This window comes from Moraxella cuniculi DSM 21768 (assembly GCF_900156515.1).
In the GTDB taxonomy this organism is placed as follows: Bacteria; Pseudomonadota; Gammaproteobacteria; order Pseudomonadales; family Moraxellaceae; genus Moraxella; species Moraxella cuniculi.
Genome location: NZ_FTNU01000017.1, coordinates 1 through 53,884, shown reverse-complemented (window position 1 = coordinate 53,884; position 53,884 = coordinate 1). Strand labels below are relative to the sequence as shown.

50 protein-coding genes and 2 pseudogenes are annotated in these 53,884 nt (G+C 44.7%); 18 read left to right on the top strand and 34 right to left on the bottom strand.

Features of this window, described 5'->3' with window-relative positions; translation table 11 throughout:
* Positions 1–120: 120 nt before the first annotated feature.
* The 3 genes and pseudogenes from BW928_RS11970 to BW928_RS09190 all read right to left on the bottom strand — a co-directional run bounded on the left by BW928_RS11970 (position 121) and on the right by BW928_RS09190 (position 3,846).
* A pseudogene (locus BW928_RS11970) lies at positions 121–1,029 on the bottom strand (alpha/beta hydrolase).
* 54 nt (positions 1,030–1,083) lie between these two features.
* Positions 1,084–2,247: an HlyD family secretion protein gene (locus tag BW928_RS09195; protein WP_076555931.1), complete on the bottom strand. Its 1,164-nt coding sequence runs from the start codon at positions 2,245–2,247 to the stop codon at positions 1,084–1,086.
* Positions 2,248–2,262: 15 nt separating this feature from the next.
* On the bottom strand, positions 2,263–3,846 hold the full coding sequence (locus BW928_RS09190; protein ID WP_076555930.1) for an MFS transporter: 1,584 nt from the start codon (positions 3,844–3,846) through the stop codon (positions 2,263–2,265).
* A 106-nt stretch (positions 3,847–3,952) separates the two neighbouring features.
* On the opposite strand from BW928_RS09190, the gene BW928_RS09185 reads away from it, so the two are divergent.
* Complete coding sequence (locus tag BW928_RS09185; RefSeq protein ID WP_076555929.1) at positions 3,953–4,810, top strand: AraC family transcriptional regulator; 858 nt, start codon at positions 3,953–3,955, stop codon at positions 4,808–4,810.
* 92 nt (positions 4,811–4,902) lie between these two features.
* On the opposite strand, the gene BW928_RS09180 is transcribed toward BW928_RS09185, so the two are convergent.
* Genes BW928_RS09180 through BW928_RS09165 form a run of 4 tightly spaced genes read right to left on the bottom strand, consistent with a single transcriptional unit; the run spans position 4,903 to position 7,450 of the window.
* Positions 4,903–5,868 (bottom strand): carboxylesterase family protein, encoded by a 966-nt coding sequence (locus BW928_RS09180; protein WP_076555928.1) that lies wholly within the window; start codon positions 5,866–5,868, stop codon positions 4,903–4,905.
* A 29-nt stretch (positions 5,869–5,897) separates the two neighbouring features.
* On the bottom strand, positions 5,898–6,188 hold the full coding sequence (locus BW928_RS09175) for a DUF3861 domain-containing protein (RefSeq protein ID WP_076555927.1): 291 nt from the start codon (positions 6,186–6,188) through the stop codon (positions 5,898–5,900).
* A gap of 17 nt (positions 6,189–6,205) precedes the next feature.
* Positions 6,206–6,640, bottom strand: a complete 435-nt coding sequence (locus tag BW928_RS09170; RefSeq protein WP_076555926.1) for a tetratricopeptide repeat protein — start codon at positions 6,638–6,640, stop codon at positions 6,206–6,208.
* Between the two features lie 9 nt (positions 6,641–6,649).
* Positions 6,650–7,450, bottom strand: coding sequence for a PhzF family protein (locus BW928_RS09165; RefSeq protein WP_200800843.1), 801 nt, complete (start codon positions 7,448–7,450; stop codon positions 6,650–6,652).
* Positions 7,451–7,635: 185 nt separating this feature from the next.
* On the opposite strand from BW928_RS09165, the gene mnmC2 reads away from it, so the two are divergent.
* Positions 7,636–9,579 carry a tRNA (5-methylaminomethyl-2-thiouridine)(34)-methyltransferase MnmC2 gene (gene mnmC2, locus BW928_RS09160; RefSeq protein ID WP_076555939.1) on the top strand — a complete coding sequence of 648 codons (1,944 nt, stop codon included), beginning with the start codon at positions 7,636–7,638 and terminating at the stop codon, positions 9,577–9,579.
* Positions 9,580–9,729: 150 nt separating this feature from the next.
* On the opposite strand, the gene BW928_RS09155 is transcribed toward mnmC2, so the two are convergent.
* On the bottom strand, positions 9,730–10,371 hold the full coding sequence (locus BW928_RS09155; RefSeq protein ID WP_076555925.1) for a MarC family protein: 642 nt from the start codon (positions 10,369–10,371) through the stop codon (positions 9,730–9,732).
* 147 nt (positions 10,372–10,518) lie between these two features.
* Between BW928_RS09155 and queC the strand changes: the two genes are divergently transcribed.
* Positions 10,519–11,238 (top strand): 7-cyano-7-deazaguanine synthase QueC, encoded by a 720-nt coding sequence (gene queC / locus BW928_RS09150; RefSeq protein WP_076555924.1) that lies wholly within the window; start codon positions 10,519–10,521, stop codon positions 11,236–11,238.
* Between the two features lie 100 nt (positions 11,239–11,338).
* Here queC and pyrF read toward each other — a convergent pair whose 3' ends face one another.
* The 10 genes from pyrF to BW928_RS09095 form a co-directional block, all read right to left on the bottom strand.
* Entirely contained in the window at positions 11,339–12,031 is a 693-nt protein-coding gene (pyrF, locus tag BW928_RS09145; RefSeq protein WP_076555923.1) for an orotidine-5'-phosphate decarboxylase, read from the bottom strand.
* 70 nt (positions 12,032–12,101) lie between these two features.
* Complete coding sequence (locus BW928_RS09140) at positions 12,102–12,494, bottom strand: LapA family protein (RefSeq protein ID WP_076555938.1); 393 nt, start codon at positions 12,492–12,494, stop codon at positions 12,102–12,104.
* A 48-nt stretch (positions 12,495–12,542) separates the two neighbouring features.
* Complete coding sequence (locus BW928_RS09135; protein ID WP_076555922.1) at positions 12,543–12,845, bottom strand: HU family DNA-binding protein; 303 nt, start codon at positions 12,843–12,845, stop codon at positions 12,543–12,545.
* 297 nt (positions 12,846–13,142) lie between these two features.
* The gene (gene rpsA / locus BW928_RS09130) at positions 13,143–14,819 is read right to left on the bottom strand and encodes a 30S ribosomal protein S1 (protein WP_197719013.1); all 1,677 of its coding nucleotides are present in this window, start codon (positions 14,817–14,819) and stop codon (positions 13,143–13,145) included.
* A gap of 188 nt (positions 14,820–15,007) precedes the next feature.
* Complete coding sequence (cmk, locus tag BW928_RS09125; RefSeq protein ID WP_076555920.1) at positions 15,008–15,706, bottom strand: (d)CMP kinase; 699 nt, start codon at positions 15,704–15,706, stop codon at positions 15,008–15,010.
* A gap of 23 nt (positions 15,707–15,729) precedes the next feature.
* Positions 15,730–16,317, bottom strand: coding sequence for a tRNA adenosine(34) deaminase TadA (gene tadA / locus BW928_RS09120; RefSeq protein ID WP_227516586.1), 588 nt, complete (start codon positions 16,315–16,317; stop codon positions 15,730–15,732).
* A 2-nt stretch (positions 16,318–16,319) separates the two neighbouring features.
* Positions 16,320–17,030: a uracil-DNA glycosylase gene (gene ung, locus BW928_RS09115; RefSeq protein ID WP_076555919.1), complete on the bottom strand. Its 711-nt coding sequence runs from the start codon at positions 17,028–17,030 to the stop codon at positions 16,320–16,322.
* Positions 17,027–17,938, bottom strand: a complete 912-nt coding sequence (locus BW928_RS09110; RefSeq protein WP_076555918.1) for an RDD family protein — start codon at positions 17,936–17,938, stop codon at positions 17,027–17,029. The genes ung and BW928_RS09110 overlap by 4 nt, the downstream gene beginning before the upstream one ends.
* Before the next feature lie 44 nt (positions 17,939–17,982).
* Entirely contained in the window at positions 17,983–18,603 is a 621-nt protein-coding gene (locus BW928_RS09105) for a flavodoxin family protein (RefSeq protein ID WP_076555917.1), read from the bottom strand.
* Between the two features lie 297 nt (positions 18,604–18,900).
* Positions 18,901–20,049 carry a beta-ketoacyl-ACP synthase III gene (locus BW928_RS09095; protein ID WP_076555936.1) on the bottom strand — a complete coding sequence of 383 codons (1,149 nt, stop codon included), beginning with the start codon at positions 20,047–20,049 and terminating at the stop codon, positions 18,901–18,903.
* A gap of 286 nt (positions 20,050–20,335) precedes the next feature.
* On the opposite strand from BW928_RS09095, the gene argF reads away from it, so the two are divergent.
* The 3 genes from argF (at position 20,336) to BW928_RS09080 (ending at position 23,292) form a co-directional block, all read left to right on the top strand.
* Positions 20,336–21,256, top strand: coding sequence for an ornithine carbamoyltransferase (gene argF / locus BW928_RS09090; protein ID WP_076555915.1), 921 nt, complete (start codon positions 20,336–20,338; stop codon positions 21,254–21,256).
* 237 nt (positions 21,257–21,493) lie between these two features.
* Complete coding sequence (locus tag BW928_RS09085) at positions 21,494–22,174, top strand: SIMPL domain-containing protein (protein ID WP_158078443.1); 681 nt, start codon at positions 21,494–21,496, stop codon at positions 22,172–22,174.
* Positions 22,175–22,236: 62 nt separating this feature from the next.
* On the top strand, positions 22,237–23,292 hold the full coding sequence (locus BW928_RS09080; protein ID WP_076555913.1) for a L,D-transpeptidase family protein: 1,056 nt from the start codon (positions 22,237–22,239) through the stop codon (positions 23,290–23,292).
* A gap of 199 nt (positions 23,293–23,491) precedes the next feature.
* Here BW928_RS09080 and BW928_RS09075 read toward each other — a convergent pair whose 3' ends face one another.
* Together BW928_RS09075 and BW928_RS09070 are read right to left on the bottom strand one after the other, a co-directional pair.
* The gene (locus tag BW928_RS09075) at positions 23,492–24,895 is read right to left on the bottom strand and encodes an outer membrane protein transport protein (protein ID WP_076555912.1); all 1,404 of its coding nucleotides are present in this window, start codon (positions 24,893–24,895) and stop codon (positions 23,492–23,494) included.
* 204 nt (positions 24,896–25,099) lie between these two features.
* Positions 25,100–25,315, bottom strand: a complete 216-nt coding sequence (locus BW928_RS09070) for a SlyX family protein (RefSeq protein WP_076555911.1) — start codon at positions 25,313–25,315, stop codon at positions 25,100–25,102.
* 213 nt (positions 25,316–25,528) lie between these two features.
* Between BW928_RS09070 and BW928_RS09065 the strand changes: the two genes are divergently transcribed.
* The 3 genes from BW928_RS09065 to panD all read left to right on the top strand — a co-directional run bounded on the left by BW928_RS09065 (position 25,529) and on the right by panD (position 29,015).
* Positions 25,529–27,487 (top strand): ATP-binding cassette domain-containing protein, encoded by a 1,959-nt coding sequence (locus tag BW928_RS09065; protein WP_076555910.1) that lies wholly within the window; start codon positions 25,529–25,531, stop codon positions 27,485–27,487.
* The gene (locus tag BW928_RS09060; RefSeq protein WP_076555909.1) at positions 27,484–28,527 is read left to right on the top strand and encodes an LpxL/LpxP family acyltransferase; all 1,044 of its coding nucleotides are present in this window, start codon (positions 27,484–27,486) and stop codon (positions 28,525–28,527) included. Before BW928_RS09065 ends, BW928_RS09060 begins: the two co-directional genes overlap by 4 nt.
* A 104-nt stretch (positions 28,528–28,631) precedes the next feature.
* Entirely contained in the window at positions 28,632–29,015 is a 384-nt protein-coding gene (gene panD, locus BW928_RS09055) for an aspartate 1-decarboxylase (protein WP_076555908.1), read from the top strand.
* Between the two features lie 29 nt (positions 29,016–29,044).
* On the opposite strand, the gene BW928_RS09050 is transcribed toward panD, so the two are convergent.
* The 3 genes from BW928_RS09050 to BW928_RS09040 all read right to left on the bottom strand — a co-directional run bounded on the left by BW928_RS09050 (position 29,045) and on the right by BW928_RS09040 (position 31,709).
* Entirely contained in the window at positions 29,045–29,692 is a 648-nt protein-coding gene (locus BW928_RS09050; RefSeq protein ID WP_076555907.1) for an FMN-binding negative transcriptional regulator, read from the bottom strand.
* 156 nt (positions 29,693–29,848) lie between these two features.
* Complete coding sequence (locus BW928_RS09045) at positions 29,849–30,694, bottom strand: purine nucleoside phosphorylase YfiH/LACC1 family protein (RefSeq protein ID WP_227516585.1); 846 nt, start codon at positions 30,692–30,694, stop codon at positions 29,849–29,851.
* A complete protein-coding gene (locus BW928_RS09040; protein ID WP_076555906.1) occupies positions 30,687–31,709 on the bottom strand; it encodes an RluA family pseudouridine synthase in 1,023 nt (340 codons plus the stop codon). The genes BW928_RS09045 and BW928_RS09040 overlap by 8 nt, the downstream gene beginning before the upstream one ends.
* 255 nt (positions 31,710–31,964) lie before the next feature.
* On the opposite strand from BW928_RS09040, the gene BW928_RS12115 reads away from it, so the two are divergent.
* Positions 31,965–32,093 carry a hypothetical protein gene (locus BW928_RS12115; RefSeq protein ID WP_259741479.1) on the top strand — a complete coding sequence of 43 codons (129 nt, stop codon included), beginning with the start codon at positions 31,965–31,967 and terminating at the stop codon, positions 32,091–32,093.
* Positions 32,094–32,340: 247 nt separating this feature from the next.
* Here BW928_RS12115 and BW928_RS09035 read toward each other — a convergent pair whose 3' ends face one another.
* The 9 genes and pseudogenes from BW928_RS09035 to ftsY form a co-directional block, all read right to left on the bottom strand.
* Entirely contained in the window at positions 32,341–33,192 is an 852-nt protein-coding gene (locus BW928_RS09035; protein WP_076555905.1) for an OmpA family protein, read from the bottom strand.
* Between the two features lie 59 nt (positions 33,193–33,251).
* The gene (locus tag BW928_RS12295; protein WP_446030801.1) at positions 33,252–33,647 is read right to left on the bottom strand and encodes a YadA-like family protein; all 396 of its coding nucleotides are present in this window, start codon (positions 33,645–33,647) and stop codon (positions 33,252–33,254) included.
* A gap of 96 nt (positions 33,648–33,743) precedes the next feature.
* Positions 33,744–34,520: pseudogene (locus BW928_RS12290) on the bottom strand (hypothetical protein); the annotation flags it as partial.
* Positions 34,521–35,272: 752 nt separating this feature from the next.
* Positions 35,273–36,613 carry a lytic murein transglycosylase gene (locus tag BW928_RS09025; RefSeq protein ID WP_227516584.1) on the bottom strand — a complete coding sequence of 447 codons (1,341 nt, stop codon included), beginning with the start codon at positions 36,611–36,613 and terminating at the stop codon, positions 35,273–35,275.
* A gap of 209 nt (positions 36,614–36,822) precedes the next feature.
* Positions 36,823–38,352, bottom strand: a complete 1,530-nt coding sequence (gene purF, locus BW928_RS09020; RefSeq protein WP_076555903.1) for an amidophosphoribosyltransferase — start codon at positions 38,350–38,352, stop codon at positions 36,823–36,825.
* Positions 38,353–38,484: 132 nt separating this feature from the next.
* Positions 38,485–38,994, bottom strand: coding sequence for a CvpA family protein (locus tag BW928_RS09015; protein WP_076555902.1), 510 nt, complete (start codon positions 38,992–38,994; stop codon positions 38,485–38,487).
* Between the two features lie 15 nt (positions 38,995–39,009).
* Positions 39,010–40,050: a quinone-dependent dihydroorotate dehydrogenase gene (locus BW928_RS09010; RefSeq protein ID WP_076555901.1), complete on the bottom strand. Its 1,041-nt coding sequence runs from the start codon at positions 40,048–40,050 to the stop codon at positions 39,010–39,012.
* A gap of 404 nt (positions 40,051–40,454) precedes the next feature.
* Positions 40,455–40,976 carry a methylated-DNA--[protein]-cysteine S-methyltransferase gene (locus BW928_RS09005; protein WP_076555900.1) on the bottom strand — a complete coding sequence of 174 codons (522 nt, stop codon included), beginning with the start codon at positions 40,974–40,976 and terminating at the stop codon, positions 40,455–40,457.
* Positions 40,977–40,985: 9 nt separating this feature from the next.
* Complete coding sequence (gene ftsY, locus BW928_RS09000) at positions 40,986–41,927, bottom strand: signal recognition particle-docking protein FtsY (protein WP_076555899.1); 942 nt, start codon at positions 41,925–41,927, stop codon at positions 40,986–40,988.
* A 238-nt stretch (positions 41,928–42,165) separates the two neighbouring features.
* On the opposite strand from ftsY, the gene BW928_RS12110 reads away from it, so the two are divergent.
* The 8 genes from BW928_RS12110 (at position 42,166) to BW928_RS08965 (ending at position 52,418) form a co-directional block, all read left to right on the top strand.
* Positions 42,166–42,297 (top strand): hypothetical protein, encoded by a 132-nt coding sequence (locus BW928_RS12110; protein WP_259741478.1) that lies wholly within the window; start codon positions 42,166–42,168, stop codon positions 42,295–42,297.
* 9 nt (positions 42,298–42,306) lie between these two features.
* A complete protein-coding gene (locus tag BW928_RS08995) occupies positions 42,307–43,692 on the top strand; it encodes a M16 family metallopeptidase (protein WP_076555898.1) in 1,386 nt (461 codons plus the stop codon).
* Positions 43,693–43,707: 15 nt separating this feature from the next.
* Positions 43,708–45,210, top strand: a complete 1,503-nt coding sequence (locus BW928_RS08990; protein ID WP_076555897.1) for a M16 family metallopeptidase — start codon at positions 43,708–43,710, stop codon at positions 45,208–45,210.
* Between the two features lie 297 nt (positions 45,211–45,507).
* A complete protein-coding gene (putA, locus tag BW928_RS08985) occupies positions 45,508–49,092 on the top strand; it encodes a bifunctional proline dehydrogenase/L-glutamate gamma-semialdehyde dehydrogenase PutA (protein WP_076555896.1) in 3,585 nt (1,194 codons plus the stop codon).
* A gap of 500 nt (positions 49,093–49,592) precedes the next feature.
* Positions 49,593–49,784 carry a DNA gyrase inhibitor YacG gene (locus tag BW928_RS08980; protein ID WP_076555895.1) on the top strand — a complete coding sequence of 64 codons (192 nt, stop codon included), beginning with the start codon at positions 49,593–49,595 and terminating at the stop codon, positions 49,782–49,784.
* A gap of 49 nt (positions 49,785–49,833) precedes the next feature.
* Positions 49,834–51,012 (top strand): aspartate aminotransferase family protein, encoded by a 1,179-nt coding sequence (locus tag BW928_RS08975; RefSeq protein WP_076555894.1) that lies wholly within the window; start codon positions 49,834–49,836, stop codon positions 51,010–51,012.
* 53 nt (positions 51,013–51,065) lie between these two features.
* Complete coding sequence (locus BW928_RS08970) at positions 51,066–51,935, top strand: threonine/serine exporter family protein (protein WP_076555893.1); 870 nt, start codon at positions 51,066–51,068, stop codon at positions 51,933–51,935.
* Positions 51,936–51,938: 3 nt separating this feature from the next.
* Positions 51,939–52,418, top strand: coding sequence for a threonine/serine exporter family protein (locus tag BW928_RS08965; protein WP_076555892.1), 480 nt, complete (start codon positions 51,939–51,941; stop codon positions 52,416–52,418).
* Positions 52,419–52,478: 60 nt separating this feature from the next.
* Here BW928_RS08965 and BW928_RS08960 read toward each other — a convergent pair whose 3' ends face one another.
* Both BW928_RS08960 and BW928_RS11965 read right to left on the bottom strand, forming a co-directional pair.
* Positions 52,479–53,162, bottom strand: coding sequence for an IS1595 family transposase (locus BW928_RS08960; protein ID WP_076555891.1), 684 nt, complete (start codon positions 53,160–53,162; stop codon positions 52,479–52,481).
* 473 nt (positions 53,163–53,635) lie between these two features.
* Positions 53,636–53,884 (bottom strand): hypothetical protein (locus BW928_RS11965; RefSeq protein ID WP_227516583.1); only part of this gene is annotated, 249 nt, incomplete at its 5' end.

Sequence of the window (53,884 nt, the reverse complement as noted above, 5' to 3'; positions counted from 1 at the left end):
GCCATCACAGACAGCTTGAAATCAAGTGTGTATTTTGCCATAGAAAGCACCCCAAGAGTTAGTAGTGGAATGTCTAACTTTTGGGGTGCGGTTCATATCAACTCAAACGGTGTTTTTAATTTAACTTCCCATCACTTTTTGAATATCATCAAACACTTGCTTGGATTCTGGTGCGATGGTCGCTCCCATAAAAACATGGAACGCCTTTTCAAAAATATGTAAATGACAAACCGTCCCTGCTTGCTTGGCTTTTTCGGCAAAGCGTTTGGCATCGGCAATAAAAATATCATAAGTGCCTTGATAAATATGCAAATCTGGCAAATCATTTAATTCATCATAAATTGGACTGACCTGTGGATCTGTGGTTGGGCGAGTGCCTGCCCATACTTGTCCGCACCAAATCAGTCCGCCTTTGTCAAGCATGGGGTCATTTGGAGCAACTTCATCAATTGCAGGGTTGGTCATTGTGGCATCGAGCCAAGGCGAGAATAAAAACACCGCTTTGGGCTTTGGTTTATTTTGCTAGCGAAGCTCAATTGCCAATGCCATCGCCAATCCGCCCCCTGCCGAATCCCCTGCCAAATAAATATCAGCGGTTTTTGCACTGTCATAACAAGCAAGCACAAAGGGCAATTCGCTGTCTATCGTGGCGTGTGGAGCAAGGCGGTAAATCGGCACAATCACGCTTGCCGCTGTTTTGTCAATAAGGGCTTGAATAATCCACCAATGAGCAATCTGCAAATCACCAACATACGCCCCACCGTGTAGATAAATGATGGTTTTGGTTGGTGTTTTGTTTTTGGGCGTTAGGCTGATAACTTGGCGTTCGTGCAGGTATTGCACTTTCACATCACATGATTTTTTTAGCGAATTGGTTAAATCGGCTCGGGGTGTGGCAAATTGGATTTCGTGCTGAATGCTTTCGGCGGTATGAAGCATAGAGGAATTCAGTGAAAATGCTTTGTGTAATACATTTAAAATCAAAGACATAATCATCTCCTTTGTTAAATTAACACCAAAAAACGATATATGCTATTTTCTTAGGGCGTGGTTTTATCATAAACCAAACGCCATTTCCACCGCTCACTTCAGAGTAGTTTTATCAATTTTTACCCGTGCTGACATTCCGATGCTGATATCTTTGATAAAATCTTGACCTTTGTCAAATTCAATTTTGACAGGAATTCGTTGGGTGATTTTAATAAAATTACCAGTGCTGGGGTCGGTCTTGGTACTGCTAAACTCTGATCCTGTGGCGGGGGCGATTTGCACCACTTTGCCTGTCAGCACGGTTTTGCCGCCCAATGCGTCAATTTCAATTTGGGCGGTATTTCCCACGGCAATGCTGGCAATTTCGGTTTCTTTGATATTGGCAATCAACCAATGCTCTGGCGGAACCACGCTCATCAATGCCGTTCCTACCGAAACCAGCTGTCCTTGTTTGACGGAAATTTCACCCAAGCGTCCGCTTGTAGGGGCTTTAATCAAGGTTTGCGACAATTCCAATTCGGCAAGGTTCAGCCCTGCTTTGGCGTTGTCAATGGCGACAAGGTTGCTTTGTTCGTTCACGCCCACATTGGCAATTTCTTGTTCGGCATTTTTCTTTTGGGCTTGGGCTTGCTGCAAGCCAGCTTCGGCTTTTTGTACATTGGTTTTGGCGTTGTCGTATTCTTGGCGAGAGACGGCGTTCATTTTGACCAGCTCGCTCATTCGGTTAAACTGGACTTTGGCATTATCCAAGGTCGCTTTGGCAGAGGCGATGTTGGCGTCCATCACCGCCACATTGGCAACGGCTGAATTGTTCGCTTGCTTGATTTTTTGCAGACTGACTTCTTGAGCTTTAACCCCTGCTTGGGCTTGGGCAAGCTTCATCTCATATTGGTCGGTTTCAATTTGCACAAGCGGCTGCCCCTGCTCCACCCATTCGTAATCTTGCACCATGATTTCTTTGACATAGCCTGCCACTTTGGGGCTGACCACAACAGGCTTGCCACGCACATAGGCATTGTCGGTTTCAACGAATTTGGGCATAAAGGGCGGTAATTGATAAGCATACAAAATCCCAAATACCCCTGCCAAAACCAGCCCTAATATCAATATTTTGCCCAAAATAGATTGTTTTTTGGGCTGCCATTGGGCTTGTTTTGGCGGAGTGTTTTGTGCCGTGTCGCTGGTATGGTTTGTTTCTGTACTATTATCAGGGCAGTTTGTGCCGTCAGTTTCATTTTTGTTGATTTGTTCACTCATATTCTCATTCACTTCTCATTTGGATTTCATTGCTTCTAGGGCGACCATTTCATTTGCCAATACATTGATACCACGCATACGCCGATATAGCCAAGCAAACAAGCTAATTACAAAACTTGTCCCTGCACACAAAAAAATCAAATAAAACAAATCATTATAAGCAAGCACAGTTGCTTCTAGATTGGCTTGTCTTATCAAGTTCGGCAGCAGATTGGCAGGTGTGTCGGTCAGCTGCTGGCTGATATTGGCATAATGCTCACGAGTTTTGTAAGTAATAAAATAACCAAATACCGCTGACCCCAAAAGTGCCCCCAAAGTTTGCGATACTGCAAACACAGCAATAAAACTAACAATATAATCGGTACTCTTTGCCATTGCTCGCACCATACCTTCTAGCATGACAGGACCGGCAAAATAAAAAGACGAAAATGCCAAAATCGCCTGACTGGTATAAAAATACGACACAGGCGTTTGGCTACTGACTCCAATGTCCAGATAAGACCCCAAGGCAATGCCAAACAATGCCACGACAATCGGGCGGCGAATGTCTTTAATGTCCAATCTGATTACTGACAACACTATCCCTGCCACCGATGACAAGCCAATAATGGTGTAATAAGTGATCAGTTGGCTGGTGGTTAAGCCCAATGCTTGCAAAAATCCGTTTGCTCCTGTGCCTTGTTCAGCGGTAAATACTCTGGTCAAAAACGAAATTATCAAAAACATCAGCATATTGCGACCCAATGCCCACCGCCAGTCTATTAAGGGCTTGGCACGGTTTAATTCGATCAACATCATCAAACCAATCGCAAGCACTGCCAAAGCCAGCAGATAGCCAAGCCAATCGGTTGTCCACCACACAATCTGCCCTTGGATCAAAAACGCACACAGCAGTGCTATACCGACGGTATACAAGACAAAACTTAGCACATCACGCCACGACAAGCTTTTTTGTTCCAATGTGGGCGGTAAGCGTAAAGCAAGCACACAAGCGGTTGCCAGAGCGGTTATCGCCCCTTGAAACACAAACACTGCCTGCATATTACCATCATCAAATAAATTGGGCGTAATGATAAGTGCTAAAGTTGCCGCAACCTGCATTAAGCCTGACAAAATCACAATCAGGGCAACTTTTGCCATGCCTGCCACCGATAACATTGCATACAACACACCCAGCGTAAACAAGCCGCTTGTTCCCATGCCCATCATCAGCCGTGCGATAATTTCCACTTCATAACTGCGAAAAAATACCTGCAACACATTGCTTGCCAGCACCAACAGCAAAGTCCATCGTATAAATTTTGCCAAACCAAAATGCGGACGGATTTTAAAAAACAAAATGCTCGCCGTGGTATAGGTCATAAAATAGGCAAGCGTTACCCAGCCACCTTCTTGCAAGGTCAAGCCAAGTTCGCCACGCAAATTGGCAATGTTTGCTGTCATTAGTCCATTTTGTAGCCCCGCTGCCACCGCCAAGAAAAAACCCGTCAAGCCATACAGCAGACGGCGTTTGCCTGACATATCAGGCGTAGCTGGCGAACCTGCCATCATTGGCAATTCATGAGGCTTAAAAATATAACCGTTGTCTTGAAGCATCATAAAAAGTATGTATCAAATTTCGTTCATTATAAAATAAAATGCCAAAAATCATTGCCAATTTGTGTTAAAATATTTGCCTAATTGTCCTAAATTAAGAAAATTTCTCATGCTTGATATCAATGCTTGGCAAGAATATTTATCATCTCAAGCCTACCAAATAAACGAGATCTTACCCCACTTACGCACAGGCATAATCCAAGCTGATGGCATTTGGCGACGCCGCCACCCTACCATTGGCTTGTTATGGGTACAGCAAGGCAAATTGAATGCCAAAGATGAACAAGACAGTGTTCATCTTTCCGAAGGCTTATATTTATCAACGGTGCAACACCCTATTATGGTGCAAGTCCCAACCGACAGCGATATTGCCAAGATTCTGATGTATCGTTTGGATTTTGTGGCATTGGCACAGTATCACAAGTTTGCCATTTTTAATGAGCAGCACTTGCCGTTTAAGATTATGCCTGTTGATGATGGGAGGATTTGTCCATTGTTACAAAGGCTGGCAGATTTGCCTGATTGTCCTGATGATAGACAGGCTTTGTTACCACTTTGGCATTCTGAACTGCATTACCATCTGGTAAGAACATTGGCAGGCAGTCGTTTATGCCATCAGATTTTTTCCAATAAAAATACCCAAAATCTAATGCAGATTGTGGCGTATATACAGGATAATTTTTGCCTACCCATTAATTTTGACACGCTGGCACAGAAGTATGGCATCAGTCGCAGCGTGCTTTACCAAAAATTTAAAACCTTGACAGGCACAAGCCCTTTACAATATCAAAAGCAGCTGCGGTTAAATTGCGCCAAAAATTTACTCATTGACAAAAAACTATCCATCAAAGAGACGGCGTATTGGGTGGGGTATGAGAGTATCAGTCAGTTTAGCAGAGAATATAAGCGATATTTTGGGGTTAATCCAAAGAAAGGGAAAGAAAGCAAGGGGGGGGGGGAGCGGTGAGATTTTAAATCCCGCCCTACCCCTCTCTTGCCGCACAGAGGATTTATTCCGTTGGGGTGTCGGGCAATCCCACCGCCCACCTTTCAATCAACCTATCGGCTTTGTTTAAACAGCCATTCACGGGCAGGGGAAAGTTTGTAGGCATAATCAAACGAGTACATATGCTCGCCGCCTTTGTGGGTGTTGCCTTGTGGTACAACGGTGTTTGGCGTGAAGCGGATAAAGTTGGCGGATTTGTTTTCAGCCAGCATTTTGGCGACCGCTTGATTTTGCTCGGCTTGTGGCAGTTTGGCGGAAAATTCGGTTTCGGCAATTTGCACGCCGTTTTTGTTCATCAATTCAATCACTTCTTTCATACCGACCGAAGCTTTCGGGTCGGCGGCGGAGACGGTGTAGATGAATTTGGCACGGGTCAAAGGCTCTAGCACATTGATGTCCCACTGGCTGCCGACAAACATTGAAGCGGCAAATAAATCTGGCTCAATGCTGTTCAAATAAAACGAAATCATACCGCCCATTGATTGCCCTGTGGTGTAGAGGCGTTTGCTGTCAATCGGGTATTTTTTGGCGATTTCACGCACCAAATTCGGGGTAACTTTGACTTGGTTGCTGGTTTGCCAATCATCGCTGGTGGCTTTGGTGTCGTAGGCAGGTACCAGCACAAATGCTGGATTTTTGGCTTGGCTTTCCTCGCTTGCCCAAATAATACCGCCCCAGCCCTGCATCAGCGGTGCTTTCGCCCCTTTGCCAGCGGTGGACGCGTCCGCAATAAACATTACCAGCGGATATTTTTTATTTGGGTCAAGATTTTTCGGCGTGTAGAGATTGTAGGTGATTTTCACGCCCGATTTATCCACAAATTCAAACACTTGAAATTGCGGGGCGATGATTTCACGCATTTTCAACAATTCGCTGTCGTAAGATTTGTCGGCACCGCCATATTGCGTATCCCACGCAGGGTTGGTCTGGCTGACGGTTTGCGTTGGTGCGTGTTGCGATGCGGTTTGGCAAGCAGTCAATGCCATCAAATATACCGCAGTAAAGATAAATTTTTTCATAAATTTTCTCCAAAGTTGATTGGGTTGAATTATTTTCCGCCCTTTAAAGTCATCATAATCTCTTTCATCATGGGTGAGAAACGAGCAAAAAACGGATTGTGGCGGTTTTCCAAAATCACTTCGCCGAACAGTTTCAAGCCGATTAGAAAACGGCTTAAATCTTGTTCGCTGATGTCAGGGTGAGTTTGTTTGACTTTTTCTAGCAACTCAAACAGGTTGTCGTGGTTAGGGGCTTCAAATACCAATGGTAAGACTTCAACGAGGTTGCCACTGTTGTCGGCAAGATAATCTACAGTGATGCGGTATTGGTGTTTTTTCATACGGCTTTTTCCTTATGTTAAGGACTGACTTTTAATCTTGTTAAGGCATCCATCGCAGGTTGGCTGATGTGATCGCCTCGTGCGGCGGATTTTTTGTACCAACCGACCGCTTGCGTGAGGTTTTGTGCCGTGCCGATCCCGTTTTCATAGCAAAACCCAAGCCAGTATTGCGAGCTAATATCGCCTTGTTCGCTGGCTTGCTTGAAATAGGCAAAGGCTTGTTTTTTATCTTTCGCCATGCCCTCGCCGTTTAAATACATCAAGCCCAAATAGCGTTTGGCTTTTATATGAGTGCTTTGTTCAAACAGCGGTTTGGCTTGGGCGTAGTTTTTCGCTTGATAAAGGCTAACCGCTTGATCAAATTGAGCTTTTTGTGCTTGATGGATCGCAGGATGCGTTTGGCAAGCGGTGAGAAAAACAGCAAAAAACGCCGTCAAACGATACTTTTTCATTCTGTTTCTTTAAAGATAGATTTCTGACTTGGCGAATAATACCGCTTTTCCACCCAAAACAACCCGATTACCGCTGATTTTTCCTTGCAAAATGCCACTTCTGGGGCTGGCTTGGTAGCCGATGAGGCTAGCTTTGCCGAGGGCTTTCGCCCAGTAGGGGAAAATGTGGCAATGCCCTGAACCACACACGGGATCTTCGCTGATCCCAACTTTCGGGGCGAACGAGCGAGAAGTGCAGTCAAACTCACCGCTTGGGGCGGTAATGTGGCACAGTAAGCCGTCTAGTTGGGCGATTTTTTCATCATTTGGCACGAAGTTTTTGACCCAATTTTCATCATCAAAAACGCAGAGCAAATCTCGCCCCAAATAAGCCACCTTGGGGGTAACGCCCAGCACTTCGCCGATTTTGGCGACATCCGCCACTGGCGTTAAAGGATAGGCGGGGAAATCCATCAGAAATAAATCGTCCTGTTTTTGCACGGTCAGCACGCCTGCTTGACGAGTGTGGAAATAAAAGGTGTCGGGTGGGGTGGCGAGAGCCTGCGTGAGGGCGAACGCGGTGGCAAGGGTGGCGTGTCCGCACAAATCAATTTCAGTGGTGGGCGTGAACCAACGCAAGTCGAAATCGCTTTGTGACGTGGCATTTTTCGGCACGACAAAGGCGGTTTCCGATAAATTATTCTCTTTGGCGATGTTTAACAGCGTGGCATCATCTAGCCAATCGTCCAGCACGCAAACGGCGGCAGGATTGCCCTGAAAAACTCGGTGGGTAAAGGCATCAACGGTGTATTGTAAAATGGGTTTTGGCATAACGGTTTACTGACTAAGGCTGATGAGAAGATGTAGTGCAACAAATGGCTAAGCCCAAAGCAACAATCCGCACCCTGTCAGCCGCCCTACTCACCCATTGAATTTTGGTGAAAAAATTACCATCAGTGATGGCGTGGTTGATTGATTGTGATAAAATAAGGCATTGTTTTATTTTTGGTTTTGATATGACAAATCACCATCAGCCCGTGCTTAGTGCAGCAACAATTTCTTGGCAAACTGACCATCATGGCAACCGTGTGCCGATTTCTACACAGTTTGATGATGTGTATTTTTCACAGGCAGGCGGTCTTGATGAGACGCATCATGTTTTTTTTCAGGGCAATCGGTTGCCAGAGCGTTTTGCTACCCTAGACGAGCAAGAATGCTTTGTGATTGGTGAGACTGGCTTTGGCACAGGGCTGAATTTTTTGGCAACTTGTCAGTTATGGCAAACGCTCGCCCCAAAAACCGCCAAATTGCACTTTATCAGTACCGAAAAATTTCCCCTAAGTCGCCACGACTTAGCCCACGCCCTATCCGCTTGGCAGCATACCCCGCTTGCAGCATGGACATCAATACTGCTTGACAATTATCCCTTGCTGATCGCTGGTTGCCATCGTCTGCATATTAGCGATACGATTACCCTTGATTTATGGTTTCAAGATGCCACCGAGAGCCTGTATGGTTTGCTTGCAACCCAGCAACAACAACGCATAGATGCGTGGTTTTTGGACGGATTTACCCCAAACAAAAATAGCGATATGTGGCAACCGCCCTTGTTTGCAGCGATGGCAGGATTATCACACGTACAGACGACGCTGGCGACTTTTACCGCTGCAGGTTTTGTCAGACGATCGCTGCTTGATGCTGGTTTTGATGTTGTCAAAGGAGTAGGTTTTGGGCGAAAGCGAGATATGTTACACTCTGCCAATGAGCCATATCAACCAAAATTCCCCAAAAAATCTCTCAAGTCGCCTGCCAAAAACATCGCCATCATCGGCGGTGGTATCAGTGGTGTCAGTATGGCGATGGCTTTGCTAAAACGAGGTCATTTTGTAACTATTTTTGACAAAAATCCATTAATGTCAGGTGCTTCTGGCAATCCTTGTGCGTTGCTTGCCCCAAAACTCACCATATCCAAGCAGGTTGCCAATCATTTGCCAACTGCCAGCTTTTTGTATTCATATCGTCATTACAAAGCACTGACAAAGTACAGTCAAGTCATAAAAACCACTGGCGTAATAGATTTACTGTTACCCAGCCAAAAATCTGCACAAAAACGCCAGCAATTGATTGATGAATACCCAGATGAGCTGATTCAAACCCTTAAGCAGTCATCATATCAACCGCCAGTCGCCCTAGAGCAGGATATGAGCAATGCTGATATTGCAGCCTTTGTCCGCATGGGCAGTGTTTTATACCCAGCAAATATTGCAAAAATTCTTAATAATGATTTGGCAAATTACCAAAGATTTTCTTATCAAAATTATAATATAAATAACATAACCGAGTGCGATGATGGTGTAAATTTGGCAACCATTGACAAAAACTTTCACTTTGATTCGGTGGTTATTTGTGCAGGATTTGCCAGCCATTTATTGCATGAGCATTTATTTAACTGCCGAAAAATTCGTGGCCAAGTTTCATGGGTGGCTGCTAATCATTATGACGATATCGCCCCTGCGGTGAAATACGAAGGCTATTGCAGTCATTTTGTTGATTCTAGCAACCAGAAGCCCTATTTGTTATTTGGGGCAAGTTTTGTGCGAAATAGCACAGACACAGCGGTATATCATGATGAACATTTGTTTAATTATCAAAAACTTAACCAAAGTCTGCCACAGTACTGTCAGTTGCAGCAAATCAATGAAGATACCCAATTTTATGGACGAGCGGCGATTCGTGCCCAAACGCCCGATTATCACCCTGTGGTTGGCAAAGCACCACACAGCAAGCACAGTTATTGTTTATACGGTTTAGGCTCTAAGGGCTTTGGCTTTGCACCTTTTTGTGCAGAGGTATTGGCAGAGATGATAGATGGAGGGATTTTGCCTGTGGAGCGTGGTTTGCTTGATAAGATAAGCCCCAGTCGCACAAGACTGCAAATACCGCTTGATGAAAGCAAATAAACTGATTATTTTTAATCAAAACTAATCAATGATTTATTAATTCTGGTAATTATTTATAATTATTATTTAATATATAATTAATATTAATTTAATAATTGGTCATTAAATGAACACAAGGCAACTTGACCATCAAAGCTGCCTTGTGCCGAGTTATAATAAAGCAGGAAAAATATTTCGCAATCCAGAAACGATGATTTCAATGGCAAGTGCTGCCAAGATAATCCCCATGATGCGATTGATGACATTTAATCCTGTATCGCCAAGCAGCTGGCTGATTTTGTCAGCAGCCATTAACGAAACATAACAAAAAATACTGATGCACAATCCTGCCAACACGATAAGCCCCAGTCGCATGGGGTCAGTTACTTGTGCCGAATAAATAATCACCGTTGAAATACCACCGGGGCCAATCATCATCGGAATCGCCAGTGGCACAACCGCACTGCCTGTCAGGGGTTTTAGGTCTTTGGGTTCGTCAGAAGTTAATTCATCTTCATTGGGTTTGGCTGGGTTATTGCCATCACTCATCATGCCAAGTGCAATCAAAAATAACAATATGCCCCCTGCCACACGAAATGAACCAAGCGAGATACCCAGTCCTTGTAGCAGGATTTCACCAAACAAAGCAAAAAATGCAATGGTGATAAAGACAGTTGCACAAGCAATGCGTGCTGCTTTGCGTTTTTGGTGTATGTCGTAGCCTTGCGACATATTGATAAATAATGGCACGGCACTTGATGGGTTAATCAGCACCACAAATGCAAGAATGATTTTTACAATTTCAGCATCCATCAGCACTCCTAAGCGATTGATCCGAATTTAAATCGGTTATTTTATCACGCTTTGTTGGTAATTTTACAGCTGTTTATTGATAATCAACACAAATATCCACAATCATGTTAAAATAATCACCGTTTTATTATTTTATAACTTTATACCATGTCAAATCATCACCAAAATGCGGTCGTGCTATTCTCTGGCGGCTTGGATTCCACCACTTGTTTATACTGGGCAAAATCACAATTTGCTCACATTACTGCCATCAGTTTTCGCTATGGTCAGCGGCACAGCAGTGAGCTGATTGCTGCCGAAAAAATCAGCAAAATTTTGGGCATTGCTCATCATATTATAGATATTGATATTGCCAAACTTGGTGGCTCAGCATTGACCGATCCTAATCTTAGCGTGCCTGATTATGACCAAAGTGTTATTTATGATGACTCGCAGCGGGTTGCTCCCATTACTTATGTGCCAGCACGCAATACTATTTTTTTGTCCTATGCTTTGGCGGTGGCTGAAGTAAGCAAGGCGTCTGCAATCGTCATCGGTGTCAGCTCGGTGGATTATTCAGGCTATCCTGATTGCCGTCCCGATTATATCGCTGCTTTTGAGCAATTGGCGAATCTTGCGACAGTTGCAGGCAGGCAAGGCCATCGCCTATCCATTATCGCTCCTTTGCAGCACTTATCCAAAGCACAGACGCTAAAACTGGGGTTGTCGCTGGGCGTTGATTATGCCCAAACCGTTTCTTGCTATCAGGCTGACGGTGATGGCAGAGCATGTGGCGTTTGTGATAGTTGTCATCTAAGAAAACAGGGCTTTGCCGATGCAGGGATTATTGACCCTACGCACTATCAGCATGCGCCAAAGTCGCAGTAATTGCCAAATTATTGGCTGCAATCGGTGAGATTGCCAATCAAGCGATACAGAATGTTTGACAATAAAAAACCTTGCAAACAGCAAGGTTTTGCGGTATTTATTAATTTAGCTGCGATAAAATCAATCGTAATTTTTCATTGGGATTATTGGCTGTGGTAATTGACCGACCAATAACCAAAAAGTCGGCACCCAGCTGTTTGGCTTCTGGCGGTGTGCAAATTCGTGCCTGATCGCCCTTATCATCATCTGCCAGACGAATGCCTGGTGTGATTAGCTGGAATTGCTTGCCGAATTTTTGTTTTAATAACGATGCTTCTTGGGCAGAACAAACCACGCCGTCCAATCCTGCCTCATGCGTCAATCCTGCCAAATGCACCACCTGCTCGCTAACACTGCGAGCAATGCCTAATTGTGCCAAATCAGCATCACGCATTGAAGTCAATACCGTTACAGCGATGAGCATGGTCTGATACCCCCCTGCCTGCAGGCGGGATTTGCATAATTTCATCGCATCCACACCGACACTGGCATGGATATTGGTCAGCCACACACCCATGTCTGCTGCGGCCAATACAGCTTGGGCTGTGGTATTGGGAATGTCATGGAATTTTAAATCCAAAAACACATCAAAACCACGCTGATGAAAGGCCTTGACAACCTCGCTGCCACAAACCGTAAAAAGCTCTTTGCCTACCTTAAGGCGACATAGGCTTGGGTCGAGACTATCAGCCAAAGCCAGTGCATCATTTAGATTGTGTTTGTCCACCGCCACAATGATTGGTGATGTGGTCATGTCCACTCCTTAATTTGGCTAAATTTGCAATCGTTGCCTGATGTTATTTGGCAACAACCAATATTTGTGCTTAAAACGATGGATTGTGCGGTGTTGTATTGTTCACTGAAGTGGTCTCTGCCAGCACGACAACATCAGCCTGCTTTTGTTGTGCTTGGCGGATTTCTTCTGCCTGCTGAGCCAGTTTGATATTGGCATCCGTTAGCTGTGATTGAATGGTGTTGATTTCTTTTTTCAGACGGCTAATTTCCCATTTGTTTTGAAAAACGCGAAACAGTAGTAATGCCAATAATATGCCAATTAACACGCCCAAAAAAATGGTCGCCACAAGCACCAAGCCCAAGCTCATGTTGGCAACATCAGAAAATAGCAAATTCACCGAGATGGCTTGGTTATTTAGCACAACCAATGCCAAAGAGTAGGCAAATGCCAAAACTAATAAAATAATTAAAATAATATGCATAATTTTACTCATTAAATATGTTAAAAACTGTCAATCTTAGACCAAGTCTTATTGGGACATGGCAGCATTTACCGATTCACGCAATGCCTTGCCGGGTTTAAAAAATGGCACAGCTTTTGGCTTGATTGCAACTTTTTCGCCTGTGCGTGGATTGCGTGCGGTGCGAGCATTGCGATGATGCAGACAAAAACTGCCGAAACCCCGCACCTCAATGCGTCCATCATGCACCAATTCATCAACCATCATGGCAATCAATAATCGCACGGCCTGATCAACGGTATGCTCTTCAATATTCTCGCAAGCCGATGCCAAATTGGTAATCAAATCAGATTTATTAACTGTCGTCTGCATAACTCACCTTAAACGACCATTGCATATTTAACATTTTTATCAATGATTTGTTTAATATGCCAAAAAACTTAGCCCATAATAACTGAAATTGAAAAAAAAGAAAATCTATTTTTTGTTAAAATTGCAATTGTACAACAATTGGGGTGATTTATTGAGAATTTTTAAAGTTTTCTTGAATGATATTAATCAGACAGTATGTTAAATATCTTGTACCGCAGTTTATGAATATTCATTATGCACAGCCAATAATAAAAGGACGATGATTGCTCACCGCCCTTTTGTTTGTTATTTTGGCAATTAGCCTTTTAGCTGGTCGCCAAAGATATCGCCCAAAGTTTTTGGTTGGGCTTCTGTGGCAGAGTTTGATAGCTCTTTGATGGCTTGACGCTCATCCGCTTCATCTTTTGCTTTGATAGACAAGCTGATGTTGCGAGCTTTGCGATCAGCACCAACGATTTTTGCTTCAACTTCATCGCCAACATTTAGCACTTTTGAGGCATCTTCGGTACGCTCACGAGCGATGTCAGAGGCACGCAAATAGCCTTCAACTTCATCTGCAAGAGTGATTACCGCACCTTTGGCATCAACTTCTTTTACTGTGCCTTTTACGATTGCACCACGGTCATTTGCCAGTAGATATTCGTTGAACGGATCAGAGTTTAGTTGCTTGATGCCTAGGCTGATACGATTGGCTTCTGCATCAACAGACAGTACTACTGCTTCAACAGTATCGCCTTTTGAGTAGTTGCGAATCGCTTCTTCGCCAGATTCAGTCCAAGAAATGTCCGACAAGTGTACCAAGCCGTCAATACCACCTTCTAGTCCAATAAATAGACCGAAGTCAGTGATTGATTTGATGGTGCCGCTGATTTTTTGACCTTTTTCGTGGTTTTTGTCAAATTCAGCCCATGGGTTTGGCATGGTTTGCTTGATGCCTAGGCTAATACGACGACGCTCGCCATCGATTTCTAGTACCATTACATTTACTTCATCGCCAACTTGAACCACTTTTGATGGGTGGATATTTTTGTTGGTATGATCCATTTCTGAAACATGCACCAAGCCTTCGATGCCTTCAGCGATTTCGGCAAAGCAACCGTAGTCAGTTAGATTGGTTACGCGTGCTTTGGTGATGGTACCTACTGGATAGGTTTGCTCAACTTCAGTCCAAGGATCAGCACCCAATTGTTTCAAACCTAGGCTTACACGATTGCGTTCACGGTCAAACTTCAAGACTTTTACTTTTAGGTCTTGACCAACTTCCACAGCTTCTGATGGGTGTTTGATGCGTTTCCATGCCATATCAGTGATATGTAGCAAGCCATCAATACCGCCCAAATCAACGAATGCACCGTAGTCAGTTAGGTTCTTAACGATACCTTCTACTTCCATGCCTTCTTCTAACTTGGCAAGCAGCTCATCACGCTCGGCTGAATTTTCAGCTTCCATAACGGCACGGCGAGATACAACGATGTTGTTGCGTTGCTTATCGATTTTGATAACTTTAAACTCAAGCTCTTTGCCTTCTAGGTGTGTAGTTTCGCGTACTGGACGCACATCAACCAATGAACCCGGCAAGAATGCACGCACTGAGCCGATTTCAACAGTGAAACCACCTTTAACTTTTGATGAAATAACGCCTTTAACGATTTCGTCATTTTCATGCAATTGCTCAAGTGCACGCCAGCTTTCTTCACGCTTGGCTTTTTCGCGTGAAAGTACAGTTTGACCCATGCCGTTGTCCACAGATTCGACAACCACATCGATACTGTCGCCTACTGCTACTTCAAGCTCGCCAGCTTCGTTTAGAAACTCTTCACGAGCGACGATGCCTTCAGATTTTAGGCCTGTGTCTACTGTAATCCAATCGCTGTCGATTGCTACGACAGTACCTGCAATCACTGAGCCACGCTCAATGTTTAGACCTTGTTCTGATTGGCTTGCTTCAAACAGTTCAGCAAATGATACCATTATGTTTACCTTAAAAATTAGCCACAGCCTGTCCAGCACAGTGTGGTGCAAGTGAATGTGCGTCGTTGGCAGATGCTGGTTTTTTATCCAACTGGCACTGGAAAAATAAATATCTCGACTATTCTACACCAAATTTTGACAAAAATCACCCAAATAATTCTTTGGGTGATGATTTTTTGTATAAAATTTCGCTATACAATACCTTGCTGCTGGCAAAATTGCCATGCCTGATGAAATACCTCATCAGCGGTTAATGATGAGCTGTCAATGACCAAAGCGTCATCGGCAGGACGGCTGGGAGCGATGGCACGATTTTCGTCTCTGTCATCACGAGCGATGATATCTGCCAAAATCGCTTGATAATCGGCTGGTTTACCAGCATTGATGAGCTGTTCATAACGCCGTTTTGCTCGTGCTTGACTGTCCGCAGTCAGATAAATTTTGGCGGCAGCATTGGCAAAAACGACCGTTCCCATATCCCGACCATCAGCAACCAGTCCTGTTTTGTTGATGGCGATGTTTCGCTGCAACTGCAATAATGCCGTGCGTACTTTGGCAAAAGTTGCCACAACGGACGCATAGCCACCAACGGTTTCGTTACGAATATCTGCCAATAGTGGCTGCTCATCAATATAAATATCAACACTTTGGCTGTTGTTATTTATTCGAAAACTTAAATTAAGTGTTGAGGTTAGCTCTGCCAATTTATCCTCATCTGGCTTATCAAGCAAGCCTGCTTGGTGTGCCATCAGTCCAACAATGCGATACAAAGCACCGCTGTCTAGCAGCTCAAAACCATACTGCTTGGCTAAGCGAAATGCCAGTGTTCCTTTGCCTGCTCCTGATGGGCCGTCAATGGTAATGATGGGAGTTTGGTGATGTGTTTTCATAAGTTTTACCAAAGATTATTTTGTTAGCACGACATTTTTTGTTTGCGTCTTTGGCGAAAAAACGCACTCATCATTGCTGAGCATTTTTTGCCAAATAGTCCATGTTGCACGATCAAGCTGTGATTATAAAAAGGCATGGTCTGCAAGCTCAGACGACTGCCAACCACGCCTGATTTTGGCTCGCAGGTGGCATAAACCACCCGAGCAACCCGTGCATGAATCAATGCTCCAAAGCACATGGTGCAAGGCTCGAGCGTTACATACAAAGTACTACCCTTGGGCAGGCGATAGTTATTAAAATACTTGCAAGCTGCACGAATGGCAACTATCTCGGCATGGGCTGTGGCATCACAGTTGCCAATTGGCTGATTATACCCCATTCCGACAATTTTATTATCATGTACCAACACCGCCCCCACAGGCACTTCGCCTTGTTTGGCGGCGTCATAAGCAAGATTTATCGCCTGCTGCATAAATAACGCATCTGCCAATGGCCAAAATTGTAATCCGTTTAGATTGATAGTGTCATGCTGATAATATTGACAAAAATTGCCATAAATTTCGGCTGCTGCATGGATATTTTGCACTGGCTGTGTGGCGAGTTTACTCATGGTTAATTTTGTGGCAATGCCCAATCAATCGGTGATTTGCCGTGCCTTAGCAAGTATTCATTGGTGCGTGAAAATGGCCGTGTGCCAAAAAATCCACCGCGATTTGCCGACAGTGGCGAGGGGTGATTGGCAGCCAGTATCAAATGCCGCCTTGCGTCAATAAACCGCCCTTTGTGCTTGGCATAACTTCCCCATAATATAAAAACCGTATGGTCGGTTTGTTCATTAATCAGCTCAATAACCGCATCGGTGAACTCTTCCCAGCCTTGCTTTTGATGACTGCCTGCCATGCCTGCTTGTACCGTCAAAGTGGCATTAAGCAGTAGCACGCCCTGCTTTGCCCAATGGCTTAAATCGCCATGGCGACTGATGTCAATGTGCAAATCAGCTGCAAGCTCTTTTAAGATATTTTGTAGACTGGGTGGCTTCGGGATAATGCGTGGCACGCTAAAGGACAGCCCCATTGCCTGCCCTGTGCCATGATAGGGGTCTTGACCCAATATCACCACCTTAACCTGAGACAAAGGGGTTAGATAAAATGCCTGAAAAATCTCATGCTTAGGCGGATAAATTTGTTTATTGGCGGCATATTCAGCACGCAAAAATGCACGCAATCTATCCATCTGTGGACTAAGCAGTGCAGGTGCTAGGGCTGTCTTCCAGTCCTCTGGCAGCTGCACACGAGAGAGTGTCGCCTGTTGTTCTGGTGTCATTTTTTTGCCTTTTGAAAGCCAACTTCGGCAGTTTTTACAACCACTGTGCCTGCCAGTTTATCATGCCAGCCTTGCTTGTGAGTGCTTTTGGCAGCGATAAAATAATTCACCATCAACAAAATCAAAGTCATATTAATCGGCAGTGGCAGACCGCTAGATAATTGATAAATAAAAAATAACACCAAAACACGCAAAACCACGCCCTTAAAAAAGCTAGGTTTTTCAAAGGTTTGTGCATCGACAGTGCGAATGCCCACCGCCATTTTGCCAAATGACTGTCCACGAGATATGATTAAAATTAGCTGAATTACGCAATAAGCAAGCAATAATAAACTGCTCAATGTTGCTGCATCTGCAGGGATTTTGGCAGCCAATTCTTGTGCATAAGCCATGCGTGTGGCAAAATTGCCTGTATTTAGTGCCACAGGGTCTGGATTTAGTTTGATAAACTGCTGCAAAAATGGCAATAAAGTCAGCATAAATAGCACAACATTAATCATCACCGCCAAAAAGCGTGAGCCAATAGACGCATAAGCTGTTTGGCTGTTTGGCTTACTGATGGGCTTTGTTGGCGTTTGTTGCCAAGCTGGCGTGTCATCGACCGCAGGTTTTTGTCCGTATAGCTCGGCAACGCTGACTCGGCGAGGCTTATTTTGTAGCTCAACATTATCGCCAAAAGCTTGGGTGGTTGATTGCGACAATTCAGCCAATGGCTGTTTGTTGGTCAAATCAGCTGGCTGATAATAAAGCTGCCCTGCTGTCAAATCACCCAGTCGCTGCCACTGACTCATGGGTGCGTGCCAAATCAAATCATCAAGCACCACCTCTTGCGAGGCAAGCATGGTGTTTAGCTCATCTAGGGTATAAGGGCCTGCCTGCACATGATTTCTTGCCAAATAAATTTTCATAAATTAGCCACTCGCTTCGTCATTATAATCACCAAAAACCACTTTTAGACCGTCTGATTGGTTTGAGAATTGGGAGCAAAACGCAACAAAGTTTTTGCCAAATGCTCACCAAACCAAACGGCTGTCTGAATATCACCCTGACAAGGGCTTAGCTCTGGGGGCAAATCAGCCGATTGCGTCATCAGTCCCAAAAATGAACTTAGCCGATTGAGATCCTCTTCGCTGTTGCCCGTTGGCATCAGTGGCATACCAACCCAATTCATGCCATGCTGCATGGCAAATAGACAAAGCTGCTGTAGCACCGCCAGTTTATCGCCACTTAATCCGCCAGAGTTGGCAAAGCCAGCGGCAAATTTACCCTGCCATGTGCGAGCCACCCAACGCTTGGAGGTGCTATCCATAAAGGTCTTAAACTCGGCTGTAACACTGCCCATGTATACCGCACTGCCAAACACAATTAATGAAGCGGCATCAATGCACGCCCAATCTTGCTCATCAATGGCAGCAATATCCACCATGGATACGCCCACTTGCCCATTTGCACCTTGGGCAATCGCCTGTGCCACGCGGCGAGTATGCCCATAGTTGGAATGATATACGATGGCAATGCTTGGCTTGCTATCGGCTTGATGAGAGGATTGGTTGTTTGTTGATAAATCGTTCATGATTTTGTCTTTGATTGTATTACTGTGGCGTTTTAAGCTGTGCTAGTTTTTAATCCGTGCCAAAGCTGCTTAAGGAGCCGACTTTGGCTAAATGGCAGTTCGTTTTGATAAGGTTGGAGCTTTGGCACTGACAGATGGTTCCGATTACCTTTGTCCAACTTTATCCAACCAAACCCAAATAAAATGCCAATCATTAAGCCAAAGGCGGGTTGATTTTGGCATGGATAACTTGGTAAACTTATTTATTTGGCATAATATGGACAAACTGCCAAATTGCAATGGCAGCTTGTTAATTGCTTAATTTGCCTTTTTTAACAATACCGAGCCGATGGAATAGCCAGCACCAAATGAGCACATCACGCACAAATCACCTGCATCAACGCCCTCTTGGGTTTCATGAAATGCAACCACAGGGCTTGCTGAGCTGGTATTGCCATATTCAGCAATCACCACAGGGGCAATGGCTTTGTCGGCATCTTTACCAACCACAGTTCGCAAAATCAAATCAATCATATTGATATTGGCTTGGTGTAGCCACATACGCTTAATTTGTTGTGGGCTGATGGCATTTTCGCTCAAATGGGTGGTGATAATTTCTGATACTTTTGGGCAAACCTCACGAAATACCTTACGCCCTTCTTGCAAAAATAATTTGTCGCTGACAGGCTCTTGCAAGTCATCATACATTGGCGTGCCAGCTGCCAAAAATTCACTACGATCCATAAAGCCGTATTCGTTTTTAATGTTGGCAGAAAACTGCGTGTACAGCTTACTGTCTAGGATTTCGTAGCCTTTTGGCGTGTCAGATTGTTCAATAATGGTTGCTGCGGCAATATCACCAAAAATAAAGTGGCTATCACGATTTCGCCAGTTAAGGTGTGCCGAGGTGATTTCTACATTCAGCACGGCAATTTTTTTGCCAAGTCCTGCTTTGATGCTGCCTACCGCTTGGGCAATGCCGAAGGTTGCAGCACTACAGGCGACATTCATATCATAAGCAAAACCATGCGTCATACCGATGGCGTGCTGAACCTCAATGGCGATGGCAGGATAACAACGCTGAAAATTTGACGAAGCACAGATAATCCCATCTAGCTCATCGGCAGATAGATTGGCATTTTTTAGAGCGTCTTGTAGTGCCGCAAGTCCCATTTCTGCCATGACAGACAGTTCCTCTCCGAGCTTGCGAGCAGGAAAAATCGGTGCCATAATCTGCGGATCCAAAATGCCCTTTTTGTCAATAACATAACGAGATTTAATACCTGAGGCTTTTTCGATAAATTCGCTGGTGGAATATTGCAAGGCTTGTTTTTCGCCAGCTACGATGGCTTGTGCGTGTTCTTGATTATAAGCATCTACATAGGTGTTAAATGTTGCTACCAGCTCATCGTTACTGATTTTGTAAGCGGGTTTATGCACCCCTGTCGCTGTCAAATAAATTGCCATAATCTTATCTCCTGTCGTATTTTTATTGGCTAAGCCAACAGTCAATTGGGTTAATTTTAGCATAAATAAATGTAACAAGTCGTAAAAATTACACGCAATTTTGCCAAATTATTCGCAATCTCAACAAAATCAAGCCATCAACACGGCGATTGCAACCATATTTTTTGCAGCAAAAGCAGAATAATGCCAGAAAATGACAAAAAGCATCATCAGCTATGGTCAAGCAGACCAAGCAATGCTATACTAAAGTTTTGGTCAAATTTTATTGCAAAATTAGGATTTTTTCATGTCAGTACGCCATTTTCGTAATCTGCTCGATTTGACCCCGAGCGAACTTCAAGCCATCATCGCACGAGCCAGTGAGCTAAAGCAAATGCAGCATCGTGGTGAGATTTACCGTCCTTTTGTTGGGCGTACTTTGGGCATGATTTTTGAAAAATCATCAACTCGCACTCGCATCTCTTTTGAGGCTGGCATGGGGCAGTTTGGCGGTCAGGCGATTTTTTTGTCGCCCAAAGATACCCAGCTTGGGCGTGGCGAACCCATTGAGGACTCTGCCAAAGTCATCTCCAGCATGGTGGATATCATCATGATTCGTACTTTTGAGCATAAAAAACTTGAGCTGTTTTGTGAAAATTCTTCTGTGCCTGTGATTAATGCACTGACAGATGATTTTCACCCCTGCCAACTGCTGGCTGATATGCAGACCTTTCATGAGCATCGTGGCAGCATTAAGGACAAGATAGTTACTTGGGTTGGTGATGGCAATAATATGTGTGCTTCTTATATTCTGGCAGCTCATCAGTTCGGCTTTCATTTGCGAGTAACCGCCCCCTATGGTTTTGAGCCAAATCCTGAATTAATCGAAGAATATAGCCACTGCGTCAGCTATGTGGAAGATCCACAAGAGGCAGCCAGAGGGGCACATTTGATTGCAACCGATGTCTGGGCAAGCATGGGACAAGAATCTGAACAGATGACACGAGCACGCCGCTTCGCTCCTTATCAGGTCAGCCCTGCCATGCTTGACAAGGCCGAGCCTGATGTGCTGTTTATGCACTGCTTACCTGCTCATAGAGGTGAGGAGATTAGTTTTGATTTGCTCAATGACCCCAGATCTGTGGTTTGGGACGAAGCTGAAAACCGCTTACACGCCCAAAAAGCCCTGATGGAATTTTTGCTAAAAGACAAAATCAAACTTGATTGACTTTGATTTTATTAATAAAATTTTAAAACTTAATTAAATTTAAGCCATCTTCGGTGCTAATAAATACTGCGATGATTGTACGCTTTGCCATCTTGGCTGCTTTTTACAATTTTTTAGCACAAAGTTACAATTTTTGACAGACAATCACCATCTGGCAGATAATTTACTTTTATAATAAGCGAAATAAATTAAATTTTGATAAATTTTTATCATTGCAACAAATTCATGGGAGATAAAATGAAACGCACCCTTGCTTTGATGACGGCAGCTGCCATCACACTTTCGCCGACGGCATTTGCAAATGAGTACAATCGCATCAGCTTTAGCAGTGAAGTCAAAAGCCAAATCGCCAATGATGAGATTCGTGCTAGCTTGAGCAAAACCGCTCAAGCTGCCACCGCTGCTGCCATTGCCAAAGAGCTTAGCAGCAGTATCAATGCCATGCTTGCCATCAGCAAACGCTACCCTGAAGTTGTCGTCAGCACAGGTCAGCAAACAACTTATCCACGCTATAATAATGCTGGCAAGATTATCGGCTTTACAGGCTCGGTATCGCTCAATCTTAAAAGTGGCGACTTTGCCAAAACCAGTCAGCTGATTGCTGATTTGCAATCGGTCATGGTGGTTGATGATATCAGCTTTGGCGTATCTGACACGCTAAAAGAGCAAGAAGAAAAACGCCTGCAACTTGAGGCCATCAAGCGTTTTGGTAAAGAAGCCGAAGACATCAGCCGTGCTTTTGGTAGCACTGGTTATAAAATTGTTAATGTCAGCCTAAATGGCGATGGCTATAACCGCCCTGCCATGCCAATGATGGCGGCAATGAAAGCAGCCGAAAGTAGCGTACCACAGAACTTTGAGGCAGGAAATACGACGCTAAGTTATACCGCCAATGGCACCATTGAGTTGGTGAAATAAACTCAAGCCTGCCATCACAGATGAGAAATTTTAATTTTAACTTATTAATATCATGAGTTTTTATGAAAGCAATTAAACCTTTAATGGTCGCCATGCTTGGTTTGTCAAGCCTTAGTATCACTGCCTATGCCGCTGGTGAAGAAAAAATTGTCTCAGGCGAGGTGGTGATTCCAACCAACAAAAAAGCCACCGTCAATCCCAATCCAAGCAACAAACGCACCACAGTTCATGCACTGGATGAATACGCCCAGCGTGTCAATGATGCCACATGGAGCGAAAACATGAACATCAATACCGCAATGACGGTAAAAATCCAAGCCCTGCTTGATTGGAATAATGCCTCTGTCGGAGCAATTGATGGTGGTTGGGGCATGAATAGCAAAAAAGCCCTAACCAATTTCCAAAAAATGCAAGGCATAGAAGCAACAGGCAAGATGAACGAGGAAACTTGGCAGGCATTAACTGCCACTACTGCCGATCAGCCTGTGCTTGTGTCCTATACCATCACCGAAGCTGATGCCAAAGGCCCATATAATAAACTACCAGAGAGCGTGGAGGCTCGCTCCAAGCTTAAGGCACTAAACTATGAGAGCATTGAAGAAATGCTTGCCGAGCGGTTTCATATGACCATTGCTTATCTAAAAAAAGTCAATCCGAACAAAAAATTTGTCGCAGGTGAGACCATCACAGTAATCAATACTGGCAAACCGCTGGAAGAAAAAGTCGATCGTGTCGTTGTTAGCCGCAGTGATAATGTGCTGTATGCCTATCAAAAAGACACATTGGTCGCCAGCTATCCAACCACTGTCGGTGGTGAGGCAAGCACCACACCGGGGGGCAAATACAAACTCATCAATAAAGTGGAAATGCCCAACTACAAAGCCACTGTAGAAAATGACGATGGCAGCAAAAAATCCTTCATCTTGCCATCAGGGCCAAACAGTCCTGTGGGTGTTGTGTGGATGGGATTAAATAAACCCAGCTATGGCATTCATGGCTCACCAATGCCAGAGCGTATCAGCCGCCAGTCATCATTGGGCTGCGTGCGTTTGACCAACTGGGACGCTTTGGAATTGCTTGCTGTCATTGATGATGGAGCCACAGTGGAGATTCGCTAGCCCCTGTATCAAAACCCTTTGTTATACAAAGGGTTTTTGCTGCTTAACACTTGCAAATTACCAGCCGATGTTGATATTTGTTCTTTGATGAATTATTGCACGGTGTAAATAATATCAAGCCATCAGCTACGCCAGTCTTGCAATTGGCGAAAGACAATAGAAAAGCAGCTTGGCAATAACCAAGCTGCTTTTGTTGGGATTATTTGCTTTGGTAGGCAAGTTTTACACCAACGATATAGCCATCATTGTCTTCAAATTTGCCCACAATGGCTTTGGTTGGTAATTGTGCTTCGGCATCGCCAAATTTCAGATACTTACCACCAGCGGACAATGACCACTCTGGGGTGATGTTATATTTTGCACCCAAGCCAACCGAGTAGTATCCTTTGATTGGGCCAAGCGAGGTGGCTGGATTGCCTGCACCGCTGTCATAGCCAACCGAGCCAGACACTGCTAGGCGATCGCTGAGTTTTTTGCCCAGTCCAAGCTCTGCTGACCACTGGTCTTTGGCATAGCTGACAATCGGCAAGGCGGTACCTGTTGCACGCTGGGTTGCAGCACCATAGCTTGGTGGGCGAATGTCAAAATCACTCCATGGTACATAACGCACTTTGGCAGTCAAAAGCGTGGTTGGGTTTACGCCAGTTTGAAAATCCAAATTCCACGAGCTTGGCAACGAGACGCTAAAATCACGGTTGGTATTTGGGTTAGCACCAAGCAAGGCAGCAGCTGGAACGGTTTCAGCAATGGTGCTGTTATGCTCAATTTCCGAGCGATAAGTTAATGCTGCTTTTAGTGCGATTTCAGGTTTATAAAATGCAGCTCCAGCCACCCAGCCAACTGCCGTATCAGTAGCAATGCGTGCATTATAGCCAGTCATGGCATTGTATGCTGTACCACGCAATTTCACTTCGCCATTTAGACGCTGTGCTGCAGGTCCACCATAAATCTGAAAATTCTTATTAGCACCAAATTTTGCACCGACAAGCATGGTGATATTGTTGGTACGGATGTCAACATTGGTTCCTTGCTCATCTTGTGATTCGGCAATATTGGCAATGGTATTAAGTGTGCCAGAAACCCTCTGAGCTTGCTCGGGCGACAAAAGCATGCTAAGTAGTGGACTGCTTGCTACGCGTCTGGCATCTGCTGGCGTATTGATGTTTGCTTGTAGGCTTGGCAGCATAGCTTGAGCTGTGGCGGGCAAACTGGGCGAGATGGCATTGACCGCTGTATTTACCAAAAGTTTGGTTGTGTCATTGGCATTTGAGACAAAGTTATTTGCCCCCTTATATTGCACTGACGCACCAAATGGCACATCGTACAGTACACCAATGCTAAATGTGTCATTGATATCTGTTTTTACGCCATAACGGAAAAAATCATAAGAATTTGCCATATCAGGCACGGCGTTGCCTGCTGTGTCCTTACCCTTGACATCAGCATCAATATAGGTATAAACAGCCTCTGCATAAGTACCATTTTGTAAAAATGCTGTAATATCCTGACCTGAACGATCCAAGCCTGCCGCTTGAGCAGTTGTCGCTGCTAGACCCGAAACAACAGCCACTGTCAGTGCCTTATAACCAAATTGTAAGCTCATATTTTTCTCCATGATATTTGCTTTTAAGCCTATTATGCAAAACTTTCAACTTTAGCACCCGTGCAAAAAGTTGTAAAAAAGTTTTACATATTTGTATCTTAAAACAATTTGTCATGTAGCACAAGCAAAATTTGTAGTTTTTTGTATTATTTATTGATAATCGCCATCATGCCAAGCCATTTTTGGCAAATCACGCACGCTTAATCAATAATGTGGTGGCTTATCGGCAAGCAAGTCAAATGGGGCGATAACAGCATCATTGGCTTTGAGCATCTGCTGATAGATGAGGCGTAATTGATCCTGCATATCCATCAATTGACGATCTTGGTTGGCAATGGTTTTGCTAAGCGTTTCACACATATCCTCCAAAAAACTGATTCGCACTTGTAAATCTACAATATCTTGTTCGCTGGTCATCATCTTTTACCTCTGGTTAATCTGTGTTGGGCGGTGGCAGTAGCAGAACTTATACGCCTGTATTTATACGGTTAATAGTCTGCTCGTTGATAGTGGCTGCTTTGTGGTTATTTTGATAAATTACGGTGCTATTTTACGACATTGCATACAAATTGTGGGGAAAATTTGGTATGATAGGCAACTGTTTTGGGGGTGATACATTAAAAGATTGATAATATGGCATTAATTCAACTAAAAAATATCCAACTGGCATTTGGTGCTGCAGCGATTTTGGACAATGTGCAGCTGTCTGTTGAGCCAAATGAGCGTGTTTGCTTGATTGGTCGCAATGGCGAGGGCAAATCCACACTGCTTAAGCTCATTACGCGGCAACTGGAGCCTGATGATGGCGAAGTCCTGATTAAAGATGGCACAAAAATCGCCATGCTTGCCCAAGATGTACCCAATCACACCGACAGCGTGCTGGATGTGGTGATGAGTGGCGATCCCAAGATTGCTCAGGCGTTGCGTGCTTATGAGCAAGCAAGCAATGCCTGTACGCTGGGTGATATGGCAGCGTGCGAGCGTATGACCCAGTATCAGCATGAGCTGGAGACGCTAAATGGCTGGGACTTTGAACGCCATGCACGCACAATTATTGACAGTATGGGGCTTGACGCTGATGCATTGGTCAGTGAGTTATCAGGTGGACGCAAACGCCGTGTGCTACTTGCTCGAGCATTGGTTACTCGCCCTGATGTACTGCTGCTTGATGAACCAACCAACCATCTGGATATTCAAAGCATTGACTGGCTTGAGAATTTTTTATTAAACACAAGTTTAACTGTGCTATTTATCAGCCACGATCGCCGATTTGTTGATAAACTTGCCACGCGTATCATTGAGCTGGATCGTGGTCAATTGTCCAGTTATGATGTTGCCCAAGGTGTCGGCGGCTATGCACGCTACCTTGAGCTAAAAGAGCAAGAACTTGCCAGCGAACAAAAGAGCTTTGCTGAATTTGACAAAAAACTTGCCCAAGAGGAAGCGTGGATTCGCCAAGGCATCAAAGCGCGCCGTACACGCAACGAAGGTCGTGTGCGTGCCTTAAAAGCCATGCGACAAGAAGCAAAAGCACGCCGTGAGGTGGTGGGCGATATCCACATCAGCCAAAACAGCAGCGAAAAATCAGGAAAAATCGTCTGTCAAATCAATGATTTAACCCTTGCCTATCAAGGAAAAACACTCATCAAGCAATTTTCTACTTTGTTGCTGCGAGGGGATAAAGTTGGGATTATTGGCAATAATGGCGTTGGCAAAACAACCCTGATTAAGGCAATTTTGGGGATTGATGAGCAATCGGTGCAGGCAGGTAAGATTAAGCGAGGCACCAACTTAAATATTGCTTTTTTTGATCAGCTAAAAGATGAGCTAGATTTGACAAAATCTGTTGCAGAAAATGTGTCCGAAGGCTCAGATTATGTTGAGATTGCAGGACGCAAAACGCATATTTTGGGCTATTTGCAGGATTTTTTGTTCAGTCCAAATCGTGCCAGAACGCCTGTGCAGGCATTGTCTGGCGGTGAGCGTGCCAGAGTGCTGCTTGCCAAATTGCTACTAAAACCTGCCAATGTGCTGGTGCTTGATGAGCCGACCAATGATTTGGATATGGCGACACTGGAGCTGCTTGAGGAATTTGTGGTGAATTTTGATGGCACGGTACTGCTTATTAGCCATGACCGTGCGTTTATGAACAATGTTGTAACCCAAACTTGGGTATTTGATACCGACAAGCATGGCGATGGCGTGGTGCGAGAATATGTTGGTGGCTATGATGACTACCTGATGCAGCATGAAAGATTTTTGGCAAATAATCCACAAATTGCCGAAACGGTAACAACAAACAAAACCAGCACAAAGCCAGAGCCTACGCCCAAAGCTACCACCCCTGAAATGAGCGTGCAAACAAAACGCAAACTGTCCTATAAAGAACAGCGAGAGTTGGAATCACTGCCTGATGAGATTGCGTCCTTGGAGCAAGAACAAAGCGAGCTTGCTGATAAGCTGGCTGATGGCTCATGGTTTGTCAGTGATTTGCAAGCAGCAACCGCTGCCAGTACGCGACTTGCCGAGATTGATGAGCTGCTGCTTGTTAAACTTGAACGCTGGGACGAACTTGAGAGTATCACCAAATGAGCTGCCAATCATCAAACTGCCGCTGCCAAACAGCAGGTCAATCTGTAAGTCTGACAGCGACACACAAACAAACCCAAGTTGCAGCCGCCAAACCGTTTTCGTGGCAATTTTTGCACCCAAAATACTGGGGGATTTGGTTGACATTTGTGCTGATTTTACCGCTGATTTACCTACCTTTGTCGGTGCAATTTTGGCTAGGAAGGCAAATTGGCAAATTGGTATTTTTGCTTGCCAAAAAGCGTGTGCAAGATACCCTAACCAATCTAAAACTTGCGTTTGCCGATATGTCAGAGCAGCAGCGAGTCATGACCGCACGGCAGGTTTTTATCAATCAAGGCATTGGTATTTTTGAGAGTTTGTGTGCTTGGTTTCGCCCCAATGTTTTTGTGAGAAGTTTTAGCATTTCAGGCTTGCACCATCTGATTGATGCCCAAAAATCAGGCAAGGCGGTCATTTTGCTCGGTGGGCATTATACCACGCTTGAGCTTGGCGGTCGGTTATGCACGCAGTTTTTTGCCGCCGATTGCGTCTATCGTCCACAAAATAATCCACTGCTTGAGTGGTTTATTTATAATGCACGCCGCCGTATTTTTGATGAACAAATCGCCAGCCGTGATATGAAAAAACTCATCACACGCATTAAGCAGGCTCGGGTGATTTGGTATTCACCCGATCAGGATTTTGGGCTGGAGCATGGCGTGATGGCGACTTTTTTTGGTGTGCCTGCCGCCACGATCACCGCACAACGCCGCCTTGCCAAAATGGGCGACAAAGCCAATCCCCCTGCCTTGATTATGATGCACATGGTTCGCCAAACCCCTGATTATGTCCCACGAGGGCGGCGACCACATTATCATATCAGCCTAAGCCGTGCTTTGGATAATTATCCAAGCAATGATGAGCTGGCGGATGCTGAACGCATTAATCGCTTGATTGAGGCAGCAATTTTAAAAGACATCAGCCAGTGGATGTGGTTTCATCGCCGTTTTAAGACTCAGCCTGATGGCACAAACTATTATCAAAAACACAAAATTGACTAAATTAATAAAATTCGTGTCTATTTATATTAATAATTAATTATTTTATTAATATAAACTTATTTATCTTAGCCAGACATGATTTTGTTGTAGATGTGAGGATTTTTATGATTCGTACTTTGCTTGGTGGCAAAATTCATCGTGCTACCGTAACCCAAGCCAACCTAAACTATGTAGGCAGCATCACTGTTGATGTTGATTTGTTGGACGCTGCAGGTATTTTGGTTAATGAAAAAGTCAGCATTGTCAATAATAATAACGGCGAACGCTTCGAAACTTATACCATCGCAGGCGAGCGAGGCAGCGGCATTGTCTGTCTAAACGGTGCAGCGGCACGCAAAGTACAGGCTGGAGATATTGTCATCATCATGTCATATGTCATGCTAACTGACGAACAAGCACACAAGCACAAGCCCAATGTGGTCTTGGTTGATGACAATAACGCCATCTGCGAAGTGCTGCATTATGAACCAGCCAATACCATCTGGTAAAGTTGGTAACTCTAGCTGCTATAATAGCATTACGACTTGGCAAATTTTGCCACAAGCTGTGCCATCTTAACAGCCTCTGGTGTGGCGATTTGAGTCAATCCTGCCACTACCCCTGCTTGGTCGGTGGCAGGCTTGTTTTGGCTAAGTTTAAATTGTGCCTGAATCTCAATAATCTCAAGCTCAATGGCAATCAGTGCTGCACACATTTTGTCAATAAATGGCTCTGGTGCATCGCTTAGTTGCCATGCGGTATGGCTGGGCAGTTGCTTGCTGATTTTTTGTTCAAAAAAATCAGTCGTTTGGGCAAGTATAGCTTTGGTAGCCTCCAGCTCATCAAGCACACGAGCTTGGGCGGTGATATGCACGGTTTGGTAATTGTAGGTTGGCACTTCTTTGTGGCTTTGTTGTTTGCTTGGATACCAGTTGGCACTGATATAGTGACTTGCACCCATAAAAACAATCAGCCAAGGCGTTTTGGTATGTTGCCATACCTGATTGGCACGAGCAACATGGGTGATGAGCTTATGCTTGCCATTTTCATAACAATGCAACACAGGCACATGGCAGACACATGGCTTGCCATCGGCAATGTAGCTAATGCTTGCCAATGGATATTCATCAATTAATGCAAAAATTTCATCTTGATTATGCTCGGCAAATGACTTGGGAATAAACATATCATCTCCTATGTAGGGCGAGAAATGGGCGATATTTAATCACAAAAAACCATTCAACGCAACCAGCAGTAAGGCAAAATTGCACCGCTTGCCATTTATCAAAGTAAATCAACCATGATAAATATTTAACAGCCAGCTTGGTGTCAAGTCAGCATATCAGCCAGCAGCGATGAGCAACGCCATTCTACCTGTGGCTGATTTTTTGCCATGTGTTTGGGCACGGTATGAATAATGCACAGGTGAGTGATAGCTGCATATCGGTTCATTATTTAATACCACAACACCCAAATGCTCAAGTTCCAAGCGTGCAAGTTTGGCAACATCAAGGCGTACCTTATTTGAAGTATCGGCAGATAAGATGGCTTGAGCCAATGCTGATTCATCAAGTGCCACCAGCTCATTGGCGACCACTTGCCGAACAATCCTATCGCCCAATTCGGCATCTATCTGATAAGCAGCTTGTGAGATGCACGCACCGATGATGGCTTTGGGGCGATTTGGCGTGGGTATTTTGGCAAAAGTTTTGGCAATCACCCCCAAAGTCAGCCCCTGCCAACCTGCATGAATACAAGCAATCGCCTTATTACCCACCCCTGCTTGTTCATCAAAAATCGCCACTGGCACGCAGTCGGCTGTCATGATTGCCAAAGCTGTATTTGGGCGAGTGCTAATCAATGCATCCGCATCGTATAGTCGCTGCGATCTGCTGCCATCGACCATCAGCACTGTGTTGCCATGCACTTGGTTTAGCCAATGAATGCGATCAATCGCGGGCTGGTATTGGCGTAAATAGCCCATAAGCTCAATGCGATGATTCAGTACAGTGATTGGATTGTCGCCAACATGAAGCCCCAAATTAAACGCACCGTACAAATCTTCTGCGGCAAATTTATCAAACGCCCCTGCTTGCGTCTGGGCAATCAGCACACCATTGTCATGATAAAGCAGCTCAAGTGGCGAAGTTATCGTAGGCATGGTTGTGCAATCCGTGTGCTTAGTCATGTTGCAATACCTCAATCAACTGTTGCATATCATCAGGCAGTGTGGCGGTAAATTTCATAGACTCACCTGTGTCAGGGTGGATAAAACCCAGTGTGTGTGCGTGCAGTGCTTGACGATTAAAATTAAGCACCGCTTGCCTTTGTGCTTGGCTAAGTCCAGCACGAGGTGATGTACCATAAATAGGATCGCCAACAATCGGGTGTCCGACATGGGACAAATGCACACGAATCTGGTGCGTTCGGCCTGTTTGTAGCTGTACATCGAGCAAGCTGTAACGCTCATGCAATTGCTTTGCACTTACAATGTAAGTAACAGCTGGCTTGCCTGTGTGCCGCACTGCCATTTTGGTGCGTTGGCTTGGGTGTCTGCCAATCGGTGCATCAATACAGCCATGTTGTAGCACCTCATGAGCTGCCCCCAGTACCACGCATTGATAATGTCGATAGACGCTTTTGTCCTTTAGCTGTTCTATCAAAGCAAGCTGGGCTGATTTGTTGCGTGCAACCACAAGTAGCCCTGTGGTATCCTTGTCAATACGGTGTACCAGACCTGCTCGTGGCAACTGTGCCTGCTGCGGATAGTGATACAGTAGTGCATTGACCAGTGTGCCTGTTGGATTGCCTGCACCGGGGTGTACCACCATGTTGGCAGGCTTATTGATGACAATCACCGCATCATCACAATAAACAACATCAATGGCGATATTTTCGGGCAAATCTGCCGAATGTTGCTCTAAGGTAACGGATAAATTTAGCACATCGCCTGCCTTGATGGCGTATTTTGCCTTGACAACTTCGCCATTGACACGCAATGCTCCTGATTCGATAAATTTTTGCAGATTGGCACGAGAAAAATCAGCAAACACAGTAGCAGCCAGTTTGTCAAGTCGCACACCAACATCAGCCGCTGTTGCTTCATAATCACCAAGAAAATTTTGCTGTGCTGGATTTGTCTCACTGTCAGTCAGCTCATCATCGAGCAGCACGCCTTCATCAAGCAGGTTTGAAGTATTCATAAATGGTTTTGGAATAAAATTTTGGCAACTTTAGCACATTTGTCATCACTTGCCAAGCTCCAACCATCTACCATACATAATAACAAGGGTCAATGACAGATTGCCCGCCCAGATAACTGATAAATCTTAACAACTTGACACGGCAGGACAATAAGATATTTTGACAAGATGGATTTATGCAACCGCTGATTTGTGCAATACCTTAAGTTTAAAAATCATCAATCACATCAATGACTAAACCTTAAATGATAAAATTTGATCGAATCTATTGGTGTGGTATATCGCTTTGGGCTGGTTGTAAGATGCAAAAGTTGTGGCGGTGCTGATTTGTCGCATGGTGATTTAGCATTGGTTGATAAAAACATACGGCAGACGGCACGGTGAAGCTTGGATTATTTTATATTTATTATAAAATAAAATATATATTTAATTAAACTAAATTATTAATACATCACTAACTGCCGATTCTTGACATGGTATTAAGCATAAAAAGCATTTTATCGTTTTGCTAATAAATACGCAGCATCAAACCTTGGCAAGCAAATCATTACGACAGATGATGACTTTGATTAAGTTTAATGAAAATAAAAAAGCAAACCTGCACAGTGCAGATTTGCTTTTATAGGCAATATTACTGAGTGATTGCTTGGGCGTAGACGGTTACTTGCACCTCAACACGGCGGTTCGGTTGCAGGCAGTCAATCAGTTGATTGCGAGCCAGTCCATCTGAGCATTCACGCACAGGACTGCTCTCCCCTGCACCTTGGGCAATCAAAGTGGCAGGATTGACACCTTTGCCAATCAGATAATCACGCACGGTATTGGCACGCAGCTGTGATAAATTCAGATTATACACATCATCACCCAAGCGGTCGGTATGTCCTGTGATGATAATACGGCTATCACCTCGTTGCTGCCAAGCACGCAGTTGCTCCGCCAAGCCATCAAGTGCAGCACGCCCTGCTGGTAGCATATCGCTGGTTTTGAATTTATTAAAGGCAAACAAAGTATCAGCAGCCAAGTTAATGCGTTCATCAACCACCACTTGCGGTGCAGCCTGAACAATAACAGGTGCCACCGTTGGTACAGCAGCTGCAGTTACAGGTTGCTGCAAGCCAAAGCAACCCTCTTCGCCACGCCAGTACAGTGCTTTGGCAATTTTTTTGTCAAAATCAACACGCAATTGGCAACGAACATAATTCTCGCTATTTGGTACACGAATGTCCAGCAGATAATTCCACTGGTTATTTCGCAATACGCCTTCGTTAAATTGTGGATTGCCAAGCAGCTGGCGAATGCTGTCTTTGTTTAGCCCAACATCAAGGCGTGCTACATCAGCAACTTCGTAACGAGGTACTTGCTTGAGGTAGCTTTTTTCAAATTCTGGAAAAACAATCTCATCGCCAGCTTTGACAATGGGGGCTGCATGGGTTGTGGCAGAATAAGCCAAAGTCAATGCCGCCAAAATTTTTAGCATTTTCATAGATACTCTTATAAATTTTCTTAGTTAAATTAAAATATAATCACAACGATGGCAATTTATCAGTCAATCACGCCACTGATACCGATACGAACACCAGTTTCGCCCTGTGTGGCTGTAGATACACCACCAGAGAATGCCCAGCGACCGTTATCCGCTGTTTTGCGTAAGGTGGCTGCCACCGCTTGCTCGCCGCCATAATGTGCTGCACCCAGTGCATAAGTCCATTTGCCAGCAACAAAAGGAGCTTCCTCGAACGCCATCGCCTGTGCAATACCTGCCTTGGCATCACGATCAACCTCACCAATACGGTTGTTTAGCTGATTAATGTTATAATTGGTGGCGTTGGCAACCGCATACAATTGACTGCCATTGATGGCGTCTGTACTTGTGGCAGTGATTTGTCCTGCTGCGACATTTTGTACTTGGCGTTCATTACCAACCGAACCTACTGACATCGCACTGCTCGGTGCTGACCCTGCAAACTCGCCATAGCTGACATCACCCACTGTGGCGGTGCGTGTCGGCACTACCTGTGCAGTGGTGCTTTCTGCCCCGATGGCAACATCGCCAGAGGCGGTATTGGCAACCGCATTACGGCCGATGGCGATACTGTCATCTTTAAAGGCTTGAGTTTCTCTGCCGATATTGATGGTGTCTTTGATGGTGATTGACTTTGCTCCTGCTTGTGAGCCGATGGCAATATTATCATCACCGCTGATTCGCTCGCCAGCATAACGCCCGACAGCGACATTTCCATCCCCTTTGCTGCTGCCATCACGCTCACCGCCACCAGCACGATAGCCTACAGAGACATTCTGATCACCATTTTTATAAGATGCTGCCTCGCTACCAACCATGGTATTGTAGTGTCCAGCAGCATTTAGACCTGCGGCATTGCCCAAAGCCTCGCTGTAGTTTAGCTGGTTGGGATAAGGTATGGCACTGGTATAGCCCTCATCAACACCGCCTGCGTGCGTACCAACAGCAATCAATCCAGAGGTTTGGCGATTTTTGGCTGATCCCCAGCCAATCATTACCGCCTGTGAGCCACTTGACCCTCTACCAGCGTCTGTACCGATCATCAGGGTATTGTTGGTTATCTGTGATTCATGGCCAGCTTGCTCACCGATGGCAACCACTCGCTCGCCAATCGCCTGTGCCTGTACGCCCACGGCGATTGATGCACTGTTTGTCGCTTCGGCATTGCTGCCGATGGCGATTGTTTCATTGCCAAGGCTTAATGCCTGATTGCCGATGGTGATGGTGTTGTTGCCAGACGCTACTGCCTGATCGCCAACTTTGATGACCTCTGTGGCACTCGCTTGCATGGTGGCAAATACCGCACACGCCAGCAGTGCCAGTTTCAGTGATGAAGCTGGTAATTTTGCCTGTGCATAACTACTTTGTGAATATGCGTTCATAAAATACCCTCTGTTCAAGCAGGGGGGGTTGTGCGTATAACCTGCCAAAAAACCACCATAATACCAACCGCCCCAAGCATCAGCCAAAACAGCTGATGGTTTTATACTATGGTAAATTATTTAATTTTATTAAAATATCATTAATCAAAATCTATTTATTGCAAATTTATCATCATGCAATGATGACACACCACCGCAATGGCTTATGCTAATTAACAAATTTTATTAAAGTATTTGTTAATTATGATTAATTATACTCAATCGCATATTTAACCACCAGCATAAGCCAATAATGCTCAAATCAGCAAGCAAAGATTGATTAACCGCCTTATTATAACAAATTAATAATCAATTTATTGTAAATTTTATAACAAGCCATCATTTGCCAGCGATACGCCTACCGTTTGTTTATTTGTTGAATATTTATTATTGCTAAAATTACTTTATGCTAATAATAAATAAATGACATCACTGACCGCTTGGTGTATTTTTAGTATTGATAAACAATGGCAAGTTGCTTGGGCTTGATAAATTTGGCTGATTTGCCCAAACTTATCTGTCATCTTTGCCAACAAATCATAATCATTGACATGATGGCAGTTGCCAATTTGTCAAAGCCCAATCGACCAACAAACCGATTACCTATACAAGCCTCAATATTACCAAGCCAAATTGCCTGCCGTACGCTGGCTGATGAAGCCGTCTGGAATCTGACCATTGTCCGCCTGCCAGCGAGCAAATGCCTTGCGTGTGTTGCTGCCAGCTACGCCATCAACCCCTTGTGTATCATAGCCCTGTGCGGTGAGGTTGCGTTGCAAATTTTGCACCTGTGTGCGAGACAGTGGCTGTTCATGGCGTGGCCAAGATTTTAGCAAATTATCACCACCTGCGATACGCTTGGCAAGCAGTGCCACGCCCAATGCATAACTTGAGGAATTGTTATACACACGAATGACTTCAAAGTTTTTTGTCAAAAGTAAGGCAGGACCATTGGCACCAGCTGGTAGCCACAGCTCAGCTTGTGCTTCGCCAGCGAACGGTTCGCCAGCTGCCAGCAGCCCAAGATTTTTCCACGCATCTAGACTTTGTTTTTTGCCAAGTAGCGAATAATCAAAGCCTGCAGGTAGACGCACTTCATAAAACGGTGCCAAGCCACGCACCCAACCTGCATTGGCAAGATAGCTGGCGGTAGAGGTCAGAGCATCGCTACGCTGCCATGGGTTTTTGCGACCATCATTGTCGCCATCTACCCCTTCGCTAAGCCAAGTACTTGGGATAAATTGAGTATGCCCCATGCCCCCTGCCCATGAGCCTTGTAGCTGCGAAGCACTGACATCGCCTCGCTCAATCATTCGCACCATGGCGATCAGCTGGTTTTCGGCAAAACTGCGGCGGCGACCATCATAAGCTAGGCTTGATAGTGCATTGACCAGATTCATACTGCCCATACCAGCACCAAATGATGATTCCATGCCCCAGATGGCAGTGGTAATTTCTTTGGGCGTGCCGTACAAAGACTCAGCAGAAGCTAAGGTGCTAAGATTTTCGGCAAGTTTGTTTTTGCCTTGGCTGATGCGGTTGCTTGATGCTGCTGATTCAACATATTCCCACGGCATTTTGCTAAATTCAGCCTGACTGCGATCCAGCTCAATTACTCGCTCATTTAGTGAGGCTGTTGCCATGAGATTATTTAAGATCGTACCATTGACCCCTGAAGCGGTCGCACGGCGGATAAAATCGTCTCGCCACTGATTAAAGCTGCCATAAACCATCTTGTCAGGCGTGGTTGTCGCAGTGGTTGTCGTGGCAGCTGCAGGCTCTTTGGTGGGCTTGGTTACTATGATTGGTTGTTGTGGGGTTGCTTGCACAACCTGAATGGGCTTGCGTTCAGGGGATTTTTGTGGTGTGGGTGTGGAGCTGCACGATGCCAATAATGTTGCCACAACCGCCATAGACAGTGCTGATTTATAATGTGGTTTAATCATAGATTTTTTTTGCATGATAATTCCAATAAAAGAAAAATAATAAATTTGCCAAAACGACAACGCCGCCAAAGTAGCGACAAAACAGAATCTCTTGACAGTGCAATCTTAACAATCATCAACTGCTAAGATGATAGTAATCGTCTGCTTGATTGATAAAATAATCTTGACAAATACCAGCCAAAACTAGCTGGTATTTGTAAGTTTTGCTAATAAATATACCGAAATCAGACCGCTGATACACCTGTCATATCTACAGGGGTGTCCACCATCGTAAGCCCCTTGTCTTTGGCGGCATCGTTGCGTTTATTTTGCAAGTTGAGCAAATACGCTTCATCAATCTCACCTGCGATATAGTTGCCATCAAATACTGAACAATCAAAACCATGCACACGGCTGTGCTTGGTATCATTAACCGCCTCAATCAAATCTTGCAAATCCTGAAATATCAAGCGATCAGCACCGATAATCTCACGCACTTCCTCAACGCTGCGACCAGAAGAAATCAGCTCACTGCGTACTGGCATATCAATGCCGTAGACATTTGGGTACATAACAGGTGGTGCTGCCGAAGCAAAAAAGACATTTTTCGCCCCAGCATCTCGTGCCATTTGGATAATCTCATGGCAAGTTGTGCCACGAACAATGGAATCATCAACAAGCAACACATTTTTATTTTTAAATTCAAGCGGAACGGCGTTTAGCTTTTGACGAACGCTTTTTTTGCGTTGCTGCTGACCTGGCATAATAAAGGTGCGTCCGATGTAACGATTTTTATTAAAGCCTTCACGATATTTGACATTTAGTCGTACCGCCAGCTCCAATGCTGAATTGCGAGAAGTGTCAGGAATAGGAATAACCACATCAATGCCATGATCTTCGCCCCACTCACGCAGGATTTGCTCGGCAAGTTTTTCGCCCATACGCATACGGGCTTTGTGCACAGAAATATTATCAATAATAGAATCAGGACGAGCAAAATAAACATATTCAAAAATACACGGCGTATACTGCCCTGCCTGAATCTCCACGCATTGATGGCTGTGTAGATTATGCTCAAGGTCAATAAATATCGCCTCGCCCGGTGCAATATCTCTAACCACCTCAAAGCCCAGTGCTTGCAGAGCAACAGATTCTGATGCAACCATGTATTCAATACCATGCTCGCTTAAACGGCGACCATAAATCAATGGTCTGATGCCATTGGGATCACGAAACGCCACCAAGCCATGCCCTGTGATTAATGCCACCACGCCATAAGCACCCTCACAGCGTGCATAGACTTTTTTTAGGGCTGTGAAAATATCTTCTGGCTGTAATACAGGCTTGGTAAATGTCTGCAATTCATGAGCAAAAATATTAAGCAAAACTTCAGAATCTGACTGTGTGTTGAGATGACGGCGGTCTTCTTCATACAGCTCTTTTGCTAATTTTTCGGCATTGGTGAGGTTGCCATTGTGTGCCAAGGCAATGCCGTATGGCGAATTGACATACAGTGGCTGAGCCTCTGCGGTGCTTGATGTGCCTGCTGTTGGGTAGCGAACATGACCAATGCCACAGTTGCCAACCAGTCGCACCATGTGCTGATTCAAAAACACATCACGCACCATGCCATTGTCTTTGCGTAGATATAGGCGATTGTCTTTTAAGGTAACAATCCCTGCTGCATCTTGCCCACGGTGTTGTAGCATGGTTAGACCATCATACAACATTTGATTGACTGGTTCATGAGCCATGACACCGATTACGCCACACATATTCACTCCAAATTATTGGTAAATAAAGAAAAATTTAATAAATATACAGCAAAGTATGCAATCATGCACTTGGCTGTCAAATTTGGTTTATTTATGCCAACTTGGCCAATGCCAAAAATACATCTGCCAAGATTAGCCCTTATTCTCATAAGGATTATCCATCTGCTGCCAAGCATTGCCGATGGCTTTTTTGATTAAAGTTTTGGCAACAGGTGCATACGGCAACAAGCTGGGTGCAAGCACGGCGTTTTGCCAAGCAGGCAGCCGAACCAAAACTGGTGCAATGACGCTTAGCAGCACCAAAACTTTTAATAAGCCAATCATCACGCCAACCGCACCGCCAGCCATGCGATCGATAAGACCCATTCTAAGTGCCTTGAGCGAACGCTTGAGTATTGATGCCACGATGGACATCACAGCCAGAACCATCAGCACAATTAACAAAAACATCGCAGCTATCTGTATGGCACGGTCAGACAAGACATTTAACAAAAACACATAATCATCTGCCAAGCGAGATGCCGCAATTAATGCAATCAGCCATGCAAGCAAGGTGCTGATGCTTTTTATCAGCCCTGCTTGAAAACCCCGCCACAAACCAAGCAGCAGTATCAAAAAAATAACGCCATCAATCCAGCTCATTTGCCCATCAGCTCGTCAGTTATTGTTTTGTTGGCTATAATAATCGCCCGTCAGTGCTTGCACACAATCCATCACAAGACCTGGGCCTTTGTACACCAAGCCTGAATACAACTGCACCGCCTTGGCACCTGCGCGGATTTTTTTGACGGCAAGCTCGCCTGTCTCAATACCGCCCACGCCAATCAAATCAACCTTATGAGCGATACGATCGGCAAATTGCGACAAAATCAGCGTGCTTTGGTGATTCACAGGTCGTCCAGACAAACCCCCTGCCTCATTGCAATGGGCAAAGCTCTCAACCCCTGTGCGAGATAAGGTGGTATTGGTTGCAATGAGTCCATCAATGTCAAACTCAAGCACCGTGCGAGCAATGTCATCAACCTGCCCCAAATCCAAATCAGGGGCGATTTTTAGGGCAATCGGCACATAAAAGCCATAACTGGTTGCCAATCGCATCTGGCAATTTTTTATGCCATCAAGCAGTACTGACAGGGCATCGGCACTTTGTAAATCGCGTAAATTTTTGGTATTTGGACTGGAGATATTGATGGTGATGTAGCTGGCGTATGGATAAACTCGTTCTAGGCAATAAATATAATCATCAAGAGCGTTTTCAACAGCAGTTGTGGCGTTTTTGCCAATATTAATGCCCAGCACGCCTTGATATTTGGCTCGTTCAATATTGGCAATCATCGCCTCTACGCCATCATTATTAAAACCCATGCGGTTGATGATGGCGTGCGTTTGCTTAATACGGAACAATCGCGGCTTGTCATTGCCTGCTTGTGGGCGTGGGGTAACGGTGCCAATCTCCAAAAACCCAAAGCCCAACTCGCTTAGAGCATCAATATAAGCACCATTTTTATCCAATCCTGCCGCCAGTCCAACAGGATTTGGCAGATGAATGCCCATGCACTCGGTTGGCAGTGCCTGCTTGCTGTAAATAAAGCCAAGCAAATGTGCGTTATTGGCAGCCTCTAGCAGCTCCAGTGTCTTTTCGTGTGCCTGCTCAGGGTCCATGCTAAATAAAATAGGACGCAGCAATGCATAAGACATAAAAACAACCCCTTGCCAATATAAAAATAACAGAGAATAAATAGTCTAATTATAGCACATTTTGCTGCAGTCAGATAGGCTTTGATGAATTTATCTGGGTATTTTTATGAAGTTTTGTCTGTTGCTGTTTTGTCAAAAGCTAATAAGATTTGCCATAAATGCAGGATTTAGACTGATTGGCTTGGCAGTCTGCTTGTGGGGCTATTTTTGTTGATAAAGATTTTTGTTGGTTTGTGGCTGATGGTTGTAATGATTTTGTCTATTCTTAGTAATCACTATGTCAGTGCAAATAATGATAATCACAAAAGAAATATTTATTAATCAATACTGTATTTAATGGTAAAATAAATGCCCAATCAGAAAAACTTTGTAGATAAAGTAGATAAGCAGCAGCAAAGTCAGTTCTAGGTGATGGCTGCCTCGTGCATTAATAAAGTTTGTTTGATGGCTGTGCCGCCTGTATAACCGCCCAAACTGCCATCGCTTGCAATGACACGGTGGCACGGTATGATTAGGCTGATGGGATTTTTGCCATTGGCGTTGGCACAGGCACGAAATGATTTGGGTCTGCCGATGGATTTGGCAAGTTCGGCATAGCTGATGGTGGAACCGTATTCAATGGTTAATAACGCCTGCCAAACTTGTTGTTGAAATGCCGTACCACAAGAAAAATCCAATGGAATATCAAATACTTGCCGCCTGCCCAAGAAGTATTCATCAAGCTGATGGCAGACGCTTAATAGCAGCTGTTCGTCATCACCAGAGTCAAGGTCATGCCGTGCGATATGCTGGCAACTTTGGGGGATTTTGGCAAGCAGCTGACTGGTTTTGTCATCGAACCAATCAAGCAATATCAACTTGCCAGCACGAGCGGTCAGCGTCATGGCAGGCAGTTGATATGGAGGCAGATAAGTGGTGCTAATCATGCGTTGGTGCTATTCGTCTTTTTCAAGCAAAGCATCGACAAACTCTTTGGGTTCAAAGGGCTGTAGGTCATCAATCCCCTCACCTACGCCAATAAAGCGAATGGGAATTTCGGTATTTTGGGCGATGTTAAATACCACACCACCCTTTGCAGTGCCGTCTAGCTTAGTGATACTGATGCCTGTCAAATGCACCGCCTCTGAAAAAACCTGCACCTGATTGATGGCATTTTGACCTGTGCCAGCATCTAGCACAATCATGGTCTCATGCGGTGCAGTTTCGTCAGCTTTTTTGATGACACGGACAACCTTTTCAAGCTCATTCATCAGATGAGTTTTATTCTGCAATCGCCCTGCTGTATCGGCAATCAGTACATCAATGCCGCGTGCTTTTGCCGACTGCATGGCATCAAAAATCACCGAGGCACTGTCGGCACCATGGCCTTGTGCCACCACAGGAATGTGGTTGCGTTCGCCCCATATTTGTAGTTGTTCGGTAGCGGCAGCACGAAAGGTATCACCAGCGGCAAGCATGACCGACTTACCTTCGGCTTGCAGCCTTTTGGCAAGTTTGCCGATGGTGGTGGTTTTGCCAACGCCATTGACCCCAACCATTAGGATAACAAATGGTTTTTTGTTGCTGTCAATCTCAAGCGGCCGAACCTTAGGAGCTAAAATATCGTGCAGTTCAGACTTGAGTGCCTTATATAAGGCATGCGAATAAATCAAATCGCCACGAGCGGTTTGTTCGGTGAGATTGCTAATAATGCGATTGGTGGCATTGACACCAATGTCAGCAACCAACAGCTGATCTTCAACTTCTTCTAACAATTCATCATCAATTTGCTTACCACCAACCAACACACTGACCAGCCCTTCGGACAGATTTTTGCTGGATTTGGCAAGCCCTGCTTTCATGCGGGCAAACCAACCGCCTTGTTCGTTTTCGCTCATAATTTGCCTTTGTTTGTCAAGATTTTGGTGATTGTAGCATATTTTGCCAAATATTTCATTAGGCGGTTTTTTGTTAAACTTTCTGTTAAAATTATCAAGCCAAAACAGGCAGACTTATCATTATCAAATTATGCCAAATTATCAAGCTATGGACATTTTGTCGGCTTGGTGCTATATTGAGAAAAAATCTCAACACCAATCTGTGTCAAATTGACGCACAGTAAAATAAGGAAAACCCATGAAGTGTATTTGTCAAATGATGATTTTTGTGGCGTGTGCCACAACTGTTTTGGGCTGCAGCAGCCTCAAGCCAGCCGCTTCGGTCATGGTTGGCACAACGCTAAACAGCCAGCCACAAAGCACACGATAAGAGCATATCATGAAAACAAAAATCACCGTTTTGACCACTTTGACGCTGGCATTGACCGCTTGTCAAACCCTACCAACGACAAGCCAGTCAGCCAAGACCTCGCCCAATCTGCAAGCCAGCCAAGCCCCAGCAGATGCAACCACTCCTTATCTGACAAAACTTGACAACGGCTTGACCGTCATTATTAAACAAGATACCCGTGCACCAATTGTCATGACGCAGATTTGGTATAATGTTGGCTCGGCTGACGAACCCTTGGGCAAGGGCGGCATTTCACATTATTTGGAACATTTGATGTTTAAGGACTCAGTTGGTGTCAGTGGCAATGATTATCAACGCCTGATGAGCCATTTTGGCAGCCAAAATAATGCTTTCACCACCGATGAGCATACCGTTTATTATGAAAGCCTGCCTGCCAACCAGTTTCCGCTGGCTTTGCAAATTGAGGCAAACCGCATGAAAAACCTGCTGCTTAAGACAGATGAGGTTACCACCGAACGACAAATCATCAAAGAAGAGCGGCGACTGCGTACCGAAGACAACCCCCTTGCCAAAGCCTATGAAGAGTTCTTGCAACAAGCCATGCCAAACTCACCAAAAGGTCGCCCCATTATCGGCAGTATGGCGGATTTGGACAATATCACGCTTGATGATTTGCAACAATGGTACCGCACATGGTACGCCCCCAACAATGCTGTGCTGGTGCTGGTTGGCGATATTAGTCCAGAGGCTGCAATGCCTTGGGTAAAAAAATATTTTGCACCGCTGCCAGCACTGCCTCTGCCCCAGCGGGTGAATCTGGACGAAGCCAGCCATCGCGGTTACAAAGAGCTGCAAAGCACACAAAATGTTGAAGTACCAAGTTTGCTGTTGGGCTTTAATGTGCCTGCACTGGGCAGCAAGATGGGTAATGAGGCTTATGCACTGTCTTTGTTGAGTGATATCGCTGACGGTGGTTTGTCGGCACGATTTGAGCAAAATTTGGTTCGCAAATCCCAAAAATTAAACAGCGTATCAGTCAGCTATGATATGCTTGCCAAAGGCGACACTGTGTTTAGTATTTTTGCCACCCCTCGTGCCAATGTCAGTTTGCAAGAGGCACAAGAGGCGATTTTGTCCGAACTTTGGCAAATCTACCAAAACCCAATAAAAGAAGAAGAGCTTGCTCGCAGTCGTGCCAGTTTGTTGTCCTCACTGGTGTTTGCCAATGACAGCATTGACAATCAAGCAAATACCTTGGGACTGCTTGCCAGCATGGGCTTGCCACTTGATACATTGCAAACTTTGCCAAACAAACTTGATACCATCAGCCAAGATGACATTAAAAATGTTGGCAAAAAATATCTCAATAAAGACAATCTGACAAGCGTTCATATCATACCAAAACAACCCTAAGGCAAGCAGACCATCATGAATTACCTAAAATTTATAAACCGACAACTGCTAACAATAGCCACGCTTACAACACTGCTGGTTGGCTTGCCTACACACGCCAATCAATCATCAACAGCTGTACAAAAAACCAGCAATCAGCCACAAAACTACCCAGCCCTATCGGCAGACAGTATCATTGACAGCATTGATAAACTGGGCGAGCTGGATTTTCGCCCACCGCAGTCGCAATATTTTCAGACGGACAATGGCATTCCTGTGGTCTTTACGCCACTAACGCAGATACCAATGGTGGATATTAGTGTGCATTTTTTTGCAGGTTCGGCTTATGACGAGCCAAGCAGTCAAGGGGTTGCCAATATGGTTGCAACCATGCTCACCCAAGGCACAACAACGCTCAGCGAAGATGAATTTGTTGCCAAAAAAGAACGGCTAGGCAGTCAAATCACCACCAGCGTCTCCAAAGATGGCTTTTTGGTTTCGCTGCGTAGTCTGTCGGATGCACCAACTTTGGCACAAAGCACCAGTTTATTTGCTGATATGCTGACAAATCCTGCTTTTGATACGGCGGTGCTGGCACGCAACAAAGACAGATTGCTTACCTCGCTTAAGCAGCAAAACCAAAACCCTGCCTATCGTGCCATGGTGGCGTTTGACCAAGCCTTGTACGGCTCGCACGGCTATGGTCAGCTTAGCACAGGCAATGAGTCCACCCTAGCCACCATCACGCCCAAGATGCTGATGGCATTTAAAGAAAAATATCTCAATGCAAACAATGCCGTGCTGATAATTACAGGCGACATGAGCCTTGAGACCGCCAAAAAGACAGCCAATGAGCTTGGCAGGCAACTGCCCAAAGGGCAATCGTACCGCAATACGCTGCCAGAGACAACGCCACCAAAGGTTCGCCACATTCATCTGGATCATGAAAGCACACAGACACAGATAATCATTGGGCAGATGGTGGATAAACTTGCCACCGATGATGCCAGTCGCCAAGTTGCCAGTGATTTTGCATTGGGTAATAGCATCTTGGCTGGCAGTGATTTTAATGCACGATTAATGCAAGCCATTCGAGAACAAAAAGGCTACACTTATGGCATTTATGGCGATATAAAGCAGCTACAAGCGGCTGGCAGTTATGCGGTGAGCTTTTCAACCGATGGCGACAAAGCAGCCGATGCTATTTTTGACACCATGGATATTATTAAAAATACCTTAAAAGATGGCGTTACACAAGATGAGCTGTCTTTGATGTATTTGGGCAAAAAAAATGGCTTTGCAAATGGCTTTTCGAGCAATGCCAGCATTCATAAAATCATCAGCAAATTGACCAGTGATAATTATCCAAGAGACCATATAGCAACCGTTATTGACCGCCTAGATAAGGCAAGCGTTGATTCGGTCAATGCCGCTTTGGCAGCAACTATCAAGCCTGATGAATTTATCATTATCACGGTTGGTAAATCCAAACCAGATTTGAGTAAATTATTTAAAAATACTAATAATTCATCTCAATGATTCGTCCAAATGAAATTTCCAAGCAAGCATAGCAGTTTGGTATGCTTGCTTATTTTTTGATGGTTATCATTGGCAGCATGATTGGTTATGGCAATTATCCACTGATAAGCCTGTTTGTTGATTGATGATACTCAATTGTGCACTATTGCGGCTTATCATCAGACCACTTGGCACAATAATCCATACAATAGCAACAAAATCCATCACAAGATACACAAATCGTTAAAATTTGCTTGGTTTATCACCTTTGCTGATATATAATTAATGTTTTGTTTGACTTAATCATGTGAGTGTCTCATGTTTGATTTTACCCAGCCCCAAACCGCTCTGCGTGATGCCATCACCAGTGCATATCGACTCGATGAGGTAACAGCTGTTACCAACCTTTTGTCCACCTTGCAATTTGATGATGCCCAAAAGGCACAAATCAGCGAGCTTGCACGCCGACTGATTACCCAAGTGCGTGCTGACCGCAGCAAATCATCTGGCGTGGATGCCTTGATGCACGAGTTTTCATTGTCAAGCGAAGAAGGTGTGGCATTGATGTGCCTTGCCGAAGCCTTGTTGCGTATCCCTGACACTGCCACACGCGACCGCCTGATTCAGGACAAGCTGGCTGATGGCGACTGGAAAAGCCATGTAGGCAACAGCCCATCTATGTTTGTAAACGCTGCCGCTTGGGGCTTGGTTTTGACAGGTAAGCTAACCCAGCCTACCAGCGAAAACGGTCTGGGTGCTGCTTTGTCGCGTGTGCTACAAAAAGGCGGAGCACCGTTTATCCGTGCAGGTGTCAATCATGCCATGAAAATTCTGGGCAAGCAATTTGTAACGGGGCAAACCATCGAAGAGGCACTTGCCAACGGCAGAGAGCGTGAAATCATGGGCTATCGCTTCAGCTTTGATATGCTGGGCGAGGCAGCAATGACCCAAGAAGATGCTGACCGCTACTATAATGATTATGTTACCGCCATTCATGCCATTGGCAAAGCCGCACAAGGGCGTGGCGTTTATGACGGCAATGGCATTTCGGTAAAATTATCTGCCATTCACCCACGCTATTTCCGCAGCCAGCATGAGCGTGTGATGAATGAACTGTTGCCAAAATTAAAAGCACTGTTCGTACTTGCCAAGCAGTACAATATCGGTCTAAATATCGATGCCGAAGAGGCTAATCGTCTGGAATTATCGCTAGATCTCATGGAGCGATTGGTGTCCGATCCTGAACTTGCAGGATTTAATGGCATTGGCTTTGTGGTGCAAGCCTACCAAAAACGCTGCCCTTATGTGATTGATTATTTGATTGATTTGGCACGCCGCAACAATCAGCGTCTGATGATTCGTTTGGTAAAAGGAGCATATTGGGACAGCGAAATCAAATGGGCACAAGTTGATGGACTTGATGGCTATCCTGTTTATACACGCAAAGTGCATACCGATGTGTCATATTTGGCCTGTGCCAAAAAATTGCTGGCAGCACAAGATGCGATTTTCCCGCAATTTGCCACGCACAATGCCCAAAGCCTTGCCACCATCTATGAGATGGGCAAGGATAAAGAATTTGAATTCCAATGCCTGCATGGTATGGGCGAGACACTGTATGACCAAGTAGTTGGCGAGAAAAATCTTGGTCGCCGTGTACGCATCTATGCCCCTGTTGGTACACATAAGACTCTGCTTGCTTATTTGGTACGCCGCCTATTAGAAAACGGTGCCAACTCCTCATTTGTCAATCGCATCGTTGATGAAAATGTCAGCATTGATGAGCTTATCGAATCACCCATTGATGCCGTCAAGGCAGCAGGCATTAGCCCAAATCCACTAACGCCACCACCACGCCGCATTTATGGTGAGCGTGATAATTCTTATGGTCTAGATTTGTCCAATGAGCATACTCTAGCACAGCTACAAGCCCATATGCAAAGTGCTTGCAATATTGAATTTGACATTGCCTCTTTGACCGCTGTAGCAGTCAATCACCAAAGCCCGCATAGCGTCCTAAATCCAAGCGATCATCGTGATGTTGTCGGCCAAGTATCTTTTATTGATGCTGGCAGTGTTGGCGAGGTTATCAGCACCTCAATTGCTGCCCAAAATACATGGCAGCAAGTACCAGCTGCAACACGAGCAGCAATGTTACGCCGTTTTGCCGACTTGATGGAAGAGCCATCACGCATGGCATTATTGATGATGATTACGGTGCGTGAAGCAGGCAAAACCCTGCCAAATGCCATTGCCGAAATTCGTGAAGCGATCGATTTTTGTCGTTATTATGCCGATGAGACCGAACGCCTCAATCTGTCCACGCCAGTGGGTACAGTTGTGGCAATCAGCCCTTGGAACTTCCCATTGGCAATTTTTGTCGGCGAGGTGGTATCAGCACTGGCAACAGGTAATACCGTTGTCGCCAAACCTGCCGAACAGACCAGTTTGATTGCTCATTTGGCAGTATCTTGGCTGTACGAGGCTGGCGTGCCAACCGATGTCTTGCAACTGGTCTTGGGTGCTGGCGATGTCGGTGCGGCATTAACCTCAGACAATCGCATCAATGGCGTGATTTTCACAGGTTCAACTGAAGTTGCCAAACGCATTAACAGCCTGCTGGCAGCACGAGACGACAACCCTGTGCTCATCGCCGAAACAGGTGGCATGAATGCCATGATTGTTGATAGTACCGCCCTGCCAGAACAGGTTTGTTTGGATGTTTTATCATCTGCCTTTGATTCAGCAGGTCAGCGTTGTTCGGCATTACGAATCTTGTGTATCCAAGAGGATATTGCCGATCATGTGGTTGAAATGATTAAAGGTGCGATGGATGAGCTGGTGGTGGACAACCCTGCTTTCTTGGCCACCGATGTCGGCCCTGTGATTGATGCCGAAGCACAAGAAAATCTGCTCAGTCATATCAATACCCTAAAACAAATCGCCCCATATCACGAAGTGGCAATCAAGTCCGATGCACCGAATGCCACCTTTGTTGCACCGATTTTGTTTGAGCTAAAAGATCTATCGCAACTAAAAAAAGAAGTATTCGGCCCTGTGCTTCATGTGGTGAGATTTGCCGCCCATGAATTAAATGACTTGATTGATCAAATCAACAAAAAAGGCTACGCCTTAACGCACGGTATCCACAGTCGCATTGATAGTACCATTGAACAAATCACCGATCGCATCGAGGCGGGCAATGTGTATATCAATCGCAATATTGTTGGTGCTGTGGTTGGCGTGCAGCCGTTTGGGGGTCATGCGATGAGTGGCACAGGACCAAAAGCTGGCGGGCCATTTTATTTGCAACGCCTAAGCCGTATCCATCGCTGGGATACGCCAGTGGTAGACACACCTGCCACCATCAACCAAACTTCGCTACAAAAAGTACAAGCGGTTGCCAAGAAGCTGCTCAATGCCGATCAGCTGGCCGCCCTAGACACTGCTGTACAAATTGCCACCAATTCATCGCTCAATCAAGCCGTGGCAGTGCTACCAGGACCAACTGGTGAGGCCAATACCCTATCATGGCACGCACCAAAATGCGTAACGCTCTATGGCGGTAGTATTGCCCAGAGTTTGTTGGCACTGGTTGCCCTATCGCTCAATGGCACATTGGCACAAGTTTGCCCGTCAAACGCTTTGGCAGCGTATGCCAATGAGCTTACTGGCGTGCTGGAAGTAGTTGAGCAGCCTGCCGCTGACATGAATGATATTGTCATCGCCCTATCAAATTTGCCAACTGCTGAACGCGTGCGTTTGTCATCATTAGATGGTGCAATTCGCCGCATTGTTGATGCCACGACAGGACTTGACTTTGCAAGACTGTATCATGAGGTCAGCCAAAGCTACAATACCACCGCTGCTGGTGGCAATGCCAGCTTGATGGCTTCTGCCTAAACCACAAAAAGCACCCTAACTTGGGTGCTTTTTTATGCCAAATCAACTTAAACCATGCCACAAATCGGGATAAATAATAAGCCATGCTTACTCATTCGAGCAGAAAATTCGCTGCATGAATGACATAAAGTGAATTTGATGACTACTGGCGGTATATTTGTTATTGGTGTAAGTTTTAACTTTTGCTGTGGTTAATGAATAACTCGCCACCTATCATAAATGGCATTGGTGATGGTTGTATAATTGATACATTTGATTTATTTGCATCAATTAGCAGGCGTTGCTATGAGCACAATATTATCAATTTACATTGATTGTTATTTTAATTTCATTTATAAATAAACAGCTTTCTTTCGCTTATTATCATCTGGTTTATAATGGCAGCAATCGTGATATTTTGATGGCGAAATTGTAGAGCCAAGCCGAATAAGATGGTGGAAATTTTACTGCTTTTTTGCGGATTTGTGATAAAATAACAAATATTTTCATGCGAGAAACTCATGACAATCACCTATCCATGCCCACAATGCCAAAAACCTAGCATCTGGACAGAAAACCCACATCGACCTTTTTGTTGTGAGCGTTGCAAATTGCTTGATTTGGGTGCATGGGCATCAGAAGAATACAGCATACAGGGTGCCGAATTGCCCTTTTTTGAGGAGGCAAATGGGGCGATTGATGAGCAAGATTAAGCCTTGTAGCCTGCCAGATGGAAAACCTAAATATTTTTAAGGATATATTATGACTTATTTAATGCCAACTTATGCTCGCCAACCCATCAGCTTTGTGCGTGGTGAAGGTTCTTATTTATACACCGCAGATGGTACGGCTTATTTTGATGCACTGACAGGCATTGCTGTTTGTGGGCTTGGGCATTGCCACCCTGATATCAGTGCTGCCATCAGTGAGCAGGCAAGTACGCTAATTCATACCAGCAATTTATTTGGGGTGGATTGGCAGGAAAAAGCAGGCGAAATGCTGTGCAAGGCCGCTGGCATGGACGAAGTTTTCTTTGCCAATTCAGGTGCTGAAGCAAACGAATGTGCCTTGAAATTGGCTCGTTTATACGCCCATCAACAAGGCAAAGCTCGCCCAAAAGTGGTGGTGATGGAAAATTCATTCCATGGACGCACACTACTTAGTGTCTCGGCAACCGCCAATCCCAAAGCCCGTGCTGGATTTTTTACCCTTGATGATGATTTTGTGCGTGTGCCATTTAATGATGCCCAAGCCGTCATGGCACTGAGCGATGATGCGGATATTTGTGCGGTGCTGGTTGAACCAATACAAGGCGAAGGTGGTCTGCATACACCAAGCGATGGATACCTTGAAGAGCTTGCCAAAATCTGCGATGACAACAACTGGCTACTGATGCTTGACGAGGTGCAAACTGGCAATGGTCGCACGGGCAAATATTTCGCCTATCAGCACAGCACCATCACCCCAGATGTTTTAACAACCGCCAAAGGCTTGGGAAATGGTTTTCCGATTGGGGCGTGCATGGTTCGTGGCAAGGCGGTTGGGTTGTTTGGTGCAGGCTCTCACGGCTCTACTTATGGTGGCACACCACTGGGCAGCCGAGTTGTTTGTGCTGTCTATGAGCTGCTGGACGAAGCACTCATGCAAAATGCCCAGGCCCAAGGCGAGGCAATTCGCACGGCTATCTTGCAAAAATTTGCCACACAAGGCATAAGCGTGCGTGGTCGTGGCATGATGATAGGCTTTGCAATGCCTGATACGGTTGATTTAAGCAATGCCGTTAACCTTGCTCGTGATGAACATCATTTGCTGATTAATGTTACAGGGGGCAATGTCATACGCCTATTGCCTGCACTTAATTTATCCAAAGCAGACACACAGGTGCTAATTGATAAGCTAGCGGCGGTATTTGCACAATTATTTGCACAATCCCCACGCTGATTATTTGGTATTTTATTGAATAAATTATTAAACATAAATTCACAATCCAAGCCATGATACCCAGCGATACCACACCTGCCCTGCTTGCTGTTACTGGCAAGGCAACCGCCCGCATTAACCATCAGCAGCAGCAACGAATTACCCGATTGTGCATTCGCTGTGCCTTATTGCTCATGCAATATGGTGCAGAATCCGCTGTCGTGGTTGATTTGACCAAGCGTCTGGGTCTGGCACTGGGTGTTGATGGCGTTGAGTGCGGCTTGTCTTTTAATGCCGTTACACTGACCACTTTGTATCAGGGTCGCTGCATCACTACCGTGCGTAATACAGTGCATCAGGGCATTAATGTGAATATCTTGGTGCAAATCCAACAAATCGTCCTACGCACCGAAGAGGCGAAGCAAGCACGGCAATTTTTGCCAAATCAAGACGAGCAAGATAAGCTCATTGATGACAGTATTAAGCAGTTTGATGAAATCCACAAAAGCAGCTATTCGGATAATATGGTGTCGCTTTTTGTGGGGCTGTCTTGTGCCAGTTTTGCCTACTTAAATGGTGGCGACTTTGCCATCGCAGCAACGACTTTATTGGCAGCTTTTGTGGCAATGCGAACGAGAATTTACCTTGCCAGCCATCATTTTAATACTTTTGTGATTGCCATCATCACCGCCTTTATTGCCACCTCACTTGGTGCGTCAGCGTATTTTTTACAGCTTGGCACCAATGCCGATATTGCTGTTGCTGCCAGTGTTCTCTTGCTCGTGCCAGGTTTTCCCATCATCAATGCCTTGTCCGATATTTTAAAGGGCTATATCAACATGGGTGTGGGGCGTTGGATGTTTGCAACCATGCTTAGTTTGTCAGCTTGTGTTGGCATTGTTATCGCTCTGATATTTTTGCAAATACCGCATTGGGGATTGTAAATTATGTTGCAGTTTTTGACCATCGACCTTTGGCAGGTTATCGAAAAAATCGCCCTATCGTGCCTGATTACACTCGGTTGGAGCCTGATGTTCACCCTGCCACGCCGCTATATTGTGCATTGTATAATGGTAACTGCCGTAGGCTTTGGGCTAAAACTTCTCATGGCAGCCATGGGCATACATTTGGCGGTAGCGACTTTTTTTGGGGCGATGAGTGGCAGTTTTTTGGGTGTGTATTTTTCGCAGCGTTATGGTCTGCCACCGAAGGCATTGATTGTCCCAAGCCTGATTTGTATGATGCCGGGGATTGCTGCCTATAAGGCGATGGTAAGCATGGTGCAAATTGGCTACTTTGGCTTTAGCTTGGAGCTATTTTTGTTGATGATGCGGCACTTTTTTGATGCGATTTTTATTATTTCGGCGTTGGTTCTGGGCTTATCCATTCCAGGTATTTTATTTTATCGGCGTAAACCGATTGTTTAAAATAATAAAATTATATAGTTAATTAATATTATCATAATAAAATAAGCAAATTATCAGCTTTTACTGGTTAATTTTAGGGACCATCCTAGATAACCAACCCAAACTACCCTTAACTAATTGTTTTAAAATGGAAATTTGAGATTTAAGGTCATTGTTATTAAAACGCCATTCGCATTCTTTAAGATAAAGCCCAAAATGTTCTTTGGGAACACCGTTAAATTTGCGTAAATGGCGTTTTGCCTGATTCCAAAAATTCTCTATTCCGTTAATGTGATTTTGTTTTTCTGCAAAGTGCGTACTGTGATTGATTCTAAAGTGATTAAATTCACTAACATCAAGCACATCATAGCTTTTGTAGAAATCTGTGTAAACAATGCTGTCAGGCTTTACTTTTTCTCGTATAATGGGCAATAAAGTGACCGACTTTGTATTAGGTATGGCAACGGTATAAACCTTGCCATTTCGCTTTAATAAGCCAAATACCGCAGTCTTACCGCTTGCACCACGACCACGCTTACCTTTGCGTGTTCCGCCAAAATAGCTCTCATCAGCTTCAACTTCACCATCTAGCATTTCTAGGTGCTGACTGTGTTGATAGATGAGTAGGCGTAATCGGTGAAAATAGTAAGCAGCTGTTGTTTTATTTACATTGGCTAATTGAGCTGCCGTTCTTGCAGTAACACCTGCAACAAACAGCTCAATGAGTTTGTTTTGTTTATACTGACTTAGACGACTTTTTCTCATTGGGTTATTTTAACCTAAATGGAGTTTTTGGTCATTATCTAGGACAGTCCCATTTTTTATTATTTTATGAAATGAAAAACTTGTAACTGTTACCACTTTTAAACAAAATACCCGATGTCGGGTAATTTAGAAAATGAAACAACCTTTCAAATGTATCGCTGGCGAGACATTTGAAATTTAATTTCAAAAACAAAAAATCAGATAAGGATAATAATCACATAAATGGATGCCAGTGTCCGTTTTAAACACCCGAAAGAGGGCGTAAGAGAGCTTATTTTTATGTTCGCAGATGTCTGCGAAACAGTCATTAAAATTATCAACCGTTAGCAAAAGCCCCGATGTCGGAACAAGTGAAACATTGTTTCATCTTAATACAAATCTCTTAAAATGACCGATGTCGGTCATTTTGACAATCTTTTAAAACGGGAAACGTTTTCCGTTTTGCAACAAAAACCGCCCCAAAACCTTAGAAATCAAGGATTTGGGGCGGTAGCGAGAATGCTTAAATAAATCCAATCGTTGCACTTGTTGGCGGATGTATTATAACCCAAAATGGGTAAAAGCGAAAACGTTTTCGCTTTTGGGCGGTGATTTTTTAAACTTGTTTGAGAAATTTGCATAAAAAGCAAAGGCCCTGGTTCAAAAAGTATGCTACACCCACCCATAGTTGATATAATGAAACACCAAGTCAAATGCTTTAAGATGATTGGTTGGGTTTTTAG

Bases quoted from the DNA above. Each gene is read 5' to 3' on its own strand.
- BW928_RS09105 (WP_076555917.1), bottom strand. From the start codon at position 18,603: ATGAACGATTTATCAACAAACAACCAATCCTCTCATCAAGCCGATAGC.
- BW928_RS09110 (WP_076555918.1), bottom strand. From the start codon at position 17,938: ATGAAAATTTATTTGGCAAGAAATCATGTGCAGGCAGGCCCTTATACC.
- panD (WP_076555908.1), top strand. From the start codon at position 28,632: ATGATTCGTACTTTGCTTGGTGGCAAAATTCATCGTGCTACCGTAACC.
- BW928_RS08970 (WP_076555893.1), top strand. From the start codon at position 51,066: ATGATACCCAGCGATACCACACCTGCCCTGCTTGCTGTTACTGGCAAG.
- BW928_RS09045 (WP_227516585.1), bottom strand. From the start codon at position 30,694: ATGACTAAGCACACGGATTGCACAACCATGCCTACGATAACTTCGCCA.
- BW928_RS09085 (WP_158078443.1), top strand. From the start codon at position 21,494: ATGAAACGCACCCTTGCTTTGATGACGGCAGCTGCCATCACACTTTCG.
- BW928_RS08975 (WP_076555894.1), top strand. From the start codon at position 49,834: ATGACTTATTTAATGCCAACTTATGCTCGCCAACCCATCAGCTTTGTG.
- BW928_RS09185 (WP_076555929.1), top strand. From the start codon at position 3,953: ATGCTTGATATCAATGCTTGGCAAGAATATTTATCATCTCAAGCCTAC.
- ftsY (WP_076555899.1), bottom strand. From the start codon at position 41,927: ATGAGCGAAAACGAACAAGGCGGTTGGTTTGCCCGCATGAAAGCAGGG.
- BW928_RS09190 (WP_076555930.1), bottom strand. From the start codon at position 3,846: ATGATGCTTCAAGACAACGGTTATATTTTTAAGCCTCATGAATTGCCA.
- cmk (WP_076555920.1), bottom strand. From the start codon at position 15,706: ATGAAAACACATCACCAAACTCCCATCATTACCATTGACGGCCCATCA.
- putA (WP_076555896.1), top strand. From the start codon at position 45,508: ATGTTTGATTTTACCCAGCCCCAAACCGCTCTGCGTGATGCCATCACC.
- BW928_RS09080 (WP_076555913.1), top strand. From the start codon at position 22,237: ATGAAAGCAATTAAACCTTTAATGGTCGCCATGCTTGGTTTGTCAAGC.
- BW928_RS12295 (WP_446030801.1), bottom strand. From the start codon at position 33,647: ATGTCAGTAGGTTCGGTTGGTAATGAACGCCAAGTACAAAATGTCGCA.
- BW928_RS09095 (WP_076555936.1), bottom strand. From the start codon at position 20,049: ATGGCAATTTATTTGACAGCGACAGGGGTGCATAAACCCGCTTACAAA.
- BW928_RS09050 (WP_076555907.1), bottom strand. From the start codon at position 29,692: ATGTTTATTCCCAAGTCATTTGCCGAGCATAATCAAGATGAAATTTTT.
- BW928_RS09065 (WP_076555910.1), top strand. From the start codon at position 25,529: ATGGCATTAATTCAACTAAAAAATATCCAACTGGCATTTGGTGCTGCA.
- BW928_RS09075 (WP_076555912.1), bottom strand. From the start codon at position 24,895: ATGAGCTTACAATTTGGTTATAAGGCACTGACAGTGGCTGTTGTTTCG.
- BW928_RS12110 (WP_259741478.1), top strand. From the start codon at position 42,166: ATGAAGTGTATTTGTCAAATGATGATTTTTGTGGCGTGTGCCACAACT.
- purF (WP_076555903.1), bottom strand. From the start codon at position 38,352: ATGTGTGGCGTAATCGGTGTCATGGCTCATGAACCAGTCAATCAAATG.
- BW928_RS08960 (WP_076555891.1), bottom strand. From the start codon at position 53,162: ATGAGAAAAAGTCGTCTAAGTCAGTATAAACAAAACAAACTCATTGAG.
- BW928_RS09135 (WP_076555922.1), bottom strand. From the start codon at position 12,845: ATGCAGACGACAGTTAATAAATCTGATTTGATTACCAATTTGGCATCG.
- mnmC2 (WP_076555939.1), top strand. From the start codon at position 7,636: ATGACAAATCACCATCAGCCCGTGCTTAGTGCAGCAACAATTTCTTGG.
- BW928_RS09140 (WP_076555938.1), bottom strand. From the start codon at position 12,494: ATGCATATTATTTTAATTATTTTATTAGTTTTGGCATTTGCCTACTCT.
- ung (WP_076555919.1), bottom strand. From the start codon at position 17,030: ATGACACCAGAACAACAGGCGACACTCTCTCGTGTGCAGCTGCCAGAG.
- queC (WP_076555924.1), top strand. From the start codon at position 10,519: ATGTCAAATCATCACCAAAATGCGGTCGTGCTATTCTCTGGCGGCTTG.
- BW928_RS09170 (WP_076555926.1), bottom strand. From the start codon at position 6,640: ATGAAAAAGTATCGTTTGACGGCGTTTTTTGCTGTTTTTCTCACCGCT.
- BW928_RS09180 (WP_076555928.1), bottom strand. From the start codon at position 5,868: ATGAAAAAATTTATCTTTACTGCGGTATATTTGATGGCATTGACTGCT.
- BW928_RS09175 (WP_076555927.1), bottom strand. From the start codon at position 6,188: ATGAAAAAACACCAATACCGCATCACTGTAGATTATCTTGCCGACAAC.
- BW928_RS09165 (WP_200800843.1), bottom strand. From the start codon at position 7,450: ATGCCAAAACCCATTTTACAATACACCGTTGATGCCTTTACCCACCGA.
- tadA (WP_227516586.1), bottom strand. From the start codon at position 16,317: ATGAGTAAACTCGCCACACAGCCAGTGCAAAATATCCATGCAGCAGCC.
- argF (WP_076555915.1), top strand. From the start codon at position 20,336: ATGTCAGTACGCCATTTTCGTAATCTGCTCGATTTGACCCCGAGCGAA.
- BW928_RS09010 (WP_076555901.1), bottom strand. From the start codon at position 40,050: ATGTCTTATGCATTGCTGCGTCCTATTTTATTTAGCATGGACCCTGAG.
- pyrF (WP_076555923.1), bottom strand. From the start codon at position 12,031: ATGACCACATCACCAATCATTGTGGCGGTGGACAAACACAATCTAAAT.
- BW928_RS08990 (WP_076555897.1), top strand. From the start codon at position 43,708: ATGAATTACCTAAAATTTATAAACCGACAACTGCTAACAATAGCCACG.
- BW928_RS08995 (WP_076555898.1), top strand. From the start codon at position 42,307: ATGAAAACAAAAATCACCGTTTTGACCACTTTGACGCTGGCATTGACC.
- BW928_RS09040 (WP_076555906.1), bottom strand. From the start codon at position 31,709: ATGAATACTTCAAACCTGCTTGATGAAGGCGTGCTGCTCGATGATGAG.
- BW928_RS08965 (WP_076555892.1), top strand. From the start codon at position 51,939: ATGTTGCAGTTTTTGACCATCGACCTTTGGCAGGTTATCGAAAAAATC.
- BW928_RS09025 (WP_227516584.1), bottom strand. From the start codon at position 36,613: ATGCAAAAAAAATCTATGATTAAACCACATTATAAATCAGCACTGTCT.
- BW928_RS09070 (WP_076555911.1), bottom strand. From the start codon at position 25,315: ATGATGACCAGCGAACAAGATATTGTAGATTTACAAGTGCGAATCAGT.
- BW928_RS09005 (WP_076555900.1), bottom strand. From the start codon at position 40,976: ATGATTAGCACCACTTATCTGCCTCCATATCAACTGCCTGCCATGACG.
- BW928_RS09155 (WP_076555925.1), bottom strand. From the start codon at position 10,371: ATGGATGCTGAAATTGTAAAAATCATTCTTGCATTTGTGGTGCTGATT.
- BW928_RS09015 (WP_076555902.1), bottom strand. From the start codon at position 38,994: ATGAGCTGGATTGATGGCGTTATTTTTTTGATACTGCTGCTTGGTTTG.
- BW928_RS09195 (WP_076555931.1), bottom strand. From the start codon at position 2,247: ATGAGTGAACAAATCAACAAAAATGAAACTGACGGCACAAACTGCCCT.
- BW928_RS08980 (WP_076555895.1), top strand. From the start codon at position 49,593: ATGACAATCACCTATCCATGCCCACAATGCCAAAAACCTAGCATCTGG.
- BW928_RS09060 (WP_076555909.1), top strand. From the start codon at position 27,484: ATGAGCTGCCAATCATCAAACTGCCGCTGCCAAACAGCAGGTCAATCT.
- BW928_RS09035 (WP_076555905.1), bottom strand. From the start codon at position 33,192: ATGAAAATGCTAAAAATTTTGGCGGCATTGACTTTGGCTTATTCTGCC.